General features: G+C 68.3%; 47 protein-coding genes (2 of these 47 cut by a window edge). 14 read left to right on the top strand and 33 right to left on the bottom strand.

The window, feature by feature from the left end; translation table 11 throughout:
- From EV379_RS02780 to EV379_RS02760, 5 genes are all read left to right on the top strand, one after another.
- Positions 1–962 carry the 3' portion of a 1-phosphofructokinase family hexose kinase gene (locus EV379_RS02780; protein WP_130504802.1) on the top strand. It extends 31 nt beyond the left edge of the window, so 962 of the gene's 993 nt are visible here — the last part of the coding sequence; its start codon lies beyond the left edge, outside the window; its stop codon occupies positions 960–962.
- Positions 959–1831, top strand: a complete 873-nt coding sequence (locus EV379_RS02775) for a class II fructose-bisphosphate aldolase (protein ID WP_130504801.1) — start codon at positions 959–961, stop codon at positions 1829–1831. The genes EV379_RS02780 and EV379_RS02775 overlap by 4 nt, the downstream gene beginning before the upstream one ends.
- Positions 1828–2616, top strand: coding sequence for a DeoR/GlpR family DNA-binding transcription regulator (locus tag EV379_RS02770; RefSeq protein ID WP_120254614.1), 789 nt, complete (start codon positions 1828–1830; stop codon positions 2614–2616). Before EV379_RS02775 ends, EV379_RS02770 begins: the two co-directional genes overlap by 4 nt.
- Entirely contained in the window at positions 2613–3773 is a 1161-nt protein-coding gene (gene nagA / locus EV379_RS02765; protein ID WP_130504800.1) for an N-acetylglucosamine-6-phosphate deacetylase, read from the top strand. The genes EV379_RS02770 and nagA overlap by 4 nt, the downstream gene beginning before the upstream one ends.
- A 378-nt stretch (positions 3774–4151) precedes the next feature.
- Positions 4152–6548, top strand: a complete 2397-nt coding sequence (locus EV379_RS02760) for a sigma-70 family RNA polymerase sigma factor (RefSeq protein ID WP_165397271.1) — start codon at positions 4152–4154, stop codon at positions 6546–6548.
- 7 nt (positions 6549–6555) lie between these two features.
- Here EV379_RS02760 and EV379_RS02755 read toward each other — a convergent pair whose 3' ends face one another.
- Entirely contained in the window at positions 6556–7767 is a 1212-nt protein-coding gene (locus tag EV379_RS02755) for an MFS transporter (RefSeq protein ID WP_130504798.1), read from the bottom strand.
- A gap of 190 nt (positions 7768–7957) precedes the next feature.
- Between EV379_RS02755 and purU the strand changes: the two genes are divergently transcribed.
- Positions 7958–8839 carry a formyltetrahydrofolate deformylase gene (gene purU, locus EV379_RS02750; protein ID WP_130504797.1) on the top strand — a complete coding sequence of 294 codons (882 nt, stop codon included), beginning with the start codon at positions 7958–7960 and terminating at the stop codon, positions 8837–8839.
- 16 nt (positions 8840–8855) lie between these two features.
- Entirely contained in the window at positions 8856–9245 is a 390-nt protein-coding gene (locus EV379_RS02745) for a YrdB family protein (RefSeq protein WP_130504796.1), read from the top strand.
- Between the two features lie 65 nt (positions 9246–9310).
- Here EV379_RS02745 and nagB read toward each other — a convergent pair whose 3' ends face one another.
- The 8 genes from nagB to EV379_RS02705 form a co-directional block, all read right to left on the bottom strand.
- Positions 9311–10096, bottom strand: a complete 786-nt coding sequence (gene nagB / locus EV379_RS02740; protein WP_130504795.1) for a glucosamine-6-phosphate deaminase — start codon at positions 10094–10096, stop codon at positions 9311–9313.
- Complete coding sequence (locus tag EV379_RS02735; protein ID WP_130504794.1) at positions 10096–11010, bottom strand: ROK family protein; 915 nt, start codon at positions 11008–11010, stop codon at positions 10096–10098. The genes nagB and EV379_RS02735 overlap by 1 nt, the downstream gene beginning before the upstream one ends.
- Positions 11007–12545, bottom strand: a complete 1539-nt coding sequence (gene nagZ / locus EV379_RS02730) for a beta-N-acetylhexosaminidase (RefSeq protein WP_130504793.1) — start codon at positions 12543–12545, stop codon at positions 11007–11009. The genes EV379_RS02735 and nagZ overlap by 4 nt, the downstream gene beginning before the upstream one ends.
- Positions 12542–13465, bottom strand: a complete 924-nt coding sequence (locus EV379_RS02725; protein ID WP_130504792.1) for a carbohydrate ABC transporter permease — start codon at positions 13463–13465, stop codon at positions 12542–12544. Before EV379_RS02725 ends, nagZ begins: the two co-directional genes overlap by 4 nt.
- The gene (locus tag EV379_RS02720) at positions 13462–14418 is read right to left on the bottom strand and encodes a carbohydrate ABC transporter permease (protein ID WP_130504791.1); all 957 of its coding nucleotides are present in this window, start codon (positions 14416–14418) and stop codon (positions 13462–13464) included. Before EV379_RS02720 ends, EV379_RS02725 begins: the two co-directional genes overlap by 4 nt.
- Positions 14419–14531: 113 nt before the next feature.
- Positions 14532–15824 carry an extracellular solute-binding protein gene (locus EV379_RS02715; RefSeq protein WP_130504790.1) on the bottom strand — a complete coding sequence of 431 codons (1293 nt, stop codon included), beginning with the start codon at positions 15822–15824 and terminating at the stop codon, positions 14532–14534.
- 50 nt (positions 15825–15874) lie between these two features.
- Positions 15875–17032, bottom strand: coding sequence for an ROK family transcriptional regulator (locus tag EV379_RS02710; RefSeq protein WP_130504789.1), 1158 nt, complete (start codon positions 17030–17032; stop codon positions 15875–15877).
- A gap of 104 nt (positions 17033–17136) precedes the next feature.
- Complete coding sequence (locus EV379_RS02705; RefSeq protein ID WP_130504788.1) at positions 17137–19038, bottom strand: heavy metal translocating P-type ATPase; 1902 nt, start codon at positions 19036–19038, stop codon at positions 17137–17139.
- A 191-nt stretch (positions 19039–19229) separates the two neighbouring features.
- Here EV379_RS02705 and EV379_RS02700 point away from each other — a divergent pair, with 191 nt between their 5' ends.
- Together EV379_RS02700 and EV379_RS02695 are read left to right on the top strand one after the other, a co-directional pair.
- A complete protein-coding gene (locus EV379_RS02700; protein ID WP_130504787.1) occupies positions 19230–19685 on the top strand; it encodes a GNAT family N-acetyltransferase in 456 nt (151 codons plus the stop codon).
- An 11-nt stretch (positions 19686–19696) separates the two neighbouring features.
- The gene (locus tag EV379_RS02695; RefSeq protein WP_130504786.1) at positions 19697–20011 is read left to right on the top strand and encodes an MGMT family protein; all 315 of its coding nucleotides are present in this window, start codon (positions 19697–19699) and stop codon (positions 20009–20011) included.
- Between the two features lie 75 nt (positions 20012–20086).
- Here the strand turns inward: EV379_RS02695 and EV379_RS02690 are convergent, their stop codons facing one another.
- The 3 genes from EV379_RS02690 to EV379_RS02680 are packed head-to-tail and all read right to left on the bottom strand — an operon-like array spanning position 20087 to position 22926.
- Positions 20087–21886: a sensor histidine kinase gene (locus tag EV379_RS02690; protein WP_130504785.1), complete on the bottom strand. Its 1800-nt coding sequence runs from the start codon at positions 21884–21886 to the stop codon at positions 20087–20089.
- On the bottom strand, positions 21883–22560 hold the full coding sequence (locus EV379_RS02685) for a LuxR C-terminal-related transcriptional regulator (RefSeq protein ID WP_130504784.1): 678 nt from the start codon (positions 22558–22560) through the stop codon (positions 21883–21885). The genes EV379_RS02690 and EV379_RS02685 overlap by 4 nt, the downstream gene beginning before the upstream one ends.
- A 15-nt stretch (positions 22561–22575) precedes the next feature.
- Positions 22576–22926 (bottom strand): response regulator, encoded by a 351-nt coding sequence (locus EV379_RS02680; protein WP_055834473.1) that lies wholly within the window; start codon positions 22924–22926, stop codon positions 22576–22578.
- A gap of 124 nt (positions 22927–23050) precedes the next feature.
- Between EV379_RS02680 and EV379_RS02675 the strand changes: the two genes are divergently transcribed.
- The 4 genes from EV379_RS02675 to EV379_RS02660 all read left to right on the top strand — a co-directional run bounded on the left by EV379_RS02675 (position 23051) and on the right by EV379_RS02660 (position 28140).
- A complete protein-coding gene (locus tag EV379_RS02675) occupies positions 23051–24334 on the top strand; it encodes a type III PLP-dependent enzyme domain-containing protein (protein WP_165397270.1) in 1284 nt (427 codons plus the stop codon).
- A gap of 506 nt (positions 24335–24840) precedes the next feature.
- Positions 24841–26154, top strand: a complete 1314-nt coding sequence (locus tag EV379_RS02670) for an ABC transporter substrate-binding protein (protein WP_130504782.1) — start codon at positions 24841–24843, stop codon at positions 26152–26154.
- A 202-nt stretch (positions 26155–26356) separates the two neighbouring features.
- Complete coding sequence (locus tag EV379_RS02665) at positions 26357–27235, top strand: carbohydrate ABC transporter permease (protein ID WP_242616202.1); 879 nt, start codon at positions 26357–26359, stop codon at positions 27233–27235.
- Complete coding sequence (locus EV379_RS02660) at positions 27232–28140, top strand: carbohydrate ABC transporter permease (RefSeq protein WP_130504780.1); 909 nt, start codon at positions 27232–27234, stop codon at positions 28138–28140. The genes EV379_RS02665 and EV379_RS02660 overlap by 4 nt, the downstream gene beginning before the upstream one ends.
- A gap of 64 nt (positions 28141–28204) precedes the next feature.
- On the opposite strand, the gene EV379_RS02655 is transcribed toward EV379_RS02660, so the two are convergent.
- Positions 28205–29968, bottom strand: a complete 1764-nt coding sequence (locus EV379_RS02655; RefSeq protein ID WP_130504779.1) for a glycoside hydrolase family 35 protein — start codon at positions 29966–29968, stop codon at positions 28205–28207.
- A 136-nt stretch (positions 29969–30104) separates the two neighbouring features.
- On the opposite strand from EV379_RS02655, the gene EV379_RS02650 reads away from it, so the two are divergent.
- Positions 30105–31130: a LacI family DNA-binding transcriptional regulator gene (locus EV379_RS02650; protein WP_130504778.1), complete on the top strand. Its 1026-nt coding sequence runs from the start codon at positions 30105–30107 to the stop codon at positions 31128–31130.
- Positions 31131–31169: 39 nt separating this feature from the next.
- On the opposite strand, the gene EV379_RS02645 is transcribed toward EV379_RS02650, so the two are convergent.
- The 20 genes from EV379_RS02645 to EV379_RS02550 all read right to left on the bottom strand — a co-directional run.
- Positions 31170–32987: an ABC transporter ATP-binding protein gene (locus EV379_RS02645; protein WP_130504777.1), complete on the bottom strand. Its 1818-nt coding sequence runs from the start codon at positions 32985–32987 to the stop codon at positions 31170–31172.
- Entirely contained in the window at positions 32984–34837 is a 1854-nt protein-coding gene (locus EV379_RS02640) for an ABC transporter ATP-binding protein (protein WP_130507251.1), read from the bottom strand. Before EV379_RS02640 ends, EV379_RS02645 begins: the two co-directional genes overlap by 4 nt.
- A 586-nt stretch (positions 34838–35423) precedes the next feature.
- Positions 35424–36704 carry a dimethylargininase gene (gene ddaH, locus EV379_RS17480; protein ID WP_130504776.1) on the bottom strand — a complete coding sequence of 427 codons (1281 nt, stop codon included), beginning with the start codon at positions 36702–36704 and terminating at the stop codon, positions 35424–35426.
- Positions 36705–36795: 91 nt separating this feature from the next.
- Complete coding sequence (purH, locus tag EV379_RS02630) at positions 36796–38400, bottom strand: bifunctional phosphoribosylaminoimidazolecarboxamide formyltransferase/IMP cyclohydrolase (RefSeq protein ID WP_130504775.1); 1605 nt, start codon at positions 38398–38400, stop codon at positions 36796–36798.
- Complete coding sequence (purN, locus tag EV379_RS02625) at positions 38397–38987, bottom strand: phosphoribosylglycinamide formyltransferase (protein ID WP_130504774.1); 591 nt, start codon at positions 38985–38987, stop codon at positions 38397–38399. The genes purH and purN overlap by 4 nt, the downstream gene beginning before the upstream one ends.
- A gap of 23 nt (positions 38988–39010) precedes the next feature.
- The gene (locus EV379_RS02620; protein WP_130504773.1) at positions 39011–40267 is read right to left on the bottom strand and encodes a cell division protein PerM; all 1257 of its coding nucleotides are present in this window, start codon (positions 40265–40267) and stop codon (positions 39011–39013) included.
- A 231-nt stretch (positions 40268–40498) separates the two neighbouring features.
- A complete protein-coding gene (locus EV379_RS02615) occupies positions 40499–41971 on the bottom strand; it encodes a hypothetical protein (RefSeq protein ID WP_130504772.1) in 1473 nt (490 codons plus the stop codon).
- Between the two features lie 133 nt (positions 41972–42104).
- Complete coding sequence (gene sucD / locus EV379_RS02610; protein ID WP_130504771.1) at positions 42105–43007, bottom strand: succinate--CoA ligase subunit alpha; 903 nt, start codon at positions 43005–43007, stop codon at positions 42105–42107.
- A 28-nt stretch (positions 43008–43035) separates the two neighbouring features.
- Positions 43036–44205 carry an ADP-forming succinate--CoA ligase subunit beta gene (gene sucC / locus EV379_RS02605; RefSeq protein ID WP_130504770.1) on the bottom strand — a complete coding sequence of 390 codons (1170 nt, stop codon included), beginning with the start codon at positions 44203–44205 and terminating at the stop codon, positions 43036–43038.
- A gap of 509 nt (positions 44206–44714) precedes the next feature.
- The gene (locus tag EV379_RS02600) at positions 44715–45614 is read right to left on the bottom strand and encodes a MurR/RpiR family transcriptional regulator (protein WP_130504769.1); all 900 of its coding nucleotides are present in this window, start codon (positions 45612–45614) and stop codon (positions 44715–44717) included.
- The gene (gene murQ / locus EV379_RS02595; protein ID WP_207226183.1) at positions 45614–46561 is read right to left on the bottom strand and encodes an N-acetylmuramic acid 6-phosphate etherase; all 948 of its coding nucleotides are present in this window, start codon (positions 46559–46561) and stop codon (positions 45614–45616) included. Before murQ ends, EV379_RS02600 begins: the two co-directional genes overlap by 1 nt.
- Entirely contained in the window at positions 46554–47465 is a 912-nt protein-coding gene (locus tag EV379_RS02590; protein ID WP_130504767.1) for an N-acetylglucosamine kinase, read from the bottom strand. The genes murQ and EV379_RS02590 overlap by 8 nt, the downstream gene beginning before the upstream one ends.
- Entirely contained in the window at positions 47455–48663 is a 1209-nt protein-coding gene (locus EV379_RS02585; protein WP_165397269.1) for an anhydro-N-acetylmuramic acid kinase, read from the bottom strand. The genes EV379_RS02590 and EV379_RS02585 overlap by 11 nt, the downstream gene beginning before the upstream one ends.
- Complete coding sequence (locus tag EV379_RS02580) at positions 48660–50186, bottom strand: glycoside hydrolase family 3 N-terminal domain-containing protein (RefSeq protein WP_130504765.1); 1527 nt, start codon at positions 50184–50186, stop codon at positions 48660–48662. The genes EV379_RS02585 and EV379_RS02580 overlap by 4 nt, the downstream gene beginning before the upstream one ends.
- Positions 50183–51025, bottom strand: a complete 843-nt coding sequence (locus EV379_RS02575; protein ID WP_242616201.1) for a carbohydrate ABC transporter permease — start codon at positions 51023–51025, stop codon at positions 50183–50185. The genes EV379_RS02580 and EV379_RS02575 overlap by 4 nt, the downstream gene beginning before the upstream one ends.
- Positions 51022–51999, bottom strand: a complete 978-nt coding sequence (locus EV379_RS02570; protein ID WP_130504764.1) for a carbohydrate ABC transporter permease — start codon at positions 51997–51999, stop codon at positions 51022–51024. Before EV379_RS02570 ends, EV379_RS02575 begins: the two co-directional genes overlap by 4 nt.
- Positions 52000–52012: 13 nt before the next feature.
- Entirely contained in the window at positions 52013–53173 is a 1161-nt protein-coding gene (locus EV379_RS02565; RefSeq protein WP_341273521.1) for a sugar ABC transporter substrate-binding protein, read from the bottom strand.
- A gap of 294 nt (positions 53174–53467) precedes the next feature.
- Complete coding sequence (locus EV379_RS02560) at positions 53468–54535, bottom strand: FUSC family protein (protein ID WP_242616200.1); 1068 nt, start codon at positions 54533–54535, stop codon at positions 53468–53470.
- Between the two features lie 35 nt (positions 54536–54570).
- Complete coding sequence (locus tag EV379_RS02555) at positions 54571–57099, bottom strand: ATP-dependent helicase (RefSeq protein ID WP_130504762.1); 2529 nt, start codon at positions 57097–57099, stop codon at positions 54571–54573.
- Positions 57100–57513: 414 nt separating this feature from the next.
- On the bottom strand, positions 57514–57671 hold the final stretch of the coding sequence (locus tag EV379_RS02550) for a glycerophosphodiester phosphodiesterase family protein (RefSeq protein ID WP_130504761.1). Its footprint extends 859 nt past the window's final position; the window shows 158 of its 1017 coding nt (coding positions 860–1017); its start codon lies beyond the right edge, outside the window; the stop codon is at positions 57514–57516.

Raw genomic sequence — 57671 nt, 5'->3', positions numbered from 1 at the left:
TCGACCTGACCTGGTGGGTGGACCGCATCGAGCCAGGCGCGACGCACCGCGTGCCGAGCGGCATGGCGCGCGCTGGCGGCAAGAGCCTGAACGTTGCGCGCGTCGCCCACCAGCAGGGCGCGGCGGTGCTCGCCATCGCCACGGCGGGCGGAACCACGGGCGCAGAGCTCGAGCTCGAGCTGCGCGCAAGCGGCCTGCCCCACGAACTCGTCCCCGTCGCGGCGAGCACCAGGCGCTCCCTGGCCCTCTACGACGCCGGCAACGACGAGACGAGCATCTTCAACGAGTTCGGTGAGAACCACAGCGACGCCGAGTGGCGGCTGCTGCTCGACGCCGTCGACGCTGCATCGCTCGATGCCAGCTGCCTGGTCGGATCCGGCAGCCTGCCGCCCCGCTCCGACGCTGCGAGCTACGACAGCGACGACTTCTACCCCACGCTCGTCCGGATGGCCGCGGCCCGCGGCATCCCGAGCGTCATCGACACGTCAGGCAGTGCACTGCTCGCGGCGGCCGACGCCGGCGCAACCGTGCTGAAGCCCAACCGCGAGGAACTCATCGCCGCGACCGACATCGGCGACCCGATCCGGGCAGCACGCTCCCTGATCGCCCGCGGGGCCGGCCTCGTGCTGCTCTCGCTCGGCAGCGCCGGCATGATCGCCGTCGGCAGCGGCGACGAGTACCTCAGCGCGCGCCTGCCTGAACCCCTCGTCGGCAACCCGACCGGCGCGGGCGACGCCGCCGTCGCCGCCGTCGCGAGCTGCTTCGCCGAGGCCGCGAGCGCCGAGGGACTCGGCGCCGGCACGCCCGGCACCGAGGAGATCCTGCGCCGCGCCACCGCCTGGTCCGCCGCGGCCGTCCTCATGCCGCTGGCCGGCGAGATCTCGCCGCTGCACGCCGAACTGGCCGAGCGGCTCATCATCGAACGCCACACGATCCCGCACGCGACAGAGAGCACACCATGACGCTGACCCCCACCCGCACCCTGATGTCGGATGCCGCGGCCGGCGGCACCGGGATCGGCGCGTTCAACGTGATCCACCTCGAGACTGCCGAAGCCCTGGTCGCCGCCGCGGAGCGGGCCGGCCTCCCCGTCATCCTGCAGATCTCGGAGAACTGCGCCGGCTACCACGGCGCTCTCGAACCGATCGCACTGGCCACGCTCGCCATCGCGCGGGCCTCAAGCGCCCCTGTCGCCGTGCACCTCGACCACGCGGAGGACGAGTCACTCGCCTACGCCGCGATCGAGCTCGGCTTCGGATCGGTGATGTACGACGGGGCTCACCTCCCCTACGAGCAGAACGTCGAGATCACGGCCAGGGTCACCGAGAGGGCCCATGCGGCCGGCGTCTACGTCGAGGCCGAACTCGGCAAGGTCGGCGGAAAGGATGGCGCCCACGCGCCGGGAGTGCGGACCGATCCGGCCGAGGCAGCGAGCTTCGTCGCCGCGACGGGTGTCGATGCCCTCGCCGTCGCCGTCGGGTCATCGCACGCCATGACGGAGCGCTCCGCGAGCCTCGACACCGAGCTCATCGCCCGGCTGCACTCCGCGCTCGCCGTTCCGCTCGTGTTGCACGGTTCATCCGGCGCCTCCGACGCGCAGATCCAGGCCGCGATCCGCGCCGGCATGACCAAGATCAACGTGTCCACCCACCTCAACGGCCACTTCACCGCGGCCGTGCGCGAGGCGTTGACCGCGAACCCAGCGCTCGTGGATTCCCGCAAGTACGTTGCGCCGGGGCGCACGGCGGTCACCGGCGAGGCCGCCAGGCTGCTTGAATTGTTCGCGTTGCGCCCGTCGACGGGCGCAACAACCGAGGGGGGAACACCGTGAATCGAGCCGAACGGCTCAATGCCGTGCTGGACCTGCTCGCCGACACCGGTCAGGTTGAGGTCGACGAGATCGTCAGCAAGCTCGCCGTCTCACCGGCCACGGCGAGACGCGATCTCGACACCCTCGCGGAGCAGCAGCTCCTCACCCGCACCCGCGGCGGCGCGGTCGGCCAGACCGTCGCCTACGACCTGCCGCTGCGCTACAAGCACCAGCAGAACGCGGACAGCAAGGTGATGATCGCCCAGTACGCGAGTGCGATGACGCCGCGCGGCGCCGTCGTCGGCCTCTGCGGAGGCACGACGTCGACGGCCATCGCCTCAGCGCTCGGCGCCCGCGCCGACTTGATGGAGGCCGGCCCGCACGCCAACCTCACCGTCGTGACCAATGCGATCAACATCGCCGCCCAGCTGGCGATGCGCCCGCAGATCAAGACGGTCGTCACCGGCGGCGTCGTCCACTCCCGCTCCTACGAGCTCGTCGGCGGCTACGCCGACGTCGTCCTCAACAGCATCGCGCTCGACATCGCTTTCATCGGAGTCAACGGGATCGACCCCGTCCTCGGGCCGACAGCGCACGACGAGCGCGAGGCGAACGTCAACCGGCTCATGGCCACCAGGGCCGCCCGCGCGGTTCTCGTCGCCGATTCCAGCAAGATCGGCAAGAAGGCGTTCGCCACGATGGGCGACGCCCGGCTGTTCGGAACGCTCATCACCGACACCGGGATCACGCCGGAGCAGCGCGCCGCCTTGACCGAGCACGGATATGACGTGATCATCGCCGAGTGAGTACTGCAACCGTTGTCATCCATTCCGCCCGCCTCGTCAGCGGAGGCTCCATCATGCGTGATGCGTGGGTGGCCTTCTCCGGCCCGCTCGTCCTCGCCGTCGGCGCGGCAGACGGCTGGCGTGAGCTGGCCGGGCCGCAGACAGCCGTCACCGACGCCGGCGGCCACTGGCTGACGCCGGGATTCGTCGACATCCACTGTCACGGCGCAGGCGGCGCCGCCTTCGACGACGGCGCCGAGGGCATCCGCACCGGCCTCGCCGTGCACCGCGCGCACGGCACCACCCGCTCCGTCATCTCGCTCGTCACGAACACGCGCGCCAACCTCCTCGAGAGCCTCAGCGTCATCGCGGGGCTCGCCGCAACCGACCCGCTCGTGCTCGGCTCGCACCTGGAGGGCCCCTTCCTCGACCTCGAGTTCAAGGGAGCGCACAACGAGAGCCTGCTGCGGCAAGCGGATGCCGGCGAGCTCGACGCCATGCTCGACGCCGCGGCCGGCACCCTCCGCCAGATCACACTGGCGCCTGAGCTGCCCGGGGCGACCGCCGCGATCGGCCGTTTCGTCGACGCCGGCGTGGCCGTGGCCGTCGGCCACACCGCGGCCGACTACGAGCAGAGCCGCGCCGCCTTCGACGCCGGTGCCAGCATTCTGACGCATGCCTTCAATGGCATGCGTGGCATCCACCACCGCGCACCCGGCCCCGTGGCCGCGGCGACGCACACGCCGGGGGTCACCCTCGAAGTGATCAACGACGGTACCCACGTGCACCCAGAGGTCGTGCGCATGGCCTTCGCGTCGGCCCCCGGCCGCATCGCCCTCATCACCGACGCCATGGCCGCGACCGGCTCGGCCGACGGCGAGTACATGCTCGGAGCGCTCGCCGTCACTGTGCAGGGCGGCGTCGCCCGACTCGTCGAGGGCGGATCGATCGCCGGCTCGACACTGACGCTCGACGACGCCGTGCGCCGCGCGGTGAACGAGGTCGGTGTCGACATGGCGACCGCAATCGACGCCGTCACCGCCGTGCCGGCCCGCACGATCGGGCGCGCTGCCGATCTCGGTGCCCTGGCCGTCGGTTTCGCGGCAGACGCCGTCATCATGCGCGACGATTTCTCCGTCGCGGCGGTCTGGGCGAACGGTACGCCGCTCCCCGCCTGATCCCGGTGGTCGAGGGGCGCCGGGCTCTCTGCCCGGCGCCCCGACCCCGCGGCGACGCCGAAGCGCCACCAGTCCCCCGTGCACGAGCGATGCTCGAGCACTCTGTCCCCTTGAGTCGAGGGGGATTCGCTTCGGGTGCGCCTCCCTCTCACTCGGAGAGAGTGCAGATCCTCGGAATCATGACGCCGATTCACAGGACTTTCTGACACTGCCACTACGACGGTCGCGCTAGCGTGGAGATTCTGAGATTTCTCGCGATTCTCGCGTCATAGATGTCACCGCGCCGCGTCTCTCAACGTAAGCATGATTCCGGACTTACCCTCCTGCCGCATGCCGACACCCTTTTCGACCCGACGACGAAGGCCATACGACAGCCCTGTGACAGACCACAGCTCCCCAGAAGACGGCGGCGCGACGCCGCCCGCCGTCGCCGCGAGCTCGGATTCGCAGCTCATCGAGCGGTGCAAGCAGGGCGATTCCCCCGCATTCGCCGAGCTGTGGAAACGTCACGCGGCAGCCGGTCGCACGGTCGCACGGTCCTTCACCTCCAGCCTCGATCCGGACGACCTCGTCTCCGAGTCGTTCACGCGCATCTACCAACTGCTGCAGAAGGGCCGCGGCCCCACCGCGGCCTTCCGGCCGTATCTGTTCACGACGATCCGCAACACAGCCTCAAGCTGGGGCAGGGCCAGGCGCGAAACCTCGATCGACACCCTCGAGAGCTTCGAAGACCCGAGCAGCAGCGAGGATGCCGGCCTGCTCGCCCTCGACCGTGGCCTCACCGCGACGGCGTTCCGCACCCTTCCAACGCGGTGGCAGGAGGTGCTCTGGTACAGCGAGGTCGAGTCGATGACGCCCGCCCAGATCGCGCCGCTGCTCGGGATGTCGGCGAATGGCGTCGCAGCGCTCAGCTACCGCGCCAGGGAAGGGTTGCGACAAGCCTGGATCGGCGCGCACCTCAATGCGGTCTCGGCCGACGACGACTGCAGGTGGAGCATCGAACGCCTCGGCACGTACACGCGTGGCAGCCTCTCCCCGCGCGACACCACCCGGCTCGAGAAGCACTTGGACGACTGCGCCAGATGCACCATCGCCGCGTCGGAGGCCAGGGACGTCGGCTCCCGACTTGCGCTCGTGCTGTTGCCACTCACGGCCGGCATCGGAGGCGCCGCCGCATACGCGCACTGGTTGCAGACCGGTGGGCCGGCGAGCCAGCTGGCGGTCGGGGCGATGCCGGCGAGCATCACGGCCGGCGGCATCGCAGCCGGCGGTACCGCGGTCGGCTCGAGCACGAACAGCTCGGGCTCGGTGAGCGGCATGACCGTCGCCGGCATCGTCGGCGTTGTCGCCGTCGCGGCCGGCGTCGTGGCCGCCGTTGCGCTCGGGCCGACCCTGTTCGCGCAACACCCGGCACCGCCGAGCACCGTCGCCGACGGTTCGCTCCCCACCCCCGATGCTTCACCGGACGGGTCCCCGGACGAGTCCATCGCCGCGCCGACCCCGCAGCCGAGCACGATCCCGGTGCCCCTCCCACCTGAACCCGAATTGGTCGAGGTGGACACCCCTGCGCCCGCGGCACCGCCGCAGCCGAGCGCCTCGCCCACACCGAGCACGCCGCCCGTCGTCCCGTCGGCTCCGGCCGCGCCCTCGGTCGACGGTGTCGACACGGGGAACTCGACATTGTTCCCCATCGTCAGCGGCACGGCCGACCCCGGTGCCCGCGTCGAGTTGACGATCGCCGGCGTCGGGCGTGCTGCCACCGCACCAGTCACGGCAACGGCCGATGCCCGGACGGGAGCGTGGTCGGCGACGATCACTCGCGGCTCCGACGGCGCGGAGCTCGGCGAGGGCACGCACGCCGTCACGGCGCGCCAGCTCTCCGCCGGCATCGCCTCCTCCCCGAGCCCGGCGACCACCTTCACCCTGGCCGCACCGCCGACGCTGACGACGCCCCTCGCGGGCTCGGAACACCGCGAGGATGAGCTCCCGGCGCTCGAGTTCACCGGCTCTCCGGGGGCAGCCATCGAGTTCAGTGTCGATGGCGGTTCCGGCTGGGTCGGTGCCGTGCTCGATTCCGAGGGGCTGGGCGTCGCGGCAGCGCCGGAGCTCTCGCCTGGGGCGGCAACGATCAGCCTCCGCCACGTCGGCACCGGTGGCCGCCACGGGCCGGCATCCGCCACCTCGTTCACGGTGACGCCGGAGCCGGAGCGCCCAGCTGCGCCACGGTTCTCCGTCGACACCTCAGGCGGCCGCTACTTCCCGATCATCGCGGGCAACGATGCCATGCCCGGCGCCGGCATCGATGTGCTCGTTGACGGGATCTCCACCGCACGCGCGACCGCTGGCGCCGACGGCCACTGGTCGGTGACCGTCACCGGGCTCGCGGCGAACACACCGTACGGCGTCAGCGTCACGCAGCACACTGGCGGGCTCAGCTCCGCGCCCGAGGCCAGCGCCGTCGAGGAGTTCACCCTGGTGCCCCCTGAGATCGTCTCGCCGTCAGACGGTGCGGGAATTCCGCTGGCCACCGATGTCGTCCTGCTGGCCAGGGGCCTGCCTGGCGCCGGCTTCGTGGTGGCCCTGTCCACGTCGAAGAGCGGCGTCCCGTTCGCCACGGACACGCGATCGGTCACCCTCGACGCTGCCGGTGCGAGTACGACGAACTTCGACTATCGGGACCGGAACTACTGGGATGCCGGAACACTCAGCGTGCACTACAGCGACGGCACCCGCGGTGGTCCGGCCGCGAGCATCTCCCTCGTGCGCGCGCCGTGAGGTCGTGTCAGTCCGCGTGCGGGTGCACGTGGGGGCGCCGCGCCGTGATCACCACGATCAGGAACGACAGCGCGAGGATGCCGACGAACACCCAGGGCAGCGCCTGCAGCCCGATGGTGTTGTAGAGCGCGGCTCCGAGCAGCGCGCCGCCGCCGATGCCGAGGTTGAACGCGGTCGTGTAGAAGGCGGCAGCGGCATCGCGGATGCGGGCCGAGGCGCTGTGCAGCAGGCGCGTGTTCAGCAGCGGCGGCAGCGCTCCGAACGCGATGCCCCAGAAGAAGAACGCCCCGATCGCGATCACAGGGACGGCGCTGAACGCGGCGAGCGCCGCAACGCCGATTCCAACGCCCGCGAAGGCGATCAGCAGCCCGAGCGTCGGCCGAACCCCGAGGACCGTTCCGGCCAGCAGCAGGCCGACGGCACCCGCGATGCCGTAGCCGAAGAGCAGCGGGCCGACCTCGGCGGCATCCGCTCCGACGACGTCGATCAGGTAGGGGGCGATATAGGTGTACACGGCGTATTGGCCGATCATCACGACGCCGGTGATCACGCAGACCACGATCACCGCGACGAGGGTCGGGTCGCGGCGCACGGAGACGTGCTCCGTTCCCTCCTCCGGAGCGTGTCGGTGCTGCACGCCCGGCAGCAGCCACCAGACGAGCAGTGCACCGATCAGCGTGAGCGCGGCGATGCCGGCGAAGGCGATCCGCCAGCCGAAGGCGTGGCCGAGGGCCGTGCCGAGCGGAACACCGAGCACGAAGGCGAGCGACCCGCCCGCCGTGGTGATGGCCACGGCGCGGGCGAGCTGTTCCTTCGGCACCAGGTGGCCGGCGTAGGCTCCGACGATCGACCAGAACAGGCCGTGCGCCGCACCGCCGAGCACCCGGGTCGCCACCATGAATTCGTAGCTCGGAGCGATCGCGGTCAACACGCTCGAGAGCGCCAGGATGACGAGAACGCCGACGAGCAGCGGCTGCCGCGGCAGGCGACGGGTGAGTGCCATGAGCGGGGCGCTGGAGATCACGACGGTGAACGCGAACACGCTCACGAGCAGTCCGACCTGGGGTTCGCTGACCCCCAGTTCCTGGCTGATGTCTGGCAGCAGTCCCATCGGCAGCATCTCGATCGTGATCGAGAGGAACACCGCGACGGCGAGCGTGAGGAGCCCGACCCACGGAAATGCCGGGGCGGTGGGGCGGGAGGTGGTGTGTGCAGTCATTCGTGATCACCCATGAATGGCGTTCCCCGCCCGTCCTCAGCTGCTGAGGATCTCGGCGCCGCAGAGGCAGTCGCGAGGGGGCGGGTCGACTACGCGCTGTTGTGCGCGCCCAGGGCCGTGCGCGCTCGCACGACCGGGTTTAGCCTAGCAGCGGCATCCGCGCCTGCGGCTTTCCAACTAATCTGGGCAGATGGAGTTTGACGCCGCACTCACACCCCCCGCCACGCAACACCACTGGGTGCTCACGCTGATCTGTGTCGACGGGCCGGGAATCGTGCACGCCATCAGCGGCGCCGTTGTGGCGGCCGGCGGCAACATCACCGAGAGCCAGCAGTTCACGAGCCACGACACCGGGCGCTTCTTCATGCGGCTGCAGATCGAGACCCACGCAGGCCGTGACGAGCTCGAGGCCGCCCTCGCCCCCGTCGTGGAGAAGCATTCGATGGACTGGCGCCTCGATGTGGTCGGGCGCCCGCTCCGCACACTCGTGCTCGCCTCGACGGCTGCGCACTGCGTCAACGACCTGCTCTTCCGTCAGCGTGCCGGCCAGCTGCCCGTGCACATCCCCCTCGTGCTCTCCAACCACGGGAGTCTCCGCGATCTGGCCGGCTTCTACGGCGTGCCATTCGAGTCCCTCCCCGTCGTGGATGCCGCGAGCAAGGCCGCGTTCGAGGTGCGCATCCTGCGCGCTGTCGAGGAACACGACGTCGAGCTCGTGGTGCTTGCGCGCTACATGCAGATCCTCTCCCCCGAGCTCTGCGAAGCCCTCGCCGGACGCGCGATCAACATCCACCACAGCTTCCTCCCCGGCTTCAAGGGAGCCAATCCGTACAAGCAGGCGCACGCCCGCGGCGTCAAGCTCATCGGCGCGACGGCGCACTTCGTCACGAGCGACCTCGACGAGGGGCCGATCATCGAGCAGAACGTCGTGCGCGTTGACCACTCGCGCAGCGCCTCGGAGCTCGTCGCGATCGGGCAGGATGAGGAGAGCCGCACGCTCACCCAGGCCGTCAAGTGGTTTGCCGAGGACCGGGTGCTGCTCGACGGCGCCCGCACGATCATCTTCCGCTAGCGCTTAAGCTTGAGGCGTGACTGAAACGCCTGGAACCTCCCGCCCAACCGCCAGCGACGCCGCAAGCGGCGCGCCCCGCGTCAGCCCGAACGACATCATCCGCTTCCTGCTGGAGATCGTCGCCGTCGTGTCGCTCGCGATCTGGGGTTTCACCATGTGGCCGATGCCGTGGCCAGGCATCGCCTTCGCCATCGGTGCGCCGCTGTTGGCGATCCTGCTCTGGGCGCTCTTCCTCTCCCCCAAGGCCGTGTTCCAGCTCGACGCCTTCGGGCGCGCGCTCATCGAGATCGTCGTGATGGGCTCCGTCGCCTTCGCCTGGTGGAGCATGGGGCAGCCGTACATCGCCGCGGCGTTCGCGCTCGTGGCCACCGTCAGCGGCGTGATCAACGGCCGCAACCGGATCTGACTCCCAGACGTACAGAAGCCCCGCACCTCAATGAGGTACGGGGCTTCTGTGTATCCGGATGTCGGCTAGATCACTTCCCAGTCGAAACGGGTCTCCCACGACTGCCGGTAGTAGTCGGCGAAGGCGAGCTTGGATGCCGCGGCCTCGTCGACGATCACGGTCGCGTGGGCGTGCAGCTGGATGACGGATCCGGGCTGGCTCGACGTCACTGCGCCCTCGACGGCTGCGGCGACGGCATCCGCCTTGGCCTCGCCGAATGCCAACAGCACGAGGTGCTCCGCACGCAGGATCGTGCCGAGGCCCTGCGTGATGCAGTGCGTCGGGACGTCGTCGATGGAGTCGAAGAAGCGGGCGTTGTCGATGCGGGTCTGCTCGGTGAGCGTCTTGGTGCGCGTGAGCGAGGCGAGCGATGAGCCTGGCTCGTTGAAGCCGATGTGCCCGGTGCGGCCGATGCCGAGGATCTGGAGGTCGACTCCGCCTGCTGCACGGATAGCCGCCTCGTACTCGTCGCCCGCGTGCTGGATGCCGTCGAGCCGGCCGTTCGGCACGTGCACGAGTGACGGGGTGAGCCCGAGCGGCTCGACGACCTCACGGGTGATGACGGAGCGGTAGCTCTCCGGGTGCTCGACGGGGATGCCGACGTACTCGTCGAGCGCGAAGCCGCGCACAGCGCTGAGATCGAGGTTCTCTGCCTGCACTGTGCGAGCGAGGGCCTGGTAGGTGCTGAGCGGGGTCGAGCCCGTCGCGACGCCGAGCACGGCATCCGGCTTGCGAGCCACGAGGCGCAGGATCGCCTCCGCGGCCAGCTCACCGGCGGCTTCCGCATTCTTGACGATGATGATCTCTGCCATTACTTCACTCCTACTAGTGCCGCACCAAACGCAGCGGCCGGAAAACCGATGGGAATGAGCTGCACACGGTCGGAGAGCCGCAGGGAGGCCAGGAACGGGGAGCTCAGAGACCAGTCTGCCAGTACACCGCGAACGCCATGAATCAGCGGCTCCCCCAGAGCACTCAATCCACCACCGATCACGACGCGATCGACGTCGACCGTGAGCACGAGCATGCGCACACCGGCCGCGACCCCCTCGAAGAATGTGCGCTGAACAGCGAGTGCCTTCGCGTCGCCGGCCGCGGCGCGGTCGAACAGTTCGGCGGCGGGGAGCGCGGCGTCACTCGGCCACATGCGTGCGATCGCGGAACCGGACGCGACCGTCTCGAGGCACCCGCGCTGGCCGCAGCCGCAGAGCTCGCCGATCGGGTCGATGGGGAGGTGCCCGATCTCGCCCGCCGCGCCGCTCGCACCGCGGAGCAGCACCCCGTTCTGCACGATTCCGGCTGCCAGACCCGTGCCGAGATTCAGGTAGGCCATGCTCCCGCCATCGCCCGGCCCTGCCGCGATGCTCGTGAGGTGGTGCGCGCCGAGCGCGGCCGCTTTGACGTCATTCTCGACGTGGACGGGAACGCCCATCCTCCGGCCGAGCTCCGCGCCGAGCGCCAACTCGGACACACCGAGGTTCACGGCGTGCGAGACGACGCCGCTCGCGCTGTCGACGGCGCCAGGGATGCCGACGCCGATCGAGCTCAGTGCGGACACGGCGAGACCGGATCGGGCAGCCAGCAGGCGCACGCTCGTCTCCGCGCTGTCCAGCACCGCGCGTCCGCCGAATCCGGTCGCGCGCTTCACGACCTCGCCGAAGGTGCCGTCGTCGGACACCGCGATGGCAGCCGTCTTGGTGCCACCGATGTCGATGCCGATCCTCACGCCAGGCGCTCCTGCCGATTCTCCGCGTTCAGCAGCGCGAGCAGTGCACGCCCGAGCAGCCGGGAGGCCCCGAACGTCGCGATGTCCGCGTAAGCGCGGTCGTCCGACGGCCAGCCGGCGTCGATCACGAGTATCTCGGGGTTCTCGGCGCGCAGGGCGTCGATCGCCGCGGTCGCGAAGCCGTGCCGGTGGTTGTCCTTGCCGATGACCAGTACGGGACCGCTGAGTGCCGGGAGCGTTGGTGCGGCCGCGGAGATGGGGACGACGTTCGGCTCGAGCCAGGCGGGGTCGGCCGCGACCGTTCCCTCCGCGATCTCGGCGAACGGGCCCCACGGCGCGACGCCGACGGCGATGTTGGCGACCGTGTCTATGCGCACGACGGTCTGCGCCCGCGTTCCGGCCGCCAGCCAGCGCGCTGCACGCTCGGAGACGGCGAAGGTGTCGATCACGCGGTCGGTGGAGAGGATCGGGTCGGTTGCGGTGTCGACGGCATCCGGGACAGGGATGGCCGCCTCGAGCACGGCCGATTCCTCGGCCAGGCGGATGACGCGGCCGGCGGCATCAGCGATCCGCTCGGCACTGAGCCGGCCGGAGCCGATCGCGGCCAGCAGGGCCGCCTCGATCTCGTCCATCTGCGCGTCGCTGTTCTCCGTGCCGATGCAGAGCAGGTCGCAGCCGGCGATGAGCGCTCGGACGGCGGCCTCGGCGATGCCGTGCACCCCGCTGGCGCCCTTCATGTCCAGGGCGTCTGACACGATCACGCCATCGAAGCCGAGCTCGGTGCGCAACAGGCCCTGCAGGATGTCGGCCGAGAAGGTTGCGGGCTGGTTGGGGTCGATCTGGGGCAACAGGATGTGCGAGCTCATGATCGTGCGCGCTCCGGCGGCGACCGCGGCCCGGAACGGGACGAGCTCGCGCTCGCGCAGCTCATCGATGCTGCGCTCGATCACGGGCAGCGAGAGGTGCGAGTCGACGGCGGTGTCACCGTGCCCAGGGAAGTGCTTGGCGCTGACGGCGACCCCGGTCTGCTGGTGGCCGCGGATCCATGCGGCGGCGTGCGCGGCGACGCGCTCCGGCTCGACCCCGAAACTCCGCACGCCGATGACCGGGTTGTCGGAGTTGGAGTTGATGTCGATCGACGGCGCGAAGTTGAGGTTGCAGCCGGACCGGCGCAGTTCCCAACCGACCAGTCTGCCCACGTTCTCCGTGTGTTCGAGGTCGTCGCCGCGGCCGAGCACCGCGGCCCCCGGGTACGGCGAACCGATGTCGTAGTAGAGCCGGGTGACGTCGCCACCCTCCTCGTCGATCGCGATGATCGCGTGCGGATTCGCGGCGCGGATCGCGGCGGTCAGCTCGCGCAGCTGGTGGCCCGATTCGATGTTCATGCCGAAGAGGCACACACCGCCCAGGCCGTCGCGGAGCCGCGCGGCGAGCCACTCGGGGAGCACGGTTCCGACGAATCCAGGCAGCAGGGTTGTGGAGACCCGGCGGAGCAGTTCAGCCTGCGTGGCCTGGTCGTTGGCGAGCAGAGTCATCCCTTGACCGCCCCGCTGACGAGTCCGCTGGTCATGCGGCCCTGCACGATGAGGAAGAAGACGATCACGGGCACGGCCACGAGGGTCGACGCGGCCATGACCTGGCCCCAGTCGGTCTCGCGGGTGGCGCTGGCCTGGATGAAGCCTCGCAACCAGAGCGGCAGCGTCTGCATCGCCTCGGCCGGCAGCAGCACCAGCGCGACGGTGAACTCGTTCCATGCCTGCAGGAAGGCGAAGACGCCGGACGCGACGAGGCCGGGTGCCAGCAGCGGGAAGGTGATCCGCATGAAGGCCTGGGTGCGGCTGAGGCCGTCGACCATTGCGGCCTCTTCGAGGTCGGCCGGGATGCCGGCGACGAAGCCGCGCAGCATCCAGATCGTGAACGGCACGACGGCCGCGGTGTAGATGACGCTCAGGCCGATGATCGAGTTCAACAGGCCGACGCTGGCGACCATCTTGTACTGGGCGATGAACAGGCCCTCTGCAGGCAGCATCTGCACGATGAGGACGGCGAGCACGAAGCTCTTGCGGCCCTTGAACCGGAAGCGACTGATCGCGACCGCGGCCAGGAAGGCGAACAGCAGGCAGAAGAACACCGCGATCAGGGTGACAGACAGGCTGATCCCGAGTGCAGAGAAGAATGTGCCGTCCTCGAGGGTGTTCGCGTAGTTGTTCAGCGAACCGTTGACGGGGAAGAAGGTCGGGATGAAGGACTGCAGCGTGCGGTTGGGCAGCAGCGAGGAGTTGATCATCCAGTAGACCGGGAACACCCAGCCGATGGCGACGGCGATCGCGATGGCCGAGTAGATCACACGGCTCAGCCGGAACGGCGGGCGGGTGCGCACCTTGGGGCTGCGTCCGGACGCTCGCGTATCGGCTGAACGTGCCGGGAGCTGTGCCGGGGTGGTTGCGGTGGTCATGACTGTTCGTCCTCCTTGAGCAGGCTGCGCACGTAGTACCAGCTGATCGCGACAGTGAGCACGAGTACGAAGATGGAGACGGCCGAGGCCATTCCGAAGTCCTGCGAGCCGGCCCCGAGCTTGTAGATGTAGGTGCCGAGCAGATCGAACTCCGAGGCGCGGGAGCCGGCATCCTGCAGCATGGTGATCTGGGTGAAGACACGCAGGTCCCAGATCAGCTGCAGCAGCAGCACGATCGCGATGACGGGGCGGATCATCGGCATGATGATGAAGCGCAGACGCTGCCAGGGGGTCGCGCCGTCGAGCTGGGCGGCCTCGAGCACCTCGTCGGAGACCTGGGTGAGCCCGGCGTAGACCGAGAATGCGACGAACGGCACCGACATCCAGATGACGATGATGCTCGCGACCATGAAGAAGGTGAGCGGGTTCTCGAGCCACGCGAAGCGGTTCATGTCGACACCGGGGATCATGTCGAGCAGGTAGTTCACGACGCCGCGGCGGCGGTCGAACAGCCAGATCCACACGGTCATCGCCGCGACGACGGGCATGGCCCATGCCAGCAGCAACGAGACCTGCAGGGTCAGGCGGACGGCCTTGCCGACGGCGGTCATCAGCACCGCGAGCAACAGGCCGATCGCGAGCGTGAGGAACGCGGTGATCACCATGAAGAGCAGCGAGCGCACGACGACGCCCCACATGTCGGGGTTTGTGGCGAGCTCGAAGTAGTTGGCCAGGCCGACGAAATCGGCAGGCTGGCCGAACTGTTGCTTCAGACCGAACTCCTGGAAGGAGGTGACGATCTGCCAGACGAGCGGGTAGCCCATTCCGATGAGGAGGATGACGACGGCTGGGATGAGGAGGAAGTAGGGGGCGGGAACGCGGCGCCGGGGTGGGGCGGGCGATCGATCCTGCTTCGCGGCCCGTTCCGGAGCGGTGGCGACGGTTGAGCTCATGGTCTCATCCTCCTTTCAATGCGAGTTCGATGCGAGGTGGTGTCAGGGGAAGGGGCCGCGGGTGGTGTTCCCGCGGCCCCCTGGTGCTGTGTTGCTGTACTGCTGTGGTGCGACTAGTTGAGAAGCGCGGTGATCTTCTCGTCGTACTCGGCGGAGAGCGCCTTGATGTCGCCACCAGCCGTCACCTTGCCGAAGAACTCCTCGAGCAGCGCGGCACCCTCGACAGCAGCCCAGCCGGGAGCGGCGGGGGTCAGCTTGGAGGAGGCGGCCGACTCGATCAGCGCGGCGGCGAACTGGTCTTCACCGAGTGCGGATGCGTAGTCGAGGTTGGCCGGGCCGAGGCCGTTCTCGCCGAGGAGCGTCTGGTACTCCGGGGAGAAGACGATCTTCAGCAGCTCGCGCGAGCCTTCCTGGTTCTTGCTGGCTGCCGAGATGGCGATGTTCGAGCCGCCGGCGAAGACGGGGGCTGCGCCACCGTCGACACCCGGGAGCACGAAGGTGCCGAACACGTCGTCGTTCCACGTCGCGACCGTCTTGGTTGCGTCGTCGGGGTCGGCGGCGAGGTCACCGATCGACCAGTGGGCCCAGCCCGGAGCGATGATGGTCGCGGCCTCGGGAACGCCCGTCGCCTCGTTGTTGTTGATGTTGACCCACGGCGTGCTGTCGAACTCCGTCGACGGGGCCAGCGATGCGCCCTTGAACAGCTCGGCGAACTGGGCGATGCCCTTCTGGGTGTTGGCGGAGGAGAGGGTGGAGACCCACTTGTCGCCGTCCTTCTCTGCCAGCTCTCCACCGTTGGCGAAGATCCAGGAGATCGCGTTGCGCCAGTCGGAGCCACCGATGTAGAAGCCGGACTGGCTGTCGGTGCGGAGCGACTTCACGGTCTCGTCGAACTCGGCGAGGGTGGTGGGGACGGTCTTGCCAGCGGCGGCCCAGATGTCCTTGCGGTAGAAGTTGTAGCGCGAGCCGAAGTAGTACGGCAGGGCGTAGTTGGCGCCGTCGACCGCGCCGACCTCGACGAAGGACTGGATCAGCTTGTCGCCGCCGAGCTCCTCGACCATGTCGCTGACATCGCTGAACGCACCGACGTTGGTGAAGGTCGGCGACCAGGTGTTGCCGATCTCAACGACGTCGGGGGTGTTCTCCGCGTCGGGCAGCGCGGTGGTGAGCTTGGCGAGCGCATCGCCCCAGCCCTGCTCCTCGATCGTGAGGGTGCCGCCGGTGGCATCCTTGTACTCGGTCTTGAGGTAGTCGCGCAGTGTGTCGGGGGTGTCGCCACCCATCAGCCACAGCGTGATGTCCTGACCGTCTGCCGAGCCGCCTTCGTTGCCGGTGGTTGCGCTGCAACCAGCAAGAACGAGTGCCGCTGCGGTGGCCAGTGCGAGGCCTGCATACCTTCTCTTCATTGCGGATTCCTTACTCTTGGTTGGGTGTGGTGCTGCGGGTTGTTGGGGCTCTATGAGACCCCGAGTTGTCCTGAGAGGACCATGACGGCCGCGCCGCGCAAGACGATGTCGTCCCGCGCCAGTGCGGTCATCCGGAGGGTGAGATCGCCGGTGAACTCGGCCATCGTGCGTTTCCGGAGTGTCTCGATGGTTGCTGTCGCCAGCGGGCCATCAAGGAGTTCCGTCGGGCCGCTCAAGACAATCTCAGAGAGATTGAGGGCTCCGACGACGGGGGCCAGGATGATGCCGAGCCGGCGACCTGCCTCCCGAAGAATGAGTTCGCGCTCGGTCGAGGCCGCCGCGGCATCGCCCGTGATCGCGTCGAGCTGTGCGCTCAGGCGCGGCACGCTCAGCCAGGCCTCCAGGCAGCCGACCTTGCCACAGGCGCAGACAGGGCCGCCGTCGGTGCCGATGACGACGTGGCCGATCTCGCCTGCTGCCGAGTTGCTGCCGTAGAACGGGCGGCCGCCGAGGATCAGCCCGGCGCCGACGCCGGCGCCGACCTTGACGAGCATCACGTCGCCGCTGGCGTCACCGAAGCTGTGCTCGGCGAGCACGGCGGCATCCGCGTCGTTGGCGACGAGGACCGGAACGCCAAAGCGTTCCTGCAACAGCTGCTGCAGCGGCAGGTCCGCCCACTTGAGGTTCGCGGCGGTGAGAACGGTCCCGCTGCCGTCGACGATGCCGGGAGAGCCGACGCCGATGCCGAGCAGCGGCGCGCTCGCCCGCTGCACCAACGAGTCGATGAGCTCGATGACGGCGGCGAGCGCCGCGTCGCCCGTGCGTCCGGCACGGTCAGCACTCTCGCGCAGGAGCACCCGGCCGTCGACGTCGAGCAGCGCGCCGCGCAGGTTTTGATCGGAGAGGTCGATCCCGATGATCTGGAAGGCAGCGCGGTCGATGTCGATCATCGTGGCCGGCTTGCCCGGGCGGGTCGACTCGCGCTGGCCGAGCTCGGCCACGATGCCGTCGAGGATCAGCTCCGCGACGAGATCGGAGATCGTCACCTTGGTGAGCCCGGTCTCACGGGCGATGTCGGCCCGGCTCTGCGCGCCCTGCACGTAGAGCGTCTGCAACACCAGCGCGCGGTTGTGGCCGCGTGCATGCTCGGGCAACACCTTTGCGGTGGGCCTGAGGATGCGCCCGTGACTGGGCTGCGTTGCGGTCATGGTTGTTAGTAAAGCTTACGAACAAACAATGTGCAAGCTCGGAGTGCAACTTCTTCGGCCCCTTTATAGATCTGTGACCTTGGCCGCTCCCGCGCGGCGTCCCGTCAGCGCGCGAGCTCAGCGACGGGCGACGCCGGGGCGGCTGGCACCGACCATGCCCGGTCGCGGCGCGAGCCGATCGCCCGCAGCGCGTTGAGAATCGCCACGAGGTCGACGACCTCCTGCAGACCGGCACCGACCGTGGCCGGAATCACCCCGAACGCGGCGATCAGCATGAGCACGACGCTGAAGGCGATGCCGATCCAGATGCTCTGCAGTGCGATCCGCATCGTCTCCTGCCCGATGTGCACGGCCCTGGCGGCCCTCGAGATGTCATCGACCATGATCACGACGTCGGCCGACTCGCTGGCCGCGGTTGAGCCCCTGGCCCCCATTGCGATGCCGACATCCGCCGCGGCGAGAACCGGGGCGTCGTTCACCCCGTCACCGACCATGATCACCGGACGCGCGGTGAGCTCGCGCACGGCAATGACCTTGTCCTCCGGCATGCACTCGGCCTGCACTCGGGTGATGTCGAGTTGGGCGGCCACGTGCTCGGCGGTCGGCCACGCATCGCCGGTGAGGATCATGCTCTCACGCACGCCGAGACGCGCGAGCTCGCGCACGGTCGCCGCCGCATTCCCGCGCAGGCTGTCGCTGGCGACGATGCTGCCGGCAAAACGGCCGTCGACGGCGACGGCGATCGAGAGCTGCCCACCGGAGAGCGGGGTGGCCACCGCGTCAGGCGCCGCGTCGCGCACGAAGCTCAACTTGCCGATGGTCACGGTTCGACCGTCGATCGTGGCGACCACTCCGTGGGTCGCAACCTCGCGGGCCGACTCTGCTGGGCGCAGCGCGAGGCCGCGATCCTGCGCCGCCTGCATGATCGAGGCGGCGAGCACGTGCGAGGAGTACTGTTCGGCGGATGCCGCGAGCACCAGCACCTCGTCTGCCTCGAACCCCGGCTCCGGCCGCACCTCGGCCAGGCTCGGCGTGCCGTGAGTGAGCGTTCCCGTCTTGTCGAAGACGACGGTGCGTGCGCGGGAGAGCTGCTCCAGCACGCCGCCGCCCTTCACGATCACGCCGTTGCGGGCGGCACGGCTCATGCCACCCATGAACGCGACCGGCGCCGCGATCAGCAGCGGGCACGGCGTCGCGACCACGAGCACCTCGGCGAAGCGCACAGGGTCCCCGCTGATCGCCCAGGCCGCTCCGGCAACGGCGAGCGCGAACAGCGTGAACGGCACGGCGTAGCGATCGGCCAGGCGCACGACGGGCGCTTTGCTCTCGCTGGCCTCGGCGACGAGGGCGACGATGCGCTGGTACTGACTGTTCTCGGCGGTCGCGCTCGCTCGGATCTGCACGGCCGCCTGCCCGTTGACCGCACCGCTCGACACGGCGTCGCCGGCGAGCCGCTGCACGGGCATGCTCTCGCCGGTCAGCGACGACTCGTCGAACACGCCCCCGCCCTCCGGCAACTCCTCGCCGAGCAGCACACCATCGACGGGGACGATCTCGGCCGGGCGCAGCAGCAGCGTGTCACCGACGGCGACCTCGGTGGCCGGGATCTCCTCGATCGAGCCGTCCGGCAGCACCCGGTGTGCCGACTGCGGCGACTTCTCCAGCAGCGCGTTCAGTTCTCGCTTCGCGCGGCCGGCGGCGTAGTCTTCCAGCGCCTCGCCGCCGGTCAGCATCAGCACGATCACGAGGCTCGCGACGTACTCGTTGACGAGCACGGTGGCCACGATGGCGGTGACGGCGAGGATGTCGAGACCCCAGTGCCCGCGCATGATGTCGCGGACCATCTCGTGGGCCTGCATCGCCGCGACGATGAGCGCGAAGCCGCTGAACAGCCACTGCACGGCGCTCGGCCAGCCACCTGCCCAGAGCACGACTCCCAGCACGGCGACGAGCAGCGTCGTCGCGAGCAGCGGATAGCGGCGGGCGTTCTTCAGAATCCAGGCCATACTTCGAGCTTGGCCCATGCGGCGCGTCGGCGCCAGCAAGCGCAGGCTCGCCTCAGTGTTCGATGGGTGGTGTGTGGCGGGCGGGGTGTGACGGGCACAGTCTGAGCCGGGATCCCGGTTCCCATGAGATGCGCAGTAACCGACATCCGCTCGACTACCTCGAACGGGGTTCGGCGGGTTAGCCTAAAGCCATGGCTGAATTGCGACTGGAAGAATTGTCGGCGTCGAACGTTGTGGCGGCGAACAGCTTGAGCCTGAAGCCTGGGCAGGAGCAGTTCATCACGCCCGTCTCCTACTCTGCAGAGACCTCGGTTCTCGTTCCAGGCAGCGCATGGCAGCGCGTCGTCCTGCAGGACGACAAGGTCGTCGGATTCATCCACGGCAACTTCGATCCTGACAACGAGCACGAAGAATTCCGTGCGTGCATCTGGCGCATCAACGTCGACGCCGACGCGCAGGGCAAGGGCGTCGGTCGTTTCGCGGCCAAGGCGCTGGCCCAGGAGGCGCTGAAGCGTGGCGTGAAGCGCATCACGGTGATGTGGGAGCCGGGCGAGACCGGTCCGGAGGCGTTCTTCCACCGCATCGGCTTCGTCGACATCGGTGAGACGCAGTACGGCGACGTCATCGGCGCGCTCGAGCTCGCCTAGCCTGCACGGCCATGGCCGTCCCTGATCGCGGGTTCGCCGAGGCGGTGCTGGCCGTCGTCGACGACATCCCGGCCGGGCACGTCATGACGTACGGCGACGTCGCCGCGATGCTGGGCTCGCGCGGCGCCCGCGCCGTCGGGCAGGTGATGGCCTACTACGGCTCGAATTCGCCGTGGTGGCGTGTGCTGCGCGCCGGTGGCCACCCGCCCCGCGGGCTGGCTGCCAGGGCGCTGCCGTACTACGACGCCGAGGGCACCCCGCTGATCACCACGACGAGCGAAGACGGCTACCGGGTCGACTACGCGACCGCGCGCTTGCGGCCGTAGCCTCCGCGCCGTAGAAACGCCCGCTTCGCGGTGGAAGGATCCGGCGCGCAACCGTCGTTGCTACCGCGCCGCGAGCTAGGCGATGACGCCGGCGTCGCGCGCGAGTGGGATCCACGCCGTCACCGAGGTGCCGTTCTCCGGCGCGCTCCGCAGCTCGACCCGCCCGCCGAGCGTCTCCACCCGGTCGATCAGGCCGAGCAGGCCGCTCCCGACGCCGAGCGACGCGCCACCCTTGCCGTCATCCGATACCTCGATGACGAGCTCGCCGTCGCTCTCGACGACGATCACGCGACCGGCCCGTGCCTCGGCGTACTTGGCGATGTTCGTGAGGCACTCCGCGATGAAGAAGTAGCTCGTCGCCTCGATGACGGACGGCAGGCGCGTGTCGATGCCGATGCGCGTGTCGATCGGCACCGGGGAATGCGCGACGAGTTCCGGAACGGCCGAGGCCAGCCCCCCGACGGTGAGCGAGGTGGGGTGGATGCCGCGGGCCAACTCGCGCAGCTGCTTGAGCGCGGCCGAGAGCTGTTGCAGCGCCGCATCGAGGTCGGCGGCGATCTCGTGCTGTTCGAGCTGTTCCGCCTTGCCTGACGCCATCCTGAGGCGCAGCGCCAGAGCGACGAGCGACTGCTGGGAGCCGTCGTGCAGATCACGCTCGATCTGCCGCCTGGCCGCGATGCCGGCATCCACGATGCGCAGCCTCGACTCGCGCACCTCGTGGAGCGTCGCCTCGAGCTCCTGCCGGAGCCGGCCGTTGTCCACGCTCAGTCGCAACGCCGTCGACACGGCGTCGAGGAGGTGCGCGTTCTCGCTCAGGGCGCTGTCGTGCCGGATGACGGCGAGCGGGCCATCCGGGGTGTTGATCGGCAGCAGCGACCCGCGCCGTCGATCGCCGCGGCGGCGCCCGGCCCCGCGCGCCGACGGAACGGCGACCTGCCCGTGCGAGTCGACGTAGCGTCTCAGCTCGTCGTCCCACCAGTAGACCCGCAGCGACGGGTCCCGGAGGGTGTCGGCCAGGATCGACTGCCACAGCGTCCGGTCGACGCCGTCCCTGGTGATCACCATCAGGTCCGAGACGCGTCCGCGCAGCCCGAGCAGATAGCTGAGGCCGGCGACGAAACTGATCGGAACGGCCGCGGTCGCCGCGAGCGAGATATAGCTGAGCACCTCGAGCACGGTGCCGCCGAATGAGTACATCAGGGTCTCGTACGCGATCGCCGCGGCCCAGAGCACGAGGGCGACGGGCATCACGAACGCGATGTGCCGTGCCGGAGTGCTGCCCCGGACCCACCGGGTGGCCACGAGCGCCACGATCAGCACGATGAGCGCGACCCCGAAGAGTCGGAAGGCCTGGTCGACGACCAGGTAGATCTCATCGCCAGGCACGATCGCATAGGGGTTGGGCGCGATCTCACGCTCCGCCGACGGCTGGTTGAACAGCAGGGCGCTGAGGAAGCGGATCGAGATCGCGGTGGTGGCCACGACGACGATCGCCACGTCGATCGGCCCGTGCAGACGCCCAGCCGGGTAGACCAGCACGATGGCGCCGACGAGCACCGCCCAGACCAGCCCGAGTCCTTCCATCAGCGGCCACAGCCAGCCGATCTGCTGGGTCGCGGCGATGAACGTCGGCGGAAGCCAGAGGAAGGCGACGGCGAGCATGATGCGTCCGGGAATGGGAGAGTCGGCGGTGCGCCAGGCCATCCACGCGCAGGCGATGTAGCAGAGGCCGACGGCCGTGTGCATGACCGTGTACGGCGCCGTCCACGCCGGCTGGAAGACACGCGCCTCCGAGCCGATCACCTCGAACATGACGACGACGGCGGTCGCGAGGGCGACGAGCGCGAGTCGCCCTCGGGGAACCGAGCGGCTCACGGCCCGAGCAGTCGCAGAACAGCCAGCACCCGCCTGTGCTCGCCAGGCGAATCGTCGATGCCGAGCTTGGCCATGATGCTGCCGATGTGCGTCTCAACCGTCTTCAGGCTGAGGAAGAGCGCCTGGGCGATGCCACCGTTCGACTTGCCCTGCGCCATCAGCGTGAGCACCTCCCGCTCGCGCGGGGTCAGGGCGGTGAGCGCGTTGGAGCTCGGCGTGCCGACGAGCAACGCGACGACCTCCGGGTCGACGACGGAGCCGCCGCTGGCCACCGTGTGCACGGCGTGGACGAACGATTCCGGGTCGGCGATGCGATCCTTGAGCAGGTAGCCTGTCCCGCCGCCCGCGCTCATGGCCCGAATGGCATATGACGGCGTCGCGTACATCGAGAGCATCAGCACCCCGACGTCGGATCCGGACGCCCGCAGCGCCTCGAGCACGAGCAGGCCCTCGTCGCTGTGCGTCGGCGGCATCCGGATGTCGAGGACGAGGGCGTCGAGCCGTTCATCCTCGATCAGCTCGTGCACGCCGTCTGCACTGTCGAGCGAGGCGACGACGTCGAAGCCGTGCGCCAGCAGAACCGTTTCGATGCCGCTGCGCAGCAGCAGAGAGTCGTCAGCGATCGCGACGCGCAGCGGAGCGCGATCGCCAGCAGAAACCGATTCGCCCGTCACCGCTCACGCCCTCGCTCACGCGACAAACCTCCGCAGCATCTCACCGGAGAGCTCGTCTTTTGGAATGAATCCGTCGGCACCGCTGGACTCGACCCGAGTGCCGTAATCGCTCTGATCGCGGCTCGAAATGAGCACGATCACAGCGCTACCCTGCTCACGCAGAAGCGGTACTACATCGAATCCCACCGCATCCGGCAGCATTACGTCAAGCAAAATCAGATCTGGAGTGAGATCGAGGGCGAGCTGGACTCCGAGCTCCGCTGACGCGGTGTCTCCGACAACGTCGAAAGCGGCGAGCTCAAGCAGGCGGCGGGCCTGCTCACGAAAGCCAGGGTGGTCATCAACTATCAGTACCCGTGCATTCATGTTTTGATTCTCACCGCCGACGCGTTCCCGCGGCTATCGGGGTGCGCCCTGAGCGTGCTGAGGGGGTGTGCGGATGCGGCGGGCACGCAGAGCGGAGAAGCTGGAATTCTGCAAGGAGGCCGCCATGAGCATCGATACCATTCCGTCACGCCCGCGATCCGCCGCCGACAGGACTCGACGTGATGGGCTCCAGAGGCACGAGCGCCGCAGCACCGGCCGCGCCGCGCTGCACGAGTACGCGAGCACCATCGGACTGGCCGCGCTCGTGCGCCGAGCAGGCACGCCGTTGTTCGTGCTCGATCCGGCCAGGGTCGCCGGCGAGTTCGAGCGCTTCGCGGCACTCCTGCCGTTCGTGCGGCTGCGCTACGCGCTCGCAGCGCTGCCACATCCGGCCGTGATCCGCACCGTCGCCTCCTGTGGCGGTGGATTCGACGCCGTGAGCACCGGTGAACTCGCCATGCTCGCACACGAGCAGATTCCGGCATCCGATGCCGTGTTCTCACACCCGATCAAGCGTGCAGACGACATCGTCGCAGCGGCAGCGGCCGGCGTACGCCTCTTCGTCGCCGACAACCCGGCCGAGGTGCGCAAGTTCACGGGCGTGAACCCCGAGCTGCGACTGCTCCTGCGGCTGCGCCGCGCTGCGGATGCCGCTGGACACCCGCTCGACGGCGCACACTTCGGCATCGACACCGAGCACGCCCTCAACCTGGCACGATTCGCCGCGAGCATCGGAGTCCGGGTCGCCGGCTTCTCGGTTCACGTCGCCGCCTCCGAGCCCGACGCGCCCGCCGCGCTCTCCTCGATGTTGCACGAGGCGCTGCGCCTGATCGATGAGGGCAACGCCCGGTGGGGGCTCGGCCTCGACACCATCGATCTGGGTGGTGGGATGCCGGCTGAGCACGAGGGCGGCGAGGGGGTCGACGCCATCGCCGAGGTGGTGCGGAACGTGCTCGCGCCGCGTGTTCCCCAACTGCGCGTGCTCGCCGTGCTCGGGCGCTGCATCGCGGCGCCGGCGATGCTCCTGGCCACGAGTGTTGTCGGCCAGGCGACCAGGGACGGTGAGATCTGGCACTATCTGGACGACGGGATGCACGGCAGCTTTGCCGGTCTTCGTGGCTCAGGGGAGGTGCCGAGCATGTTCAGCCTCGGCGAGATCGAGCGCGCGGGCGCCGACGAACGCGAGCCGCTGTACCCGTGCACACTGGCCGGCGCCAGCACCGATGGAATCGACGTCATCGCCCGCGGAATCCCGTTGCCTCCGCTCGGTCTGAATGACGTTCTGCTCTGCCCGGACATGGGAGCGTACTCCCTGGTGATGGCATCGAACTTCGAGGCGGTGCACCGCACCCGTGTGCACGTGCTGCGCCCGTCACGCGCACAGAGCAAGCGCACGGTCAGCGTCTGACGGCACGACGTCGGCGCATTCAGGGGTTGCCCCGATACCCCGAACCCGAGCAATCGTCATGATTGACCTCAGTGCCGCGGCCCGCGAACTCCGAGCACCCGACAAGTGAGTCGGCGGGCCGCTTATCTAATTCACGTCTGTGCGGGCGCATGGCTTCTGCGCCCGCACAGCGTGCACCCGCCCCGCGTGAACACGCCGCCGGGCCGCAATCTCCATGCACCGATCGCGCCCCACGCTTCCGAGACCACATTCTGCCCTCGGCCGACGCGCGAGAAGGCAATCACGGCGATGGCAGCATCGAGCCCCTCGTGTTTGCGCTGGTCAATTCGGACGCACGCTCCTCATGTGAAGCCCAGAAAACATGGCAAGTAATAGGAATATTGCTATTGTGAGCGCTAACATTTTGGTGTTCAATAAACACAGCCGACTCGCCCATACGATTCCATCGACCGACCGGCTCCACCCCCGCACCAGGGGCGGTGACCAATCTCAACGAGGAGTAACCCATGACATCACAGACGCGCCTGACTCGTGCGGCCGCGGTAATCGCGGTTGGAGCCATGTCAGCATTCGGCCTTGCCGCGTGCAGCGCCGCCGAACCGTCCGCGCCCGCCGGCGACGGCCCCGCGGTCACAATCAGCTATCTGCACCGGCTGCCGGACGGCGAGGGCATGACTCCCGTCGCCGACATCGTCGCTCGGTGGAACGCGGAGAACCCCACCATTCAGGTGGAGGCGACCAAGTTCGATGGCGCAGCCTCTGACATGATTCTCAAGCTCGAGACCGACATCAATGCGGGAACAGGCCCCTGCCTCGCCCAGCTCGGCTACGCAGAGGTCCCGCAGATGTTCGTCAAGGGACTCCTCCAGGACGTCGCCTCCGAGGCCGACAAGTATGCCGACGACTTCTCCGCTGGCGCATTCGGCATGATGCGGGTCGGCGACGCGGTCGTCGGCCTCCCGCAGGACACGGGCCCCCTCGTGTACTTCTACAACGCCACCGAGTTTGAGAACCTCGGCCTCGCCGTGCCGGCGACGCTTGAGGACCTGAGCAGCGAGTCCGCCACGGCGGCCGCGGCCGGGAAGTACATCACAGCGTTCACCCCGGATGAGGCAATGTACTGGCTCTCCGCCCAGGCTGCCGCCGCCGGTGATGTCTGGTTCACCACGGAGAACGACGAGTGGGCCGTCGACGCCGAGGGCGCCGGCTCCCAGAAGGTTGCCGCGTTCTGGCAGGGCCTCGTCGACAACAAGCAGACGATCGTCACGGAGCGGTGGGGCGATGGCTTCCCGAAGGCGCTCGCCGACGGCAGCCTGATCGGGCATGTCGGCGCTGCGTGGGAGGCCGGCTTCCTGCTCGACTCGCTCGACGGCACATCGAGCGAGGGTCAGTGGCGCGTCGCGCAACTTCCCGATTTCGGCGCCGGTGCGATGACCGGTCCCGATGGTGGTTCCGGAGTCGCCGTCATGGAGGGCTGCGAGCACCCAGCCGAGGCGATGGCGTTCAACGACTGGTTCAACACCCAGATCGATGACCTCGCCTCGCAGGGCCTGGTCGTCGCCGCCAACGGGACACCGCAGAGCAGCGAGAAGATGCAGCGCCAGTTCGGCGGCCAGGACGTGCTTGCAGCGCTCGCCGAGGCTTCCGCTAACCTGAACCCCGACTTCGCATACGCCCCAGGCTTCGCCTCGCTCACCAAGATGAATGAGACCGCAGCGGGCGTCGGCGCGGGTACGAGCACGGTCGCCGATGTCTTCACCACGGCACAGACCACCGCGGTGGCAACGCTGAAGGATCTCGGGCTGCCGGTCGCCGAGTAGCGATCCGCGTCGAAAATCGAACACCGCGCCGGCGGGGAAGTGGCATCCGCCCCTTCTCCGCCGGCGCCTTCACTCGGACGGCAGAACCATGACAATGACAACGCAAGCAGGGGCCGTGTCGGCCACCACTGAGGGCAGAGCGGGCCCAGCCACTGTTCCTCCTCCTCCTCGACGGCGAGGCGGGCGCACAAGGCGTGAGGCCGTGACCGGATGGGTGTTCATGCTCCCATTCGCGGTCCTCTTCATTCTTGTCTTCCTGATCCCGATCATCGTCTCGGTCCGGTCCTCCCTGTTCGCTCAACAGCCGGCTGGCGAAGGGCTCTACGGCGGCGGTGAGCTCGTCGACACCTTCGTCGGCTTCGACAACTTCGCCCTGGCCATCGGCAGCAGCTCCTTCTGGAGAGGCATGGGGCGCGTCGTGCTCTACGCGGCCGTGCAGATCCCCACGATGATCATTGCCGCACTCGTGTTGGCGCTGCTCCTTGACTCCTTCATCGTGCGTCGGCCTGCCTTCTTTCGCCTCGCCTCCTTTCTGCCATTCGCGATCCCCGGCATCATCGCGGCGATGATCTGGCTCTACCTCTACACCCCCGAGGTCTCGCCGTTCATGCAGTACCTGCCCGACGGCGTCGATCTCATGGCGCCCGGCACGGTTCTGCTCTCGATGGGGAACATGACGACGTGGACATACACGGGCTACAACATGCTCATCTTCCTCGCCGCGCTCCAGGCCGTGCCCGGTGAGCTGTACGAGGCGGCACGCCTCGACGGGGCAAATGGATGGCAGATCGCGACGAAGGTCAAGATTCCACTCGTGCGCGGTGCGGCTCTTCTTGCCGTGCTGTTGTCGATCATCGGCACGATCCAACTCTTCAACGAACCGGTCATCATGGAAAGCGCCAACCCGTGGATGGGCAAGGACTTCACACCGATGATGCTCACCTACAACTCGCTCCTCGGCGCCATTTCTCCGTCGGGCTCCGGCATCGCCTCCGCCTATTCGCTGCTGATGGCGTTCATCGCGGGCATCCTCGCGATCGGATACGCGCTGCTGCAGCGCCGGAAGGGAGATGCGGCATGAGCGCCACGACAACTGACAGGTCGGCCGCGCGCCGGGCGAGGGCGAGCGCGTCGGGTGCGCCCTCAACGGCGGTGGCCCCGAAGCCCATGGCTCGTGCCCTCGGCATCACCGCGCTCATCGTCGCGACCGTGTACTTCCTGGCCCCGGTGTTCTGGGTGTTCGTTGCCTCGACCAAGAACAACCGCGACCTCACCTCGACATTCGGCTTCTGGTTCGGCGAATGGAACCTCGGCACGAACTACGAGAGCCTCATGGCGTGGACGCAGGGAATGTTCTGGCACTGGGTGGGGAACTCCGTCTTCTACTCGCTGACCGCGGGCGTCATCGGGACCCTGTTCGCCGTCATGGCGGGGTACGCCATCGCGAAGTTCGCCTTCCCCGGCAAGAAGATCGCCGTCGGTGTGATCATGGCTGGGCTGCTCATGCCGGTTGCGCTGCTCACCGTTCCGCTCTACCTCGAGTTCCACACCCTCGGCCTGGTCGACACCGCATGGGCGATCATCATCCCGTCGGCTGTGTCTCCATTCGGCGTATTCCTTGGAATGGTCTACGCCCAGAACTCCGTGCCGACGGAGTTGCTTGAAGCGGCTCGCATCGACGGCGCCGGAGAGTCGCGGATCTTCTTCACCATCGTCCTCCGACTGCTGGGCCCGGCGATGGTGACGATCTTCCTGTTCATTTTCGTCGCAACCTGGAACAACTTCCTCCTGCCGCTGCTGATGGTCTCGTCGCAGGACCTGAAGCCCGTCACCCTGGGGCTGTTCGGCATGATGAGCTATTTCGCCCCGAACAAGGGCGCCGTCATGCTGGGCGCACTGCTCGGTGTCATCCCGCTCATCGCACTGTTCTTCAGCCTGCAGCGCTACTGGAGGTCCGGGCTGGCCGCCGGGGCCGTCAAGGGCTGAGCACCGGCCGCGAACGACAAAGGCCCGCGACGAGCTCTGCTCGTCGCGGGCCTTTGTCGTTCACTCAGCTTCCGATGAATTCCTCGGTCTCGCCGAACTCAGGTACCTGGCGCACCTCGATGGCGTCGCCGAGACGATCGACGTCGAGCACGCGCAATTCGTTGCGCCCCGCTCGCCACAGTGGCGCCGGCGCGTACAGGGTCACCTGGGGCCCCACCGCCCAGTACCGACCGAGGAGGAATCCGTTCAGCCAGACCATCCCCTTCGCGCCACCCGGGAACGCGAGCCAGGCATCGGCGGGTTCGGCCACCTCGATGATCGCGGATGCCACGCCGTCCGTGCCAGCAACACCGCTCGGCTGCCAGCCGTCCAGCGGAAGCACGCGGTGTGTCCAGCCGTGCACGTAACGGTTGCCGAGCCGCACGCCCTGCAGGATTCCCTTGCGCTCTCCGATCAACGGACCGTAGTTGATGCGGCCGAGGCTCTCCACGACGATCGTGATGACCGCGACACCACCCCCGGGAATCGACACGCTCAGCTGCCCGTCGCGCGCCAGCGTCGCAATGCGCTCGCCGTCCACGAACACTCCGGCACGATCGTGCAAACCATCGATGGTCAGCACCGCCCCTTCGTGGATGAATGTCGTCGATTCATACACGACAATGCCATCGGATACGCCGAGGTCCTCGAAACTCAGCGGCATCGCGTGCACGTGCGCGGCCGGAATGGATCGCACGGCGTCGACGAGGGCGACCTCCGCTGTGAGCGGGACGGTCTGCTCCGGCTGGAAGCGGGGCGCGGCGGGCACAGCGGGCAGCGCGCGTTGGTGGAACGGCGCGAATGCGGCGCGGAGCGCATGGAACTTGGGGCCGAGCGTGCCGTCCTCTCCGATGGGTGCGTCCGAGTCATAGCTCGTCACCGTCGGCTGGAGCACGCCGTCCCAGTTCGCCCCGTTCCAGAGCCCGAAGTTGGTGCCACCATGGGCCATGTACATGCTCAGCGAACCACCGGCGGTCAGCAACTCGTCGACGGTGCCCATCATGCTCTCCCGGCTGCGCACGTGATGGCGCTCGCCCCAGTGATCGAACCATCCACCCCAGAGCTCGCTGCAGACGAGCGCCGTGCCCGGAGCGGCCAACCGTTGGGCGGTGGCGACTCCGGTGCCGAAGGTGAAGGTAGGCAGCGCCCCTGCGACGGACCCGTGGTGGTGCATGTCGGCCATGATCCCGTCGGCCGTCGTGAGGAGCTCGACGATGCCGTGTGCGCGGATCGCATCTCTCTGGTGTTCGAGGTAGGCGCGATCCGAGCCGAACGAGCCGTACTCGTTCTCAACCTGGACGGCAACGATCGGCCCGCCGTGAACGGCTTGCAATGGGGCCATGCGCGGAAGCAACTCGTCGTACCACGCGTCGACTGCGGCCAGGAACGCCGGGTCACTCGTTCGCACGGCCCGCACCCGCCCGGTCAGCCAGGCAGGCAGACCACCGTTCGACCACTCGGCGCAGATGTACGGACTCGGGCGCAGCAGCACCTCGAGCCCCACATCGCCGGCGAGTCGGATGAAACGCTCCAGATCACGCCAGCCATCGAAACGCCGCACCCCTTCCACTTCCTCGTGAAAGTTCCACGCGACGTAGGTGTCGACGGTGTTCGCTCCCATCGCCGCGAGCCTGCGCAGGCGGTCCTCCCACTGCTCGGGGTGAACACGGAAGTAGTGGATCGATCCGGAGAGCATTCGGTAGGGCTTGCCGTCTCGGAGCAGCGAACCGTCCCGCCATGTTAGCGCAGCCAATGGCGGGGCTTCCTTCAGAACAGAGGTATCAGTCATATTCCATCATTTCGTTCAAAACACAGAGTAGTACGGACCTTGGGAGCAAATGTTAGCGCTCACAATATCCTGCCACAGGATGCCCTCCAGCAGCCATTCTTTCCCGCTGGAAGTGAGCGTTCACTATCATTGACAGATGCCACGCACAATTCAGGAGAACCGCCAGCCGAGCCAGCTCGACGTCGCTCGGGCGGCCGGGGTGTCGGCGCAGACCGTCTCGAGAGTCATGTCCGGCCAACCGAATGTGCGACCTGCGACGGTCCGCCGCGTGCTTGCCGCGGTCGACGAGCTCGGATACCGGGTGCACGCGGCGGCCGTTTCGCTCGCCTCCGGCCGCACCCGCGTCCTCGGCGTCATCGCGGTGTCCACCGCGCGCTACTCATCGGGAGCGCTCAGCGTGGGGATCGAGACGATCGCGGCAGCGGAGGGCTACACGGTGACGACGGCACTGGTCGCCGATCACGCCAGCCCCGACGCGTTCCTTGACGCCTTCGACCGGCTCGAGCGACAAGGCGCAGAGGGCGTCATCCTGCTCGCTCCCGTCACCTTCCTGGACAACGCGATCGGCGCACGCGCCGAACGTACTCCGACGGTGTTGATGCACCGGCTGACGGGGGGCATCGGCACCGACACTGTCGTCGACCAGGCAGCGATCGCGAGAATGGCGACCGAGCACCTTCTGAGCCTTGGCCACCGCACCGTGTGGCACGTGTCCGGTGACGACTACTGGGTCGAGTCCCGCGTGCGACGCCAGGCCTGGGAGCAAGTGCTCACCGAGCACGGGATCACCCCGCCACCGGTCATCCCAGCTGACTGGACCCCCGAATCCGGCTACCGTGCCGGCCGCACCATCGCCGCGATCCCCGGCGCCACCGCAGTGTTCGTCTCGAGCGATGAGATGGCTTTCGGCGTCATCCGCGCCTTGCATGAATCCGGGCGCGCGGTGCCCGAGGACGTCTCGATCGTCAGCGTCGACGACATTGCTCTCGCCGCATATGCGGCACCCGCGCTGACAACCGTGCGGCAGCCGTTCGAGGCCGTGGGGAAGGCGGCGGCGACCGCGGTCATCGACATGGTCGAGCACCGCGAGCCGCGCCCCTTCGAGGCGATCCACCCCGAACTCATCGTGCGCGCGTCGACGGCACCGCCACGCAGCGCGTAGGCTGCCGGATGCCGCAGCGAGCGGCATCCGGCAGGCGCGCTAGACCAGCGAGTCGCGCCAGGCGGCGTGCAACTGCGCGAAGCGGCCGGTGCCGGCGATGAGCTGCTCCGGCGAACCGTCCTCGACGATGCGGCCATGCTCCATCACCAGCACGCGGTCGGCGATCGACACCGTCGAGAGCCGGTGGGCGATGATCACGGCTGTGCGATCGGCGAGCAGCGTCTGCAGCGCCTCCTGCACCAGGCGCTCGCTCGGGATGTCGAGCGAGCTCGTGGCCTCGTCAAGGATCAGGACGGCCGGGTTCGCCAGGAAGGCGCGGGCGAAGGAGATCAGCTGGCGCTGACCGGCGCTCACCCTGCCGCCGCGCTTGTTCACGTCGCTGTCGTAGCCGTTCGGCAGTGACTCGATGAAGTCGTGGGCACCCACGGCACGCGCTGCCGCCTTGATCTCGTCGAGCGTGGCGTCCGGCTTGCCGATGGCGATGTTGTCCGCGACCGTTCCGGAGAACAGGTACGCCTCCTGGGTGACCATCACGATGGCGCGGCGCAGATCCTTCGGGTGCAGGTCGCGCAGATCGACGCCGTCGAGGCTCACCCGGCCGGCGCTCGGATCGTAGAACCGCGAGATGAGCTTGGCCAGCGTCGTCTTGCCCGCACCTGTCGACCCGACGAGGGCGATGGTCTGCCCCGCCGGAATCTCCAGATCGAATTCGGGCAGGATGTCGCGATCCTTCGTGTACGCGAAGCGCACACCGTCGAAGCGCACCGTGCCCTCCGCGTTCCACAGGTCGACCGGCTTCACGGGGTCGGGAACGCTCGGCTGCTCCTCCAGCACGCCCGAGATCTTCTCGAGCGCGCTCGACGCCGACTGGTAGCCGTTGTAGAACATGGCCATGTCCTCCATCGGGTCGAAGAAGCGCTTGGTGTACAGCACAGCCGCGAGCAGCACGCCGACCTCGAGGCTGCCGTCGACGACGCGGAATCCGCCCCAGAGCAGGGTGACGGCGACCGCCGTGTTGCCGATCAACGCCAGGCCAGGGTTGAACACGGCGAAGAGGCCGAGCACCTTGGCGTTCACGGTGCGGTAGTCCTCGACGAGCGCGCCGAACTCCTCCTCGTTCCGCTTCTCCTTGCGGAAGGCCTTGACCGCACGGATGCCGGTCATCGTCTCGACGAACTGCACGATGAGCTTCGCCGATGCCACGCGGGAGCGGCGGAACTGGGTCTGTGAGCGCAGCTGGAACCACCGGGTCAGGATCCCGAGCGGGATCAGCGACGCGAGCAGCACGAGGCCGGACGGGGCGTCCAGGATCAGCAGCATCACGGCGGTGAACACCATGTACATGAGGCCGCGCACGAGAAGCGTGAGTCCCTCGTCGAGGAGCTCGCGAATCGCATCGAGGTCACTGGTCTGGCGCGAGATGATGCGTCCGGAGGTGTACGACTCGTGGAACTCCAGGCTCAGTCGCTGCGTGTGCAGGAACACCCGCGTGCGCAGGTCGATCAGCACCGCCTGGCTGATCTGGGCCGACAGCCGGATGTAGCTGGCGATCAGCACACCGCCGATGAGGCCGGTGAACAGGTAGGCGAGGCCGGCGAAGGCGACGGGGAACCAGTTCTGGTCGATCAGGGCTGGAATGCCCTGGTCGATGCCGTATGCAATGAGCGCCGGACCGGCGACCTGGGCGGCCGAGGACACGACGATCGCGGCCGCGGTGACCCACAGCTTGGCGTGCAGCGGCTTCAGCAGCGAGCCGAGCAGCGCCCGCGACCTGGCGCGGATCTGCTTGGACTCCGCCTTGCTGTACTCGTTGCGTTCTTCGCCCTGGACTCCGCTGACTGACGTCTGGTCGCTCATCGTGTCGCCTCCTCTCGTGTCGAGCGTTCGGTACGGGTTTCTGCTGCCTCTTCAGCGGCGATCGTCAGTTCTCGCTCGATCGCATCCGGGACGGGATCGGGCGCGACGTCCTCGACGACGGCGGCCCTGCGCGCGTCCTCCTCGAGGCTCGTGATCACGAAACGGTAGTGCTCGCTCGTGCGCAGCAGCTCCGAGTGGGTTCCGACCGCGGTGATGCGACCGTCCTCCAGCAGAGCCACGCGGTCGGCGAGCATCACCGTCGACGGGCGGTGCGCGACGATGAGTGCCGTCGTCGAGGCGAGAATCTCGCGCAGGGCGGCCTCGACCTTGGCCTCCGTCGTGACGTCGAGCGCCGAGAGCGGGTCGTCGAGCACGAGGACGGCCGGCTTGGCCGCGACGGCCCTGGCCAGCGCCAGGCGCTGGCGCTGGCCGCCGGAGAGGCTCATGCCCTCCTCGCCGACGCGAGTGTCCAGGCCATCCGGCAGGTCATAGGCGAAGGCGGCCTGGGCGATCGCGAGTGCCTGTTCGAGCACCCGATCGGCCTCGGCCACCACAGCCGGGTCATCGCCGGCGAGCTCCGGGCGGCCGAGCAGCACGTTGTCGCGCACCGAGGCGCTGAACAGCGTGGCATCCTCGAACGCCATCGCGATGTGGGTGCGCAGCTCCTCGCGCTTGAACGCCCGCACGTCGACCCCGTCGAGCGTGACCGAGCCGCCGGTGACGTCGTAGAGGCGGGTCGTGAGCGCCGTCATGGTGGTCTTGCCGCAGCCGGTAAGGCCGACCAGCGCCATCGTCTCCCCCGGCGTGAGCACGAGGTCGACGCCGTCGAGCAGGTCGCCGAAGCGCTCAGGCGAATCCTGGTAGCGGAAGTGCACATCGGTGAAAGCGAGTTCGCCGCGTGCGCGCTGCAGGTGCTGCGGCTCGTCAGGGTCGACGATCGTGTTCTCGCTGTCGAGGATGTCGAAGTAGCGGTCGGTCGCGGTGCGGGCATCGAGGGCGAACGCGAGCATGAATCCGATCGACTCGATCGGCCACGCCAGCACGGTCGCCGTCGCGAAGAACGCGACCAGCTCGCCGACGCTGAGCTGGCCCTGCGCGGCCAGCCAGATGCCGACGACCAGGCAGATCGAGAGCGCGATCGCGGGCACGACCATGATCCACACCCAGATGCTCGCGTCGAGCTTCGCCTTGGCGATCTCTGTGCTGCGCAGCGACTCGGCCTGGCTGCGGAAGTTCGACAGGGCATGCTTGCCGCGCCCGAACGCCTTGAGCACGCGGATGCCGTGCACCGACTCCTCCACGGCGGTGGCGAGGTCGCCGGCCTGGTCCTGGCTGAGCCGGGACTTCTCCGAGTAGCGCCCCTCGAAGCGGTATCCGGCCCACCACAGCGGAAGCGAGCAGACCAGGAAGATGAGTCCGAGCATCCAGTTCATCGACATCAGGATGCCGACGCCGACGACGATCACGACGAGGTTGACGATCGTCAGCACGAGGCCGAAGGAGAGCCAGCGGCGGATCAGGCCGAGGTCGCTGACGGCGCGCGAGAGCAGCTGGCCGCTCGGCCACTTGTCGTGGAAGTTCACGGGCAGGTCTTGGAGCTTGGCGTACAGGGCGTTGCGCATGCGCGCCTCGACCCGCGTTCCCGGGCCGACGACGAGCCAGCGGCGCAGGCCGTAGAGCAGGGCCTCGATGGCGCCGAGCACGAAGACGAGCAGGGTGAGCGGCACGACGGCCGCGGCATCCCGGTTCGCCAGTGGGCCGTCGACGATCTGCTGCAGGACCTGCGGAATGGTCAGCGCGATGAGCTGCGCGACGAGGGCGGCGAGCATGCTGCCGACGAAGGCGGGCATGGCGGGACCGACGTAGGCGCGCAGGCGCCAGAGAGTGCGCAGGGTTCCGAGCCGGGGTGCGGCGAGGTCGCCCTGCGGCGTGGGCGGGTGCTGGTGTTCAGCGGTTGAAGGCAAGGTTGTTCCCCAGAGTGTGAGTGGCAGAAAGGCCGCGATCTCGCGGTCAGACGCGGCTCGCTCGTGCAGACGATCGCGAAGATCGAGAGGAGACGAGGCGGTCTCGTTGTGTTGGATGGGCAGAACGCCAGGTGCGAACTGCGGCAGCGCGTGTGCGGCGCGGCTTAGCGCGCCGGAAGGGAGACGCGGGCGAGGAGCGGGGACGCGGCACGGGCAGCGCTACCCACATAACGGTTCTGGACCGTGGTGTGTGCTGTCTGTGTCATTGCATCCTCCTGGCGCGTCGTTGTCATCTGGTGCTGCGTGTCATCCGGTGCCGCGAACGAGTGGAACGGAGCCGTTCGGCGCACAGCCCTACAGACTATGGCGCGACGATCACCGAGCGCAAGCATCAGTTTCGTGCATTTTCTGGGGCCACCCCCGAGGAGTGCGTGGCGATGACCAGGCGCACACCGTTGGGCGCCTGGCTCAACTACCGGACGCGGACGCTGAGGCAGGTGACGCAGCCCTCGAGCTTCTCGAACTCCGAGATATCGACGGTGACGACCCGGTAGCCGAGGTCGGCGATCAGTGCGGCGCTCCGTGGCGCGGACGCCGACATCAGCACGGTGTCCGCGCTGAGCACGATGAGGGCGGCACCGGCCTCCTCTGGCATCGGCAGGAATCGGTCGAAGATCTCGGGGTTGTCGACGAAGGGGGCCCAGCCGATCACGGTGCCGTCCGGCAGCGCCGTGACGGCGGTCTTCAGGTGCAGCGCCTTCGTCATCGGCACCGCGACGACGGTGTAGCCATGCGGGGCTAGCAGCACGCGGAGCTGGCGGATGCCCTCGGCGTTGGTGCGCAGCGAGCGACCAACGTACACCGTCTTGCCCACCTTGAGCACGTCGCCACCGTCGAGGGTGCCCGGCGCGGTGATGCGCTCGATCACGAGGCCGCCGAGCTCGCGCACGGCCTGCTCGGTGCCGTCGATCTCGCCGCGGCGCGACTCCGCGCCGGGGCTGGTGATCACGGCCAGCTCGCCGAACATCACAACGGTGTCCTCGATGAAGACCGAGTCGGCCATCTCGGGCGCCGCCGGCACCTCGATCGTCTCCCAGCCCTCGGCGTCCAGTGCGGCGCAGTAGTTGTCCCACTGCTGGTCGGCCAGCTCGATGTTGACCGGGATACGGTCGATGTGGGTGAGCTCGCCGTCCGCGAGGTTCGACGCCGGGATGCGCACGAGAGCGACGTGGCGTTCCCCGACGCGGCGCCCGATCGTGCGGAAGCCGATGACGGCGTCATAGACGCGGGGCCCGAGCAGGGCGGATGCGACGGCGATGGAGAGAACGAAGAGCAGGTTGAAGCTGAACAGGCTGCTGAACAGGTAGATGACGACGTCCGAGGCGAAGACGTTGCCCGCTGTGCCCGAGATCAACACGGCCGAGCCGAGCAGGGCGCCGAGCACACCGGCGCCGAGGCCGCCGGCCAGAGCCGGAAGCCACGCGCGCGTCGCTCCGAGCAGGTTGAAGACGCTGAGCAGCACGAAGGCGATGAGCGCTGGCAGGGCGAAGAAGCCGCCGAACTGGGCGATCGCCTGGGCCTGCTGGCCGCTGCTGATGAAGTAGCCGAGCACGGTGACGAGGTAGGCGCCGAACACGACGCTGAGGGCCGAGAGCACCGATGCCGCAGTGCTGCGGGGACGGTCTGCGCCCGGGCGGCGGTTGGGCGATGGGTGCTGAGCGGGGACGGGGGCCCCGGCATCCGAAGAAGTCATAGCAGCGAGACTATCGCTAGCTCGCCCAACAGAAAGAATGACCGGATGCCGCGTGCTGCGGCATCCGGTCACTCTGCACCGAGCTGATCTCCTAGTGGAAGAAGTGGCGCTCGCCCGTGAAGTACATGGTGACGCCTGCGGCCGTCGCCGCGGCGATGACCTCGTCGTCGCGCACAGAACCGCCCGGCTGCACGACGGCCGTGACCCCGGCGTCGAGCAGCACCTGCAGGCCGTCGGCGAAGGGGAAGAAGGCGTCGGATGCCGCGACCGAACCGCTCGCGCGCTCACCGGCGCGGCTCACGGCGAGGTGGCACGAGTCGACGCGGTTGACCTGGCCCATGCCGACACCGACGGAGGCGCCGCCTGACGCGAGCAGGATGCCGTTCGACTTCACCGCGCGGCAGGCGCGCCAGGCGAACTCGAGGTCCGCGCGGGTCTCGGCGGATGCCTCCTCGCCGGCGGCGAGGGTCCAGCCGGCCGAGCTGAAGTCGGCGAAGGAGTCGGCCTGCTGCATCAGCAGACCGCCGGAGACCTGGCGGATCTCGGTCGCGATCGGGCGGTAGTCGGCCGGGAGCTGGAGCAGACGGATGTTCTTCTTGGCGGTGAGGATCTCGACGGCCTCCGGCTCGAAACCGGGGGCGACGAGCACCTCGGTGAAGATGCCGCTCACGGTGCGGGCCATCTCGGCGGTGACGGTGCGGTTGGCGGCGATGACGCCGCCGAATGCCGACACGGGGTCGCAGGCGTGGGCGCGCTCGTGCGCCGATGCGATGGGGTCGGCGGCATCCGCGGCCCCGACGGCGATGCCGCACGGGTTCGCGTGCTTAATGATGGCGACGGCCGGCTCGGCGAAGTCGTAGGCTGCACGCACGGCGGCGTCGGCGTCGACGAAGTTGTTGTACGACATCTCCTTGCCGTGCAGCTGCTCGGCCTGGGCGATGCCGCCGCCCTCGCGGTTGCGGTAGAGGGCGGCCTTCTGGTGCGAGTTCTCGCCGTAGCGCAGGCTCTGCTGGCGGGTCCAGGTCGCGCCGATCCAGCCGGGGAAGCCGGTACCCTCGTCGTCGGGGGCGACGACGTTGCCGATCCACGACGCGACGTTCACGTCGTAGGTGGCGGTGTGGCGGAACGCCTCGGCGGCCAGCGCCTGGCGCTGGGCGAGCGTCGTCCCACCGGCCTGCAGCGCGGCGATGATCTGCGGGTAGTTCGTCGGCGAGACGACGATCGCGACGTTGGCGTGGTTCTTGGCCGACGCGCGCACCATGGCGGGCCCGCCGATGTCGATCTGCTCGACGACGTCGCTGGCCGGGGCACCGGAGGCGACCGTCTCGGCGAAGGGGTAGAGGTTGACGACGACGAGCTCGAACGGGGCGATGCCGAGTTCGAGCAGCTGCGCCTCGTGCGACTCGAGGCGCAGGTCGGCAAGCAGGCCGGCGTGTACGGAGGGGTGCAGCGTCTTGACGCGGCCGTCGAGGGCCTCGGCGAAGCCGGTCACGTTGGCGACATCCGTCACCGCGAAGCCCGCATCACGGATGGTCGACGCGGTCGAGCCGGTCGAGACGATCTCGACACCGGATGCCGCAAGCGCCGCTGCCAGATCGAGCAGATCGGTCTTGTCGCTCACCGAGAGCAGTGCGCGGCGCACGGTGACGACGTCGCGCGGGCGGAAGAGGGATGGGTCGTGGCTGGGGCCGCTCATTGCGTGAACTCCTTGAGGTTGACGTGGCCGTCGGCTAAGTCGCGCACTGCCTGGATCAACAGGCGACGCTCGACGGGTTTGATGCGCTCGTGCAGATCGTGCTCGGTGTCACCGGGCAGCACTCTCACGCGCTCCTGCGCCACGATGGGCCCGCCGTCGACGCTGTTGTCGACGATGATGAGGCTCGCGCCGCTCTGATCGACACCGGCGTCGATCGCGTCGCGAACCCCGTGGGCCCCCGGGAATTCTGGGAGATAGGCAGGGTGGGTGTTCAGCAGGTTGGGGGTGAGCGCCGCGACGAAGCGCGGCGGCACCAGGCGCATGAGTCCGCTGAGCACGACGAGGTCCGGCTCCCACAGCTGCACCTGGGCGAGCAGTTCATCGCCCCAGGACGCACGGTCATCGAAGGCGGTGAACGGCACCGTGAAGGTCGGGATGCCGAACTCTTCGCCGAGGGCGAGGCCGTCGGCGTCGCGGTCGGCACCGATGGCGACGACGCGGGCGCCGTAGTCCTCAGACTGTGTGGCTTCGAGCAGTGCCCGGAGGTTCGATCCGGTTCCGGAGATCAAGACGACGAGCTTCAGCACGAGTCGAGCCTACCGCCTGCCGCTTACTCGTTCAGCGAGTCGGCTGCCACCTGCGCCACGCGAGCGGGTCGCTTGGCCACGACAGAGCCGGTGAACAGTCCGAGCAGAGCGGCGGCACCGACCTCGAGCGCGGCGAAGACCGCCACGAGCAGCGGGTTCGGCCCGAGCTCCTGCAGGCGCCCCGGCCCGCCTGCACCGGCGGAGAACCAGGCGAGGAGCCCCAGGATCACGCCGGCGCTGAGCCCGGCGGCGAGACCGTGGGCGAGCAGGATCTTCCAGCCCGGCTGCTGCTGCGGCATCCGCTGGCGGAGCAGGACGCCGACGGCGAAGCCGGCCAGGATCGGAACGAGCAGCACGAGGAAGCCGAAGCTCGCCTGGCCGTCGGGCAGTGCGGCGAGCAGCGGCAGCCCGGGAACCGGGCCGAGCACGGTGGCGCCGGGCGAGACACTCGTGCCGATGCCGACGGCGAAGCCGGGCCCGACCACCCAGCTGGCTGCCCAGATGACGGCGTTGGGCAGCAGCGCCAGCTGCATGACAGTGAGGACGATGCCGCCGAGCGCCCCGGCCTGGAGCGATTCATACAGGCCGATCACCGTGGCGTAGCTCGTGAGCAGCGAGAACGTCAGCAGCAGGCCGCCGGCCGCGACGACGACGGCGGCCGCGATGGTTCCGCCGCGCAGCCCGGCGGCAATCGTCTGCGGAACGAGCGGCGGGAGCTGCCGCACCCACTCGAGAACGCCACGCGAGACCGTCTGGCCGAACGCGCCGAGCACGGGGCGCCGTGAGCTGGCGAGCCCGATGACCACGGATGCCGCGTAGATGAGTCCGGGCAGCATCAGGGCCTGCGTCGGCGCCGGAACGGCGAGCGGGTGTCCGGCACTCACGGCGATGAGCGCCGCGAGCAGCCAGAACACGGCCACGACGATCACGGCGGCCTGCATGGGGTGTGCAGAGTGCGCCGCCCTGCGGCCGGCGCCGATGCCGAGCACGATGGTCAGCACGGAGAAGCCGAGGAGGGCGATGGAGAGCGTGAACGCGGCATCCGCCCCCGGTAGGGCGAGGGATGCGACGAAGGCCGTTGGGAGCGTGATCGTGAGGTCGACGCCGTGGCCGAGCAGCCAGACATCGGATGCGGCCCGCCAGAACACGGTCCAGTCGGTGCTCAGGCCGTTCTGCGTCGCCCACAGGATCGTCAAGGGCACGAGGGCGATGCCGAGTCCGATGGCAACGGCGATGACCGCTTCGAGCGCGGCGAGCAGGGCGATGGTTATGCGGTTCATGCGCTCACGAGCCTACCTGCGCCATCGTGAATGCAGTGCAAGCATCGCTGGCGGTCCCTGAGACGACGCGATGGGCTGCCGCCCTTCGCGACGTTGCGCGTCGCGCTACTTCTTGCCGTACGGCGACTTCGCCAGCGCGACGAGGCAGGCGATGCCGAAGACACCCATGACCACGCCGAAGCTGACGAGGTAACCGATCAGAATGGTTTCCATGAGCCGAGTATGCCTCGCTCAGGACAACTTGTCACTGGTGACTTCTGTGACAACGACCTCTGTCACGGTGTCGTCCTCGCCTGGCGTCTCCCCCGTCGTCTCCGCCGCAGGCGCCTCTGCCTCGTCGCCGCCGGCGTCATCGGCCAGCAGTTCTCGTCGCTGCAGCAGCTCAGCCACCAGCACCGCGAGGAGGGCGATGACCGCGGTCCACACGATCGTCGCGCCACTCAGCGGGCGGGAGAGGAGCAGCACCGCCGAGGCGACCACACCGATGAGCACGCGGACGAGCACGCGCTGCTTGTAGAGGAACACGCCGAAGCCGCCCGTGCTGATTCCGCGCTGATCGGCCGCACTGCGCACCGAGTCGAGTCCAGCGCCGATGAAGCCCCGGAGCTTCACCGCCGGCGCGAACGGCCCGCTGAACCATGCGATCAGCGCGACCGTGAATGCAAGCACGGTCATCGCGGTCGTCGTCGAGCGCATCAACTCGATCACCTGGTCGTAGATCACCTGCGCGGCGTTGCTCGGCATGAGGTCGGGCGAGACGGAGGCGATGAAGAAGATGTTGGCGATGCCGTATCCGGCGGCCAGAACCAGCATCACAACGCCGAGGGCGATCGACGTCGCGACCAGCGCTCGTACCTTGCGCTTGGCGACGAGAACGCCAGCGGCCAAGAGCACGAGCGCGATGATCGGGAGCCAGGTGCCGACCGCGATCGCGATCCCGTAGACGAGCTGGGCCGTGGTGAAGGCATCGGCGGTGGCGATGACGATTGTGCGTTCGACGACGGGGATGTTCGACGCGAAGCCGAAGCCCTGGTCGACGAGCCGCTTCTTGACCTCCTCGATGATCGGCCCGAGCTGCACTCCGAGCTCCCCGCCTCCGCTGATCGACAAGGCCGCGTCCGCCTCGCCCTGCAGGGTGGCCGTGAGCTGACGGTGGCTGACGCGGAGCGCCTGTGCCCAGACATCGCTGAACGCATCGGACGCCACGAGTCGGTCAACGGCCGTCGAGACGAGGTTCTGCACGCCGGCGGCGGCCGGCGCTTCCAACAGGGCCAGCGCGGATGCCGCACGCGGCGGCAGATCGAGCTGTGCCAGCCCATCGAAGAGGTCGGCCGTGATGGCCGGGATGTCGATCTGCTCTTCGATCACCGTGACGACCTGATCCGAGACGTAGCTCTGCACGGCGGGGTCGTCCGCGAGCGGGGCGAAGGTCGCCACGAACTGGTCGGTGCTGCTGAGCTGCACCTTCGCCCAGCTGGAGACCACCGCGATAGGGGCGAGCAGGAGTCCGAGGATGATGAGCGTGCTCGAGAGCACGGCCCACCACCGGCTACGCCGGTGCACGGTGACGCCGAGCGGGGTCGCCGGGATGATGACATCCGTCGCCGTTGCGTCGGCGCCGCTGCCGCCGGCTTTGAGCGCCGCGTTCTCGCCCTCGAGGGCGGCGACGAGCGCCTCCAGCTCTGCCTTCGTTCTGCGTGTCATGACGCCCCCTTCGAGTACCGCTGCCCCCACTGTAGTGACGCAGCGGCCCGAGCGACATGGGGAGTTTGCGTTGCGGCACGCAGAAGGCCCGCTCCGCACGCGGAACGGGCCTTCTGACTCGTCGTGACGCCTCCTAGAGGGCTGCGTAGACCTCGCGCAGCAGGGCGGCGGTCTCGGACGGCGTCTTGCCGACCTTGACACCGGCGGCCTCGAGGGCCTCCTTCTTGGCCTGCGCGGTTCCGGCGGAGCCGGAGACGATGGCGCCGGCGTGGCCCATGGTCTTGCCCTCCGGTGCGGTGAAGCCGGCGACGTAGCCGACGACCGGCTTGGTGACGTTCGCCTTGATGAACTCGGCCGCGCGCTCCTCGGCGTCGCCGCCGATCTCGCCGATCATGACGATGGCCTTGGTCTCCGGGTCAGCCTCGAACGCCGCGAGTGCGTCGATGTGCGTCGTGCCGATGATGGGGTCGCCGCCGATGCCGATGGCGGTCGAGAAGCCAAGGTCGCGCAGCTCGTACATCATCTGGTAGGTCAGGGTGCCCGACTTCGAGACGAGGCCGATCGGGCCCTTGCCGGTGATGTTCGCCGGGGTGATGCCGACGAGGGCCTCACCGGGGGTGATAATGCCGGGGCAGTTCGGGCCGATGATCCGGGTCTTATTGCCCTTCTCCTGGGCGTGAGCCCAGAACTCGGCCGAGTCGCGCACCGGCACGCCCTCGGTGATGATCACGAGCAGCGGGATCTCGGCGTCGATGGCCTCGACGACGGCGTCCTTGGTGAATGCCGGCGGCACGAAGGCGATCGACACGTCGGCGCCGGTCTTCTCCATGGCCTCGGCCACGCTGGCGAACACCGGCAGCTCGACGGCGTTGCCAGCAGCGTCGGTGTGGAGGACGGTGGTGCCTGCCTTGCGGGCGTTGACGCCACCGACGACCTGGGTGCCGGCCTTCAGCATGAGGGCGGTGTGCTTGGTGCCCTCACCGCCGGTGATGCCCTGCACGATGACCTTGGAATCCTTGTTGAGGAAGATAGACATTACTTTTCCTTATCCGTCAGATCGCGGGCTACGCGGCGGCGTTGGCGAGCTCGGCGGCCTTGTCGGCGCCCTCGTCCATGGTGGCGGCGAGGGTGACCAGCGGGTGGTTCGCCTCGTTGAGGATGCGGCGGCCCTCGTCGACGTTGTTGCCGTCGAGGCGCACGACGAGGGGCTTGTTCGCGGCGGAGCCGAGCTCGGCGAGTGCGCCGACGATGCCCTTGGCCACGGCGTCACAGGCGGTGATGCCGCCGAAGACGTTGACGAAGACCGACTTGACCTGCGGGTCGCCGAGGATCACGTCGAGGCCGGCCGCCATCACCTCGGCGGAAGCTCCGCCGCCGATGTCGAGGAAGTTGGCCGGCTTCACGCCGCCGTGGTTCTCACCGGCGTAAGCGACGACGTCGAGCGTCGACATCACGAGGCCGGCACCGTTGCCGATGACGCCGACGGAGCCGTCGAGCTTGACGTAGTTGAGGTCGGCAGCCTTGGCCTTCGCCTCGAGCGGGTCGGCAGCAGCCTTGTCTTCCAGCAGCGCGTGGTGCGGGTGACGGAAGTCGGCGTTCTCGTCGAGCGTGACCTTGCCGTCGAGGGCGATGATCTCGCCGTCTTCGGTGAGCACAAGCGGGTTCACCTCGACCAGGGTGGCGTCTTCGCCGACGTACACGGCGTAGAGCTTGACGAAGACCTCGGCGACCTTGTCGACGATCTCGGCCGGGAACTTCGCGGCGATGGCGATCTCGGTGGCCTTGGCCAGGTCGATGCCAGATGCCGGGTTCACCTCGATGCGGGCGAGGGCCTCGGGGCGCTCCTCGGCCAGCTGCTCGATCTCCATGCCACCTTCGAAGCTGGAGAGGGAGAGGTAGGAGCGGTTTGCCCGGTCGAGCAGCACGGAGAAGTAGTACTCCTCCTTGATGCGCGCACCAGCTGCGACCATGACACGCTTGACGACGTGGCCCTTGATGTCGAGGCCGAGGATGTCGCGGCCGGCCGCTTCTGCCTCATCCGGGTTCTTGGCGACCTTGACGCCGCCGGCCTTGCCGCGACCGCCGGTCTTGACCTGGGCCTTCACAACGACGACGCCGCCGAGCTTCTCGGCTGCTGCACGCACCTCCTCCGGAGTGTCCGCGACGATACCCGGGAGTACCGGGACCTCGTACTTTTCAAATAGGTCTCGGGCCTGGTACTCGTAAAGATCCACGCTGCTCTTCCAATCCGCGCTCAGCGTTCCTGCATGGTTTGAGGGTGTGGCAACAGCGTTCCGACGCAGACTAGCTCGACGTCAAGACACACTGGCCGTAGTCAAGCCTACCCCGTCACGATCGAGCGCCGGTTCCGATGAAAACTTCACGAAGCGGCGTCATGAATCCGGCCATCCGGCGTCTCCCCAGTGGACGCACTCAACGGTGCATCGACCAGAGAGTGAGGAATCGCAGTGAGCACGCGCAGAGATTCAGGACGCCGCCACGTGCCGCGCACGACGGCGCGCCAGGTGGCGCCCCACCTGGAGAGCTACGTCAGCAGCCGGACCGGGGATCCCATCCACGTCGGCTGCGTCTGCCCCATCGGGCGGCCGCACAGCTATGAGGAGTGGCAGAACCAGTCGGCGCCGCGGGCCGCCGTTCGGCGTCTACGCCGCGCGGGCAACGACGCGGGCTAAAGCGGGCATCGCCGACCGTGCCGGCATCGGCAGGTCACCGCGGTCGCGAATCAGGACGGGCGCTGCACCCCGGCGCGCCTGAGCTGTTCCGGATCGTCGCGGTGCCGGATCACCGCGTCCCTGGTCAGGTTGAGCGAGTCGGTCATCGTGTCGAAGAGGCTCTGTGCGAGTCGCACGAAGAGCACATCGGTCACGGCGAGTTGCGCTGTCCGGCTCGCCGTCGCGCCGGAGCGGAACGCGTTCTCGCGTGCCTGCGTGGTGAGCACGATGTCGCACAGCTCCGCCATCGGCGACCCGGGGTCATTGGTGATCCCGACGGTCGTCGCACCGGTCAGCTTGGCCTCGCGCAGCAGGCCGAGGATCTCCGGCGTGCCACCGGAGTGCGACACCGCGACGAAGACTCCTCCGGGGCCAAGCAGCGCCGTCGCCGAGAGCGCAAGGTGCACGTCTGGATGGTAGGAACTCCGGCGACCGATGCGCTGCAGCTTCATGGTGAGGTCGCGCGCGGTGAGGCCGGACGAGCCGAAACCGGCGATGACGACATCGGGGGCGAGGACGAGAGCATCGCGGATGCGGTCGACCGCGTCGAGGTCGAGCTCACGCAGTGTGTGCTCGATCGCCTGGGTCTCCTGAAAGAGCACCTTCGCCGCGACATCGGCGACGGTGTCCGCCGGGTCGATGTCGCCGGTCAGCACGTTGGATCGGTCGAGGTCGGCCTGGTCGCGGCTTGTCGTGCCGACGAGGTCGAATCGGAACTCGCGGTACCCCGAGTAGCCGAGGCCCTGGCAGAACCGCGCAACGGTCGCCGCCGACGTCCCGCACATGTCCGCGACGACGTTGATCGGATTGTCAACGACGATGCGTGGATCCGCGAGGATTGCCCGCGCGACCCTGGCCTCTGCGGCGCTGAAGCGGTCGAGCGAGCCTTGAATCCTCGTGAGTGCGCGCACTAGTTCGTTGTCGTCTCTCTGATCGCGGCGCGCAGGTAGCCACCATTGCCTTCAAGTGTTGCCACGGCGGTCGCCGCCGGAATGCCGGCCTCGATCGCCAGAATCGCGGCCTTGACCCAGCCGCCGGTCGCCTCCAACGACGCCGCCGCAATCGCGGGCTCCACCGCGGTGGCGAGGATGACGGTTCGTTCGCTGCGCGCGCGCAGCTTCTCGTTCGTCGCTCGAAGGTCAACCATAAGGTTACGGTAGACCTTGCCCGCGCGCACCATGGCGCCCGTGCTCAGTGTGTTGAGCACGAGTTTCTGCGCCGAACCCGACTTGAGTCGAGTCGAACCGGTGAGAAGTTCAGGGCCGACCTCCGTTTCGATCGCAATGTGCGCCGCGGCACCGATCGCCGAGTTCGGGTTGCAGGAGTGCGCGACGGTGAATGAACCGCGCTCACGTGCCCGGTTCAGCGCGCCGACGACGTACGGGGTACGCCCGGAGGCGGAGATGCCGACAAGGGTGTCGTTCGGTCCCAGCTCGAGTCCATCGACATCCTTGGCACCAGAATCCGCGTCGTCCTCGGCGTTCTCGACGGCGGTGTGAATCGCCGTCTCGCCCCCGGCGATCCTGCCGACAATGAGGTCACCGGAGATGCCGAACGTCGGCGGGGCCTCACTCGCATCGAGGATTCCCATGCGTCCGGCGGTCCCGGCACCCATGTAGATGAGCCGACCACCGCGCGCCATGCCGTCGACGATCCCAGCAAGGGCCGCCGTGATCTGAGCACTCTGGGCGGCGACCGCGTCGGCAACGGCACGCTCACTCTCGATCATTGCGTGCACGAGTTCGGCGTCGGTCAGCAGGTCGAGATCGGGGTAGCGCTCACCGACCGTCTCGGTCGGCAACGTACCGAGGAAGTCGCGCAGCTGCTCCCGGTCCTCGGGCGAGTTCGAGCTATCCACGGATGATCCTCTCTTCATAGCCCAGGTCGGTGCGCGTGATGATGAGCGCTGATCCGTCAAGAGCAGTCCCGCGAGACGGGATGATGGTGATGCCGGCGTCCGCGAAGGTTGCGTTCAGCTCGGCGGAAAAATAGGGGTGCGCGGCGACGCCGCCCCAGACGGCGATCTCGGCGGATCCCGCGGCGCGTGCGGTCGCGACAAGCGCGTTGCAGGCGCGCGTGACGATGTCTCTGGCGATCGCGTCGCCGTGAACGGCAGCGTCGAGCACATCGGGGGCGAACCGTCCGAGTCGACGGGCCGGGTTGCCCTCGGCGCTCACCCATGCGGGCATCGCGGCGAGGTCGCCGACCAGAGCGCGGGCGCGGGCCGTCAGTGCGGTGGCCGGCCCGCGACCATCGAGGTCGCGCAGCGCGGCGACGAGTCCCTCCTGGCCGATCCAGCGTCCGCTTCCCTCGTCTCCGAGCCACGGCCCCCAGCCGTCGATCTGGCGCGTTGCCCCATCGTCGGCGACCGCGTAGGCGATCGCACCGGTGCCAATGATCAGGATGACGCCGGCACCGCCATCGAACGCGCCGGCGTGTGCGGCGAGGGCGTCGTTGATGAGGGCAACAGGAGCACCGGTGAACGCGCGCACCTCCGCGACGAGATCCCGCGCGATGATGCCAGCGGCCTCAACCCCGGCGGCGCCGATTCCGACGCCGGCCAGCCCAGCGAGCTCGGCGGCGGGAAGGCGGAGGAAGGGAACGCGAATCGCGGCAGCAGACAGGGCCACCCCATCGCGATCGGCGACGCCGGGGGCACCGGGTCCGCTCTCCTCGGCAATCACGCCGCTGCCGTCGAACAGCCGGACGCGGCAGGACGTCTTGCCCAGATCCACCGCCAGGTAGCGCGGTTCAGTCGACACGGTGTTCTCCGGCTGGGTGCTGTGCGGCGACCAGACTCAACCGGGAGATCCCGTTGAGCGGTGCAGGCAGGGTGAAACCGCGCGGTGCCGGGCTGATCACGCCGGCGATTCTGGCGATTCCCTGGACGAGGCTCACCGGGATGCGGTGCCACGAGCAGAAGCCGAGGAACGCGAACAGCAGCGACTCCTTGAACTCGGGGTCGATGCCGAGCTCATCACTCGTGCGCAGGCTCACCCCGTCGCGGGCCAGGGCGTCGGAGAGTTCTCGAATCAGGCTGGGATTCAGCACACCGCCGCCCGAGGCGACAACCGTGCGAACCTCTGGCCCTGTGCGGTGCAGCACATCCGCGACGGTGACAGCCGTGTAGCGAGTGAGCGTCGCGATCAGGTCCGGGAGTTCGAGGCGCACCCCTGCGGTCGCTTCTGCGGCGCGAACGATGGCCAGCGTGAACGTCTCGCGGCCAGTGCTCTTGGGCACAGCCTGTTCGAGATACGGGTGCTCGAGCAGCGCCGCGAGCACGCCGTCGTGGACTGTGCCTGCAGCGGCAATGGCCCCGTCACGGTCGAAGCCGAGCGCACCGCCGGAGTGCTCTGCGACGGTCGCGTCGATCAGCACGTTCGCGGGGCCCGAGTCGAATGCGAGAGCGGAGCCATCGGGGCGGAGGAGCTGCAGGTTCGCGATCCCACCGAGGTTGAGCGAGGCGACATCGACGGCGGGGCCGAAGAACGCCGCGTCGAACAACCCCATGAGCGGCGCACCCTGACCCCCCGCTGCGATGTCTGCGGCGCGCAGATTGCTCAGCACGGGGGCATCGGTGGCCTCGGCGATCCATGACGGCTCACCCAGCTGGAGGGTGCCGAGCGCGTGCCCGTCTTCGACCCAGTGGAACACGGTCTGGCCGTGGGAGACGACGAGGTCTGGCGCGAGACCGGACTCGGAGATCGCGGTGGCCGCCGCGGCGGCGAAGCCGTGCCCGATCGCCGTCGTGAGCGCCGTGTGTGCGCCGGCGTCAAGCAACTCGCCGTCGGCGTATGCGAGGATCCGGGCGCGCAGCTCCGGTTCCCAGTCGATCGTGCGGGTCCACCGGGAGACGAGGGTGAGCTCGGGAGCGACCGGATCGCCGCTCGTGATCGCTTCGACCACGGCGACGTCGATCCCATCGGCACTCGTGCCCGACTGGAGCGAGATGATGATCACGCTGTGGCTCCAGCGCAGATGAGCTCGGCGACGAGACCGGCCGACAACGCCGAGCTGGCACGGGCGTCGATTCGGTCCAGGGCACTCCGATAGTCGTCGCCGGGGACCACCCCGACATTGACGACGACCGCGTCGGGTCGGGACACGGCGAGATGCGCGAGAGCCTCGCGCTGACTCCCCGGGACACCGATGCGGTCAACGAGAACGACGAGATCGTCGTCGTCGCGGACATCGCCGAGCACGTCATCGAGGTAGTCGAGCGAGCCGACAGCCCGCTGCGTCATCCTGGCCGGCGTCTCAAGTGCGCGGTGCGCCGAGAACGCGAGCCGGAACGCGTCGGACTCGTTGGCAACGGCCAGGGTGGCGCGGGCGCGCAGGTCGAGCAGGGAGAGCCGCTCACCGGACCGCGCCACCTCGCCGTGGATGCCGATCGCCGCTGCGGTGACGGCTGCCCAGTCGGGCTCTGCCTGGGACAGGCCGGGGCTGCCCGCGGCCTCAAGTTCGGTCGCAAGCACGCGGACCCGGTCGGCCGCGCGGCGCAGCTGGCCGAGCTCGAGCTCGCCCGATGCGACGGCCGCCATCAGCGCGTCGCGTACCTCGAGATAGTCCTGCCGGTCGGCGTCTGGCTCGCCCGAACCGCCGAGGTTGGTTTGCGGGTTGCCGATGCAGAGCAGATCGGCGCCGGCCTGAATCGCCGCAACGGCACCTGGGCCTGCGCCGACGCTCTCTCGGATCGCCGCCATGTCGAGCGCGTCGGTCACGATGACGCCGTCGAAGCCCAGGGCGCGGAGCTTGCCCAGAATGACGGGATTGAGCGTCGCCGGTGCTTCCCCCCATGCCGGAACCCGAATGTGTGCGGTCATGATGGTTCGTACACCGGCGGCAATTGCTGCCCGGAAGGGCTCAAAGTGCACGTCTTCGATCTCGCCGACCGCGATGCCCAGCTCGGGCAGGGCGAGGTGCGAGTCGGAATGGGTGTCACCGTGCCCCGGGAAGTGCTTGGCGCACGCAGCGACGGCGCCAGATGCCTGGATGCCGCGCACTGTCGCTGCGACGTGGGTGGCGACCGACGCAGCGCCGGTTCCGAACGAGCGCACTCCGATGACGGGGTTCGCCGGGTTGGTGTTCACGTCGGCGACCGGGCCGAAGACAAGGTTGATGCCGACGGCGTTGGCCCTGGCCGCGATCGCGGCGCCCACCGTTCTGCTGAGTTCGGCGTCATTCAGCACGCCAAGCTGCGCCGGCCCTGGAACCGTCGAACCGTGAACAGACTCCAGTCGGGTGACCGTGCCGCCCTCCTCGTCCGTCGCAATGAGCGCATTCGCGCGGTGCGCGCGGATCGCCTCGGAGAGTTCCCCGGTTCGTGCGGAGATGTTCTGACCGAAATAGACGACGCCGGCAACACCGTCGTCGAGTGCATCGGCCAGCCACTGCGGCAGCTCGGTGCCGAAGAAGCCGGGAAGGATGACACCGTTGACCGCTTCGAGGATCTCCAGATCCGACGTGGTCGTCGCGTCGCTCATCCCTTCACCGCTCCCGCGACGAGGCCGGAGGAGAGCTTGCCCTGAACGATGATGAAGAAGATCATCACGGGCAGGGTGATGAGCGTCGAGGCCGCCATGATGCTGCCCCAGTCGTTCGAGTTCTCACCGAAGAACTGCTTCAAACCGATGGCGACTGTGTACTTCTCGCTGGCACCGCCGAGCATCGTCATCGCGAAGATGAACTCGTTCCAGGCGGTGATGAAGCTGAACACGCTGGTGGCGACGAGACCGGGCATCACGAGCGGGAGCAGGACGGAGCGGAACATCCGCCACCAGCTCGCGCCGTCCAGGAACGCGGCCTCTTCGAGCTCGACCGGGACCGCGGCGACGAAGCCGCGCAGCATCCAGATCCCGAACGGGAGGGAGATGGTGACGTAGACGATGATGAGGCCGAGCAGCGTGTTGAGCAGGTGCAGGTCGCGGACCTGCACGAACAGCGGAATCACGAGGGCTTCCATCGGCACCATCTGCACGATGAGGATCATGAGCAGCATCGAGGTACGGAACTTGAAGCGGAAGCGCGCCACGGCGACCGAGGCGAGCAACGACAGCACGGCACTGCACAGCACAACGGCGACGGCGACGAGCAGGGAGTTGCGCAGGAAGACCGCGAATCCGCCGTCGTTGAGGACGTAGATGAAGTGGTCGAGGGTGAACTCGGCGGGGATGAGTCCGCGAGCTCCGCTCGCGGCATTCGGGTCGAATGCGCTCGAGATCATCCAGTAGGCGGGAAACAGCGTGAAGATCAGGAGCAGCGCGACGAGCACGCCGACGATGACGTTGCGGCGAACGCGCGCAGCGGTGATTTTCCGGCTCACAGTTCGTCCTCCTTCATGAGCACCCGAATGTAGATGATCGTGATCACCAGCAGCACCAGGGTGAGAAGCACGGCGATAGCGGAACCGAATCCGTACCGGTTCTGACCGAACGATTCGACGTACGACCAGACGCCCAGGTTGAGCACACTGCGGTTGGTGCCGGAGCCTCCCGGCATCAGATAGACCTGCCCGAACACCTTGAAGTCCCAAATCGTGGACAGGATGATGACCACGGTGAAGACCTGCTTGAGCGAGGGGAAGGTGATCTGGAAGAAGCGGCGGATGGGGCCTGCGCCGTCCATCTGGGCAGCCTCCAGCATTTCCTTGGAGACGCCGAGCAGGCCGGCCATCACCGTGATCGCCACAAACGGGAATCCGTGGTGCACGACGTTGATGAGGACGATCAGGTAGAAGCTCCACCGGTTGGTGAACCAGTTGAACGGTTCGTCCATCAGCCCCGCGCCCATGAGGAGCTGGTTCACGATGCCGTTGTCGGCGTCGAAGATCCACACCCAAACGTAGGTGCCGGTCACGGCGGGCATGGCCCACGCGACCATGATCGCGCTGCCGACCACCGTGCGCCAGAGCGCAGAGAGGTTGGTCATCAGAATGGCGACGAGCGTGCCGAGCACAACGGTGCACACGACGGCGAGCACGGCAAAGATGACGGTGTTGGGCAGAACGACCGACCACAGCTGGGGATCGGTGAGAGCCTCGACGTAGTTGTCGACGCCGATGAAGTTCGTGTCTCCGCTGACGATCTCGCGCAGTCCGTAATCCTGGAGGGAGAAGATCAGGACGCGGACGAGCGGCCAGAGGAGAAGGACGGCCAGCACGATCAGTGCCGGCGCGAGCAGGAGCCACGGCCGGGCGGCGGCGATCGTGATCGCCCTGCGCCGCCGAGGGCCGGGGCCTCCGGCCGCCGCGGAACGCGAGGTTCCAACGGCGGCCGGCGACTGAATCGTGGTGGTCATCGAGTGTGTCTTCTTACTTCTCGTTGAGGATGGCGGTCATCTCGGCAGCGGCATCGGCTGACGCCTGCTCCACGGTCTTCTCGCCAGAGAGAATCGACTGGATCATCGTGTTGGTGGTCTTCTTGGCCTGCACGGCACCGAACTTCGGCGTGACGGGGAGCGAAGCGCCGCCGTCGACCATCTGCGTGGCGAAGGCCTTGGTGATCTCATCGGCGCTGGCGACTGTTGCGTCGAGTGCCGTGGTCTCGCCCGGGAAGTAACCGCTCTGGGTTGCCCACTCGGTGGCGAACTCGCCGGTGGTCATCATGTTCATGAACGTCCACGCGAGGTCCTTGTTCTCGCTGGACTCGAACATGCTGAGGTGCGAGCCACCGAGCATCGACGGGCTGATGCCCTCGGTCTGGCCGGGGATCGGGAACGAGCCGATCTTGCCTTCCAGCTCCGGGTTCTTGTCGAGGATGGTCGCGGGAGTCCACGAACCCATGACGGCCATGCCGACCTTGCCCTGGGCGAAGTTGTCGAGGACGTCGGTCTCCTTCCACGTGGTTGCGCCGGCGGTCGACGAGCCCTGCTCGAGTGCGAGGTCGGTGTAGAACTTGATTCCGGCCTGCGACTTCGCGCTGTCCAGACCCGAGGTCCAGGTGTCGCCCTTCTTCGTGGCAACTTCGCCACCTGCGCCCCATACCCACGGGTAGGTGAGCTGCTCTGCGTCACCGGCAACGGGGAACGGAATGATGTCGGGGTTGCTCGCCTTGAGCGCGGTGACGGCGCCCTGGAACTCGGCCCAGTTCGTCGGCACGGCGATGCCGGCTGCTTCGAAGATGTCGGTGCGGTAGATCACGGAGCGCACACCGGCGTACCACGGCATGCCGTAGAGGGTGTCGTCGAGCGTTCCCGCCTCGACCAGGCCCTCGACGAGCGCGCCGTCGAGGCCGGCCTCGGTGACGTAGTCGCCGATCGGGGCGAGGGCGCCGGACTCGGCGAACTCAGCGGTCCACGTCGTGCCGGTCTCGGCGACGTCGGGCGTCGTGCCACCGGCGATCGCCGTGACGAAGCGGTCGTGAGCGTCTGCCCACTGCACCATCTCAACGTTGAGCTTCGCCCCGGTCTCCTTCGTGAACTCTTCACCAACGCGGTCGAAGAACTCATCAGATTCGGTGTTCGTACCCTGCATGATCCAAACATCAAGGGTTTGACCCGTGGCGTCAGTGCCACTTCCGCCGGTGGTTCCGGAAGAACAAGCAGTCAGACTCAGTGCAGCCGTCGCCAGGATGGCGAGCGGCAGGTAACGCTTTTTCATAGCAGTCTCCTCATTGATGGGCCGAAGCCCGTGATTGCGAATTGAAAATAGTATCCAAGCTCATGCGTATGCGCGAAAGTTATTTTCACGCACTCTCACTACGATACCCCGAGTTCCGAGCGCACTTCGCCAGAACGCCGATCCGGCCATGGCAACGCCTCGTGCTGGCTACGAATCCCGTCCACGCGCGGACAGCCACCGGGCCGCGAGCACGAGGAGCAGCCCGATGGCGGCGCCGAGGGCCGTCTCGACCAGCCTGTCGATGAGCAGGGTGCTGACCGGCAGCGGGCTCGCCAGATGTGCAACGCCGAGCGCGAGGGGTGTCACGAAGACCAGTGCTGCGCCGTAGTTGCGGGCGACGAGGATCTCGGCCGCGAACTGCGCGACGACGACCGCGATCAGAATGACGAGCGGTGGCGGCTCCGGGAACAACAGCAGACCGGTCACGAGCACACCGAGTGCCGTCCCCACGATGCGGTGCAGGGCGCGCGAGATCGAATGCCGGGCGTGGGGTGGTGGGATGACGGCAACGACGCTGACGACGGCCCAGTACGGATGCCCGATACCGAGCGCCATCGCGAGCGCACCGGCCAGCAGGGCACCCACCACGTTCTGGACGACCGCCAACCACAGCTGCGGCTCGCGCGCGGCCGACCAGCGGATGCGCGGCGACCGGGGCAACGACTTGAACCAGTCAGCATGCCTCCTGCCCGCGGCTCGGCGCAGGAGCCACCCGGACATCGTGACCGCCAGGGCGAAGAGGGCCGAACAGACCGCGATTCCGATGCGGAGCGCGAGCTCTCCGCTCGGCGTCGGCACGGCCGCACAGACCAGCAGACCGAAGACGAAGAACAGCGGCGTCGGCGGGAACAGGCCGAAGACGGCGGCCGCCACCAGACCGCAGACGATCACCACGACGAGCGAGAGCGCGGTCATCCAGAGCGGTGCGCCCGTCGCCGCGAGGGTCGTCCCGAGCGCCACACTCAGGACGAGGCCCACGGCGGCGATACTCACGCTCCGCAGGCGGAGGCGGTACGGCTCGCTCCGGCCGTACAGTGCCGTCATCGCCCCGAACGATGCGTAGGCGGCGAGGTCGATCCGGTCGAGCGCGAGCAGCACGAACAGCGGTACCGCCACCGCCAGCGCGGCTCGGCTCGCCACCTCGATGTCGAGCGCGGTCAGCGAGCGCAGCCGTTCTGACAACGACTGCGGCCGCTGCGGTTCTCCCACGGTCACTGGACTACTGGTCTACTCGTCTACTCGTCGACCGATCACAATTTCTCAATCGGGGCGATCTTGATCAGCAGCTTCTTGGCGCCGGCTTTGTCGAACTGTACGTGGGCGACCCGCTTGGTTCCCTCGCCCGTCACCTGGTTCACGCGGCCGTCGCCGAAGTCGACGTGGCGGATGCGGTCACCTGACTGCAGCGTCAGGTCACCGTTGTCGCGCACCTGCGCGGTGACCCGGTTGGCCCATTCGGTCTTCGGCTTCGGCGCAGGCGGCAGCTCGCCACCGAAGCGATCGGAGCCGGTGCCGCGCGAGCCGTAGCCGTCGCGGCGGGCATTGAGCGCACGAGGCTGGGTTCCGCCGCGCGAGTTCGCCATGCCTGGCGACTGGCGCCACTCGATCAGATCCCCTGGGATCTCCTGGAGGTAGCGGCTCGGCATCGCGACGTTGGTCTCACCGAACTGAGCGCGCGTCATCGCGAGCGAGAGGTAGAGCCGCTTGCGGGCACGGGTGATGCCGACGTAGAACAGACGGCGTTCCTCGGCCGGCCCTCCTGGCTCGCCCGCCGACATCTGGTGGGGCAGCAGACCTTCTTCGATGCCGGTCAGGAACACCGAGTCGTACTCGAGGCCCTTCGCCGTGTGCAGCGTCATCAGGGAGACGGTTCCGCTGGAATCGTCGAGGTCGTCGGCGGCGGCAACGAGCGACACCTGGGTGAGGAAGTCGATCAGGCCGGCATCCGGGTTCTCCTTGACGAAGTCCTTGGTCTGGGCGAGAAGTTCCTCGACGTTCTCGGCGCGTGTCTCGTCCTGCGGGTCGCGGCTGTTGCGCAGCGTCTCGAGCAGGGTGCTCTCGCTGAGCAGGAAGCCGAGCACATCGCTGACCTTGGCGGCGCCGGCCGGGTTCGCGGGGTCGAGCATGAGCGCGGCCTCGTCGAGGAGCTTCGCCAGCTGCAGGATCGCACCGGTGACCTTGGGCCCCATGCCGAGGCTGCCCGCGTCGCGCATCGCCTGGCGGAAGCTGATGCCGTTGGCCTCGGCGAAGCTCGCGAGCTGCGTCTCGGTGGCCGGGCCGATGCCGCGCTTGGGGGTGTTCAGGATGCGGCGGAGCGCGAGCTCGTCCGCGGGGTTCGCGACGGCGATGAGGTATGCCATCGCGTCCTTGATCTCGGCCCGTTCGTAGAACTTGGTGCCGCCGACCACACGGTATGGCAGCGCGGAGCGCACGAAGATCTCCTCCAGCGCACGAGTCTGTGCGTTGGTGCGGTAGAACACGGCGATGTCGCGGTATGCGACGCCCTCGCCGTGCAGCTTCTCGATCTCGTCGGCGATGAACTGCGCCTCGTCGTGACCGGAATACCCCGTGTAGCCAATGATCTTGGCCCCGTCGCCGACGGCCGTCCAGAGCTTCTTGTCTTTGCGGTCGAAGTTGTTGGCGATGACGGAGTTCGCCGCACTCAGGATGTTCTGCGTCGAGCGGTAGTTCTGCTCAAGCAGCACGACCTTTGCGCCAGGGTAGTCGCGCTCGAACTCGACGATGTTGCGGATGTCGGCGCCGCGGAAGGCGTAGATCGACTGGTCGGAGTCACCCACGACGGTGAGCGAGGCCCCGGGGATACCGCCGTTGGCGTCGCGCAGCGACTGCACGTGGTGGCCGGCCGTGGCCATCTCGGCGACGATGTGCGGCTCGATCGGCCGGGTGAGCTCGCGGATGAAGGAGTACTGGGCGTGGTTCGTGTCCTGGTACTCGTCGACCAGGATGTGCCGGAAGCGGCGCTGGTAGAGCGCGGCCGTTGCGGGGAACGCCCGGAACAGGAAGACGGTCTCGGCGAGGAGGTCATCGAAATCGAGAGCCTGGGCTGCGCGCAACCGGCGGGTGTACTGCCGGAAGATCTCGAGGAACATGAGCTCCTGCGGGTCGCTGAGGTTGGCGTTGCGCGCATAGCTGTCGGCATCCGCCAGCTCGTTCTTCAGCTTGGAGATCTTGTTGGAGACGCCGGCGGCCGTGAACCCGAGGGTGTCCGCGTCGAGCTCCTTGATGATGCGCTTGATGACGTTGCGCGAGTCGGCTGAGTCATAGATCGTGAAGCTGCTGCTGAGCCCCGCCTTCTCGGCCTCTGCCCGCAGAATGCGCACGCAGGAGGAGTGGAAGGTCGAGATCCACATGCCGCTGGACGCCTGACCGAGCAGCTGGTCGACGCGCTCGCGCATCTCCGCGGCGGCCTTGTTGGTGAAGGTGATGGCGAGGATCTGGCTGGGCCAGGCCTCGCGACTGCCGATGAGCCCGGCGATGCGGTGCGTGAGCACGCGCGTCTTGCCCGATCCGGCTCCTGCCACGATGAGCAGCGCGGGGCCGCGGTACTCGACGGCTTCGCGCTGTTCGGGGTTCAGACCATCGAGCAGGCTGTCTCCCCCTGCCCACGCTCCCCCGCCGGGCAGCCCGCCTGGCACGGCGCTCGGCCCGCCGAATGACCCGTTGCTCGCTCCGCCGGAGGACGGAAAGCCGCCCGGCCCGTCGTGCACGATCATGGGTCGCGAGTCGGTCGGTTCGTCGGGGTCAAAGAGAGTGCTCATGTCTGCCTCCAGTGTAGGCGGGGCCGCTGACAAGCACCCGTTCGCCGGGCTCTGGGACCTCTCCACGCCCTGGGCAGTCGGTCGGGGACTGCAGACCCGGCAACCCTAACTCCACGTTCCCGTCGTGTCAGGGCTTCGGTCGCTGGCGCTCCCTCCAGCCAGCGTGGGGCCGTTGCTCTCCACGCCGGCTGAGCGAGCGGCGCCGCGACGAAGGAGCAGCGACGCACGCGAAGCCCTGAGCAGTCGGCCGGGGACTGCAGCCCCGGCAACCCTGACTCCACGTTCTCGTCGTGTCAGGGCTTCGGTCGCTGGCGCTCCCTCCAGCCAGCGTGGAAGACGAGCGTTCCCGGCCGTGTCAGGGCTTCGGTCGCTGGCGCTCCCTCCAGCCGGTGTGGGGGCGCCGAACCGGGGTGCCTAGTCGCGGAGCCCGTCGCGCACCGCGACCGCGAGGTCGGGGTGGTCGGCGAAGACGCCGTCGATCCCCGTGCCCATCACGAGCTCGAACTCGCTCCACCAGTGGCCGAACGTGCCAGACGCCTTGCCGATTCGATGCGCAGGCAGCAGGAAGCGGT

Source organism: Microterricola gilva (assembly GCF_004217495.1).
GTDB lineage: Bacteria > Actinomycetota > Actinomycetes > Actinomycetales > Microbacteriaceae > Microterricola > Microterricola gilva.
The sequence above is the reverse complement of the archived record's forward strand: the minus strand, read 5'-3'. Positions and strand labels throughout refer to the sequence as shown.

Bases quoted from the DNA above. Each gene is read 5' to 3' on its own strand.
- EV379_RS02670 (WP_130504782.1), top strand. From the start codon at position 24,841: ATGACATCACAGACGCGCCTGACTCGTGCGGCCGCGGTAATCGCGGTT.
- purH (WP_130504775.1), bottom strand. From the start codon at position 38,400: ATGAGCGGCCCCAGCCACGACCCATCCCTCTTCCGCCCGCGCGACGTC.
- EV379_RS02710 (WP_130504789.1), bottom strand. From the start codon at position 17,032: ATGACCGCAACGCAGCCCAGTCACGGGCGCATCCTCAGGCCCACCGCA.
- EV379_RS02555 (WP_130504762.1), bottom strand. From the start codon at position 57,099: ATGAGCACTCTCTTTGACCCCGACGAACCGACCGACTCGCGACCCATG.
- purU (WP_130504797.1), top strand. From the start codon at position 7,958: ATGGAGTTTGACGCCGCACTCACACCCCCCGCCACGCAACACCACTGG.
- EV379_RS02570 (WP_130504764.1), bottom strand. From the start codon at position 51,999: ATGACCACCACGATTCAGTCGCCGGCCGCCGTTGGAACCTCGCGTTCC.
- EV379_RS02775 (WP_130504801.1), top strand. From the start codon at position 959: ATGACGCTGACCCCCACCCGCACCCTGATGTCGGATGCCGCGGCCGGC.
- EV379_RS02580 (WP_130504765.1), bottom strand. From the start codon at position 50,186: ATGAGCGACGCGACGACCACGTCGGATCTGGAGATCCTCGAAGCGGTC.
- EV379_RS02640 (WP_130507251.1), bottom strand. From the start codon at position 34,837: ATGCCCGCCTTCGTCGGCAGCATGCTCGCCGCCCTCGTCGCGCAGCTC.
- EV379_RS02650 (WP_130504778.1), top strand. From the start codon at position 30,105: ATGCCACGCACAATTCAGGAGAACCGCCAGCCGAGCCAGCTCGACGTC.
- EV379_RS02565 (WP_341273521.1), bottom strand. From the start codon at position 53,173: ATGCAGGGTACGAACACCGAATCTGATGAGTTCTTCGACCGCGTTGGT.
- EV379_RS02645 (WP_130504777.1), bottom strand. From the start codon at position 32,987: ATGAGCGACCAGACGTCAGTCAGCGGAGTCCAGGGCGAAGAACGCAAC.
- EV379_RS02675 (WP_165397270.1), top strand. From the start codon at position 23,051: ATGAGCATCGATACCATTCCGTCACGCCCGCGATCCGCCGCCGACAGG.
- EV379_RS02700 (WP_130504787.1), top strand. From the start codon at position 19,230: ATGGCTGAATTGCGACTGGAAGAATTGTCGGCGTCGAACGTTGTGGCG.
- EV379_RS02755 (WP_130504798.1), bottom strand. From the start codon at position 7,767: ATGACTGCACACACCACCTCCCGCCCCACCGCCCCGGCATTTCCGTGG.
- EV379_RS02720 (WP_130504791.1), bottom strand. From the start codon at position 14,418: ATGAGCTCAACCGTCGCCACCGCTCCGGAACGGGCCGCGAAGCAGGAT.
- EV379_RS02660 (WP_130504780.1), top strand. From the start codon at position 27,232: ATGAGCGCCACGACAACTGACAGGTCGGCCGCGCGCCGGGCGAGGGCG.
- EV379_RS02620 (WP_130504773.1), bottom strand. From the start codon at position 40,267: ATGAACCGCATAACCATCGCCCTGCTCGCCGCGCTCGAAGCGGTCATC.
- nagZ (WP_130504793.1), bottom strand. From the start codon at position 12,545: ATGACTCTGCTCGCCAACGACCAGGCCACGCAGGCTGAACTGCTCCGC.
- EV379_RS02695 (WP_130504786.1), top strand. From the start codon at position 19,697: ATGGCCGTCCCTGATCGCGGGTTCGCCGAGGCGGTGCTGGCCGTCGTC.
- nagB (WP_130504795.1), bottom strand. From the start codon at position 10,096: ATGGCAGAGATCATCATCGTCAAGAATGCGGAAGCCGCCGGTGAGCTG.
- ddaH (WP_130504776.1), bottom strand. From the start codon at position 36,704: ATGACTTCTTCGGATGCCGGGGCCCCCGTCCCCGCTCAGCACCCATCG.
- EV379_RS02615 (WP_130504772.1), bottom strand. From the start codon at position 41,971: ATGACACGCAGAACGAAGGCAGAGCTGGAGGCGCTCGTCGCCGCCCTC.
- EV379_RS02655 (WP_130504779.1), bottom strand. From the start codon at position 29,968: ATGACTGATACCTCTGTTCTGAAGGAAGCCCCGCCATTGGCTGCGCTA.
- EV379_RS02715 (WP_130504790.1), bottom strand. From the start codon at position 15,824: ATGAAGAGAAGGTATGCAGGCCTCGCACTGGCCACCGCAGCGGCACTC.
- EV379_RS02725 (WP_130504792.1), bottom strand. From the start codon at position 13,465: ATGACCACCGCAACCACCCCGGCACAGCTCCCGGCACGTTCAGCCGAT.
- sucD (WP_130504771.1), bottom strand. From the start codon at position 43,007: ATGTCTATCTTCCTCAACAAGGATTCCAAGGTCATCGTGCAGGGCATC.
- EV379_RS02680 (WP_055834473.1), bottom strand. From the start codon at position 22,926: ATGAATGCACGGGTACTGATAGTTGATGACCACCCTGGCTTTCGTGAG.
- EV379_RS02705 (WP_130504788.1), bottom strand. From the start codon at position 19,038: ATGGCCTGGATTCTGAAGAACGCCCGCCGCTATCCGCTGCTCGCGACG.